Below are 54,536 nucleotides of genomic sequence, written 5' to 3'. Positions count from 1 at the left end.
CACTTCCCCGAACCCGAATGCGGCTGGCAGGTCTTTGACGGGTTCGAAGGATTGGGTCTGGCCACTGAAGGCGCACGGGCCATGCTGGATCATACCTTTGCGACGACCGATCTGCCCTCCATCGTCAGTTACATCGATGTGGACAATGCCCCATCAATCCGCGTGGCCGAGAAACTGGGCGGTGTGCGGGACCCGCATGCGGCCAAGGCCGACGGGGATGGCGATGATACCTACGTCTTTCGGCATCAGCGGAGAGCGGCATGAGACCTTGGCTCACCCCTCCAACAGGTGAAGCGGCAGCGCTTACGGCACGTTTCGCAGCCATCGTGCCTGTGCTTGAGACCGCACGTTTGCGTCTGCGCGCGCCCACGATCGCAGACTTTGCGGCTTATGAAGAGATTTATCACTCTGATCGCTGGCCGGGCGACGGTGAGGCAGGCTCGGACGAAGATGCCTGGCTCGATTACAACCAGATGCTGGCGAGCTGGATGCTGCGCGGCATTGGGTTGTTTGCGGTCGAGACGAATGACGGCACATTGATCGGCTTTGCCAGCATCGACCATGAATGGGGCGACCCTGAGGTTGAGATCGGCTGGATGCTGACCGCCGCTGCCGAAGGCCAGGGTTTTGCGACGGAAGCCGGGGCCGCGTTAATGCGGTTTGCCACCAGTCAGGGGCGTACATCCGTTGTCAGCTATATGGGCAAGAACCATCCGCGTTCTGCCGCCGTGTCAGAGCGCCTGGGCGGGGTTCGCGACCCCAAGGCAGAGGCCGCATTGAACAATGACACTTACGTTTACCGACATTATCTGGAGGATCGGCCATGACAGACGCCGTCACCCGTGCTGCAGACATCCTCAAAGGTCATCGCGAAAGCATTGACCGGCTTGATGCCATCCTCGTCTATACTCTAGGCGAGCGGTTCAAGCACACGCAGGCTGTGGGTGCCCTGAAGGCCGAACACGACCTGCCCCCCTCCGACCCCGCGCGTGAAGAAACGCAGATCGCGCGGCTCACCGATCTTGCGAAGCGGGCCGATCTTGACCCGGAATTCGCCAAGAAATTCCTGAATTTCATCATTCAGGAAGTCATCCAACACCACAAACAACACCAATCCTGAGGGCAGCCCCCTCACACCCATCTTTAAGGAGAAAATCTGATGGCTATGAAAATCCGTTTGGCCCGTGGCGGCTCAAAAAAGCGTCCCTTCTACGCAATTGTGGCTGCTGACAGCCGCATGCCGCGTGATGGCCGTTTTATTGAGAAGCTCGGCACCTATAACCCGATGCTGCCCAAAGACAGCGAAGAGCGCGTGAAGATGAATATGGAGCGCGTGAAGTACTGGTTGGGTGAAGGCGCGCAGCCGACTGACCGTGTGGCCCGCATGCTGGAAGCGGCAGGCGAGATGCCCAAGAAAGAGCGTAACAACCCCAAGAAAGGGACGCCGGGCAAAGCGGCTCAGGCGCGTGCTGAAGAGAAGGCAGAGAAGGCCAAGGCGGCTGAAGAAGCAACGAACGCCCCTGCCGAGGAAGCACCTGCAGAAGAAGCTGCGGCTGAAGAGTAAGACATGTGGGTCGCCCGTTGTGATCGGGCGGCCCGTTCCCTGTCACAGGCGCCCACATGTTCCGCTTGTTGCGCACGATCATCCTGGTGATGCTGGCCTTCGTGGCGGGCATGCTGTTTGAACGCGGCAATGCGCGGGAGGCCTGCGAGGCCATTGGCAGCCTGTGGATCATGGATGTCTGCGTCGGGATGGAGCCGGAATGAGCGATTATGTTGTCGTGGGGAGCTTGAGTGGCGCGTTTGGCGTCCATGGCGAAGTGCGCCTGAAATCCTTCTGTGCCGATCCTGCCGCGATTGCTGATTACGTACCGCTTTATACCGAGGATGGTCGCAGCTTTGCGCAAATCGTGCTGACCGGGCAGACCAAGAATGGATTTACCGCGCGCGTCGATGGCATCGTTACCAAGGAAGAGGCTGATGCGCTGCGCAATACGTCTCTTTATGCCGATCGGGCGAACATGCCCGCGCTGCCGGATGATGAGTTTTACTATGCCGATCTGATTGGCTTGACCGTGCTGGATACGGGCGGCGCCACACTGGGTGTTGTGCGCAATGTGGTTGATCACGGGGCAGGCCATCTTCTGGAGATCGCAGCACCCGGCGCGTCCGATACGGTGCTATTGCCCTTTACTCAGGCGATTGTGCCGACGGTCGATCTGGGCGCAGGCCGGATCATCGCAGACCCGCCTGACGGGTTGTTCTGACCCCACCGCAGAGACCATGGCCCCAGCCGAAACCGGGGCCATGGCATTGTTTTTAAAACGCTTTCAGGTCGTCACCTCAGTGACGACACCAGCGCCCACGGTGCGCCCGCCTTCGCGCAGGGCGAAGCGGATGCCGGGCTCGATACCCACGGGCTTGTGAAGGACAAACCCGACCTCGGCCCTGTCACCGGGCATGACAGGCAGGTCGTCCATCACGTTCACCACGCCGCTGACATCGGTCACGCCGAAATAGAATTGCGGCGCGTAGCCGGTAGAGAAGGGCGTGTGACGGCCCCCTTCATCGGCGTTCAGCACGAAGATCTCGGCCCGGCCTTGCGTGAACGGTTTGATCACGCCAGGTGCGGACAGGATCTGGCCGCGCTGGACCTCATCCCGCTTGAGACCCCGCAAGAGCAGGCCGACATTCATGCCAGCCCGTGCTTCCGGGATGTCCTTGCGGAAGGCCTGCGTGCCGGTCACGATGACCTCGGCCCCGTCATTGGACAGACCGATGATTTCTACCGGCTCACCCACCTTGACGGACCCACGCTCGACCCGGCCAGAGACGACCGTGCCGCGGCCCGGAATGGTGTGCACGGCCTCAATCGGCATCATGAACGGGCTGTCATAATCCCGAACAGGGATCGGGAAATGAGTGTCCATGGCATCGACCAAGGCTTTCACACACTCCACCTCTGGGGCGTCGATGTTGCCCGCCAAAGCGGCCTCAAGCGCTTGCAAGGCAGAGCCGAAGACGAAAGGCGTGTTCGCGTAGCCCTGCGCTTCGAGCAGTGCGCCGGTTTCCATCTCGATCAGTTCGGCCATGTCCGCACGCTCGGCTTCGCTCAACATGTCCATCTTGTTCACGAAGACCACCATGTGGCCCACGTTCACCTGACGGGCGAGCAGGATATGCTCGATCGTTTGCTTGGCCGCACCTTCCGTGCCGTCCACAAGCAGGATCGCCCCGTCCATCTGTGACGCGCCGGTGATCATGTTTTTCACATAGTCGGCGTGGCCCGGACAATCGATATGGGCGTAGATCCGGCTGTCGGATTCATACTCCACATGGGATGTGTTGATGGTGATGCCGCGCGCCTTTTCCTCGGGCGCTTTGTCGATCTGCTCAAACGACAGCGCCTGTCCGCCAAGGCGGGTGGCCTGCACTTGCGTGAGTGCCGAGGTCAGGGTCGTTTTCCCATGGTCGACGTGACCGATGGTGCCGACATTCATGTTCAGTTTCGTAGCCATTTTACTGTCTCCTTCTTCGCTACGAGCGCCGCCCGCACCCCGCTGGCCAAGCGGGGCACGAGCGGCCATTGGCATCTGGCGCGCCAAATTCTGGGTTCGGGTTTTCAGGCCCGAAATGAAAAACCCCGGCGGGCTTTCGGCCATCCGGGGTTGCATTGCGGAACCGTGTCGGAGGCCGTCAGCCTCCGGGAATGTCACTCACAGAGGCAGGTCAATTTCCCATGCGTCTTCGCTTACAGCAGCCGGGGCTGATGCAGCGCGCAAGGTCAGATTTTCCAAGACCGTTGTCATGACGGTATCCTCTGGTGTGAGATTGCGCAGGTAAGGTGTCGGCTTTCGCATTGCAAGAGAAAGTTTTCATCCGCGCCGCGATCCCCTATCAGGGCCGCATGACAGAGAAGGCCCCAAAATCGGCCGGTCGTATCGCGGTGCGCCCGACCCTGAAACCACGTGAGCTGATGACCGACAAGCCGGATCTGGCAGGGTCATGGACGGCGCAAATCATCACGCTGTTCCCGCAGGCCTTTCCCGGTGTGCTGGGCGAAAGCCTTACCGGCAAGGCTTTGCAGGACGGTTTGTGGCGGCTGGAGACTTATGATCTGCGGGAACATGGGATCGGCAAGCATCGTAATGTGGATGACACACCTGCCGGGGGTGGCGCGGGTATGGTGCTGCGCGCCGATGTGCTGGAAAGCGCGATTGTCGCGGCGCGTGCTGCCGCCAAGGGGGTGATGCCTTTTGTCTATCTCTCGCCGCGCGGGCGCCCGTTTGATCAGGTGATGGCGCGTGACTGGGCGCGGCAGGATGGTGTGACGCTGCTTTGCGGGCGGTTCGAAGGGGTGGATGAGCGGGTTTTGCAGCATTTTGGCATCGCCGAGGTCTCGTTAGGGGATTTTGTCCTGACGGGGGGTGAGATCGCGGCACAGGCGATGATCGACGCGACTGTGCGCCTGCTGCCGGGTGTATTGGGCAATGCGGAAAGTGCTGTCGAGGAAAGCTTTTCCACCGGTCTGCTGGAGCATCCGCAATATACCAGGCCCGCCGAATGGCAGGGGCATGCGATCCCGGATGTCCTGCTCTCAGGCAATCACGCCAAGATCGCGGCTTGGCGGCGCCAGACGGCCGAGAAACTGACCCGCGAACGCAGGCCCGACCTTTGGGCTAAGGTGGAGGAAAAGGATTAGAGCTGGCGCTGCAACACCGCTGATAAATCCGATACCCGCGCGATATCGCCGCCGCCTACCAAGACATAGCCGACACCATCCGTCACCCAGCTATTGGTGGCGACGTCATGCGACATGCGTTGCAGGTCATCGCGGTCCGCGTCACCCGGCAGCGTTACGCAAAAGGCGAAAGGCAGGCCACCCTCATCAAGATAGGCCATCTGCAAAAGCGGCTGACCGTTGATCGACAGGATCTGCGCCCGTTTGAAGGTGAGCCCCGGCAGCGATGTGGCCGGGCGCAGATCGACGCCAAGCATCTCTTGCGCCGATTGCAGCACTGCATCGGATGCCTGCGGCGGTTGGTCGGCACCGCTGAGCGTCTCGGTCACGTAAAGCGCGTGATAGGAGGCGATCGTGTCGACCCATGTGGGTGCCGGGCGCAACAGCGACATTACGACCATGCCGATGGCGAAAGACGCCGCAATTGCCAGTGGTATCAGGGCCGTGCTGAGCCGCCGGGGTTCAGGTTGCAGGCCAGCGGATGGGAAGGAAGGCGGGTCGAGGCCGTCAAGATCAAACGCCGCCTTGATGGCATTGCCTGCCCCGGCCAAGGCCTCAAGACGCTGTGCCAATGCTGTATCCACCGCCAGGCCCGCATCGATGCGGGCAGTCAAGGCAGCATCCGCCTCTCCATCCAGATAGGCGGTCAGTTCGGCATCTGTGATCTGACCCTGATCGTCACTCACCTGTCTTTTCCTGTCCTTCGACCACCTGTGTCACCGCCTTACGGGCGCTTGCCAGACGGCTCATGATCGTTCCAATCGGCACATCCAGTATCTCTGCCGCTTCACGGTATGTATGCCCTTCGACATAAACAAGCAGTGTTGTGAGACGCTGTGCCTCAGGCAGGGCCTGTATAATGTCAAACACTTCACGGGCGAGAATATTCGCTTCGATATCGGGTTTTTCGTCCGTCAGACCGCTTTGCTCAACCGGCACGGTGCCCGTCCCGCGCCTGACATTGGCAGCGCGGATGTCATTCAGCCACAGATTGCGCGCCATGGTGAAAAGCCATGAAGCAAGATCCGAGCCGGGCGTGAACTTGTCGGCGTGGATGAGCGCGCGTTCGCAAGTCATCTGGGCCAGATCCTCGGCCATCGCGCGATCGCGTGTCAGGACCAGACAGAACCGCCAGAGCCGGGGATAGATTGCAGGCAGACCACCGGCCACCGCATCCCGCGCAGATTTTTTGCGCAACCAGCGAATAATCTCCCCTCCCCGCGTGTTCACATACCAACCGCTGATGATGGCGGGGTATTTTGTTTCCTATGGGAGGAGTAAGACATGCGCAATTTCAAACTACCGGCTGCCGCAATCGTGATTGGTCTCGGCACTGCGGCTTTTGCAGACGGACATGCGGGCGGATGGGTTCTGAACGGTGAACAGTCGGTCGTCAGCTTTGGATCAATCAAGAATGATGATACGGGCGAGGCGCATACGTTTTCCGGTCTGACGGGTTCGGTCAGCCCTGACGGGATGGCCAGTGTTGAGATCGACCTCAACAGTCTTGAGACGAATATCGATATTCGCAATGAGCGGATGATCGAGCATGTGTTCAAGAACGCCCCCAGTGCCACGCTGAAAGCGCAGGTCGATATGGCTGATTTCGACGGGCTGGCCGTTGGCGAAAGCACCGTGACCGAGATTGATGGCGATGTGGTCTTTCTGGGGGTCGAAGCGCCGGTCTATATGGACGTCTTCGTGATGCGGCTCGATGCGGAAAATGTGATAGTGACAACGCAAAGTATGATGTTCATCAGCACTGATGAGCTTGAGATCAATGAAGGGATCGACATGCTGCAAGAGCTCGCGAGCCTCGATTCAATTACCCGCACTGCACCGGTGTCGTTTCGCCTGATGTTTAGCGCAGGCGCGACACAGTCCTGAAGATTGTCCCAAGGTGGCCCAGGTGCAAGCCGGGCCATCTTTGGGCTTGATTGACAACGCCCAAGGGCCTATTGAGCGGCATTCCTGGGGCGGGTAACCGATTCCGGGTATTGATCTATGGCAGCACCGGATATCGGGTCACCACTGCGTTGTGGCACATACCCCCGGACGGACCGGACGGTCAGATAACAGAAATGATGACGGCATCTGCGGCGGGCAGTGACACTGGACCCGGAAACGACACGCAGCTCTGACGGCGCAAGACACGTTGCGGGATATACCCGTGCCAGACATAGGAGCGGATCAATGGATTTGATCGCACAACTCGAAGCGGAGCAGATCGCCGCGCTGGGGAAAGACATCCCCGATTTCAAAGCGGGTGACACCATCCGCGTCGGTTACAAAGTGACCGAAGGTACACGGACACGTGTGCAGAACTATGAGGGCGTGTGCATCGCCCGCAAGAACGGATCGGGCATTGCCGGATCGTTCACCGTACGCAAGATTTCCTTTGGTGAGGGTGTGGAGCGTGTGTTCCCGCTGCATTCCACCAATATTGACAGCATCACCGTCGTACGGCGTGGTCGCGTGCGCCGTGCGAAGCTCTACTACCTGCGTTCGCGCCGCGGCAAGTCCGCGCGGATTGCAGAGGTCACCAACTACAAAGCGCCCAAAAGCGCCGAAGCCGAAGCATAAGGACGCCGGATATGAAAAAAGATATTCACCCAGATTATCACATCATCGACGTCAAAATGACCGATGGCACTGTGGTGCAGATGAAATCCACCTGGGGCAAGGAAGGCGATACGATGTCGCTGGATATCGACCCCTCCGTACACCCCGCCTGGACTGGCGGTGGCACCCGTCTGATGGATGCTGGTGGCCGTGTGTCGAAGTTCAAGAACAAATACGCAGGTCTGGGCTTCTAAGACCCGCGCGCGTTTCGACAACGTCACAAAATATAGCGCCGCTCCAACCCGAGCGGCGTTTTTTTGTTGAGGAAGCCCTGACGAAAGGCACAAAGCCGACCATGGGTTTCTAACCTTCGATGAGGTGGCACTCACCCTCTATTGAGGCACTCTCGCCACCGTCCTAGAGCCTTGCTCCCAAACCTACCCTTTAAAGGCATGGCGCTGTCGCCCTAGCATCACTGTTTATGCATCGACACAGATGAGACCACCAATCGATTTGAAGTACAGATGCGCAATTTCGTTGATTTGGAACTGACCTATGGTGTGATTGGGGTGAACGCTTTGCGCATAGTCTAGGCCGCAGGTTTCAAACGACATCAGCGCCGTATTATACTCGAAACAGTATTTGCCGCCGAGCATAAGTCGGTCAGGCTTGTGATCGAGTGAAGGGGTCGTCTGGTCGGATACATGACCCACAAAGCATGGTCATAACAGCCACAAAATGCTTGGCTACACGATTATCTAGGCGGAATTAGGCGCGGGACAGGCGGTTGTTGTTCGGGATAGCGACATCCGGGTTGACGCGACCCTCCGCACATCGCAGTTTCCCAGCGATAGTATCAAACCGCTATGACGAGCCATCGTGCATTTGGGATCTCAATTGTCCCGACATAGCCCGGTGCCCAGACTACTTGAATGCTCTTAAACAACAAGCCCATCGACGCCAGGATAGGCTTGATCCAAGACCGAACATTCGCGGCAATCAGATCATGCATTCACCACGAAGTGCCCGATCTTCGAACGCTTTTTACATAGCAGAACGGAAAGAGGCGCACGGCAAGACGTTTGCTACAAGCCTGCGGCGAAAGGAAAAAAGGGCCAGGGCAGACTTCAAAGATCGCTGACCTTCAAAAGCTAACTCTCTTGTGCAAGCGGCCTCAAGCCCTCAGCCAGCAGGTCCCAGACACGCCTGATCCTTGGCGTTTGACGCATCGCCTCGTGCGCAGTGAGCCAGATCGGCAGGCTCGGCAAGGTTAAACCCATATCAATTTCGACTAGTTCAGGGTCCGCATGTCCAATACTGAGCTGTGCAAAGCCGATGCCACAACCCGCCCGCAGGAGCGCGAGATAGGCCATGTTATCATCGCATCGGGTCTTGAAAAAGTCGCGGTCAACTTGCGTGCCAAATTGCTTGAAACCTTCAATGATGGCCGGATTGGTATCGTAGCCCACAAAATCATGCTGCACGAACGCCTTCAGGTCTTGCGGCATACCCCGCTCGGCCAGATACGACTTTGCGGCAAAGATGCCCAATTGCACCTCACCAAGATGCTGTGTGACCAGTTCAAGCTGCGTGGGTCGGTACATGCGCACGGCGATATCTGCTTCGCGATACAGCAAGTTGGTTGTGTCGTCGCTGGGAACGAGTTCGATGGCGATCTGGGGCTCAAGCCTGCGCATCCGGGCGATGATCGGCGGTAGGTGTATCGCCGCCGTTGCCACACTTGCGGTGATCCGTACCGTGCCTTCCAATTGCGCCTGCTGGCCCGCTGCACGCAGGCTGATCTGTTGCACCGCATCGCGCATCGCCTCTGCCGGTGCGACAAGGTCAGCGCCGGTGGAGGTCAGCGCCAGACCACGCGCCTGTCGATGGAACAGCTCAGCTCCAAGCTGCGTCTCCATCGCTTTGATCTGGCGGCCAAGCGTTGGCTGACTTGTACGCAATTGGCGCGCCGCTCCTGACAAACTGCCGGTTTCAGCAACGGCCAGAAAGGCCTGCACCAGCGACCAGTCAAGCATTTGCAGCGATTTATCCATTCATTTGTGAATACATGATCTGCAAATTCTCGCAATTCATTTTGAATTCTGAATGGAGGATATTGGCCGCAAGCGATCATCAGGAGCAAAAAGATGCAACAGCTTGTTTTGATTTTAGGTGGCTCAGGCAAAGTCGGCAGCCATGCCGCAGACGCATTCTGGAATGCAGGATGGGAGGTCCGCCACTATGACCGGGCAAAGGGCGACATGGTAGCGGCAGCCGAAGGGGTGGACGTGATCGTCAACGGCCTGAACCCACCCAACTATCACGACTGGGCCCGCAACATCCCCGCCATCACCGATCAGGTGATCGCGGCAGCCAAGGCCAGCGGTGCGACAGTCATCATCCCCGGCAACATCTACGTTTATGGCGAGCAACCGGGCGTACTCAATGAGGACACTCCGCACAGCGCTCACACACGCAAGGGCAAGATCAGGATAGCGATGGAAGAAAGCTATCGCGCGTCAGGTGTGCAGACGATCATTCTGCGCGCGGGCAACTTCATCGATCCGCATGGCAATGGCGATATCATGAGCTCGCTGATGATGCGCGATATCAAAAAGGGCCGCCTTACGGCTGCGGCCGATCCCGCAACTATGCAAGCCTATGCCTACATGCCGGATTGGGGACGCGCCGCACTGGCCCTTGCGGAAAAGCGAGCTGAGCTTTCGCAGTTTGAGGATATTCCATTTCCCGGGCATGCGTTTACCACCGCCGATCTGCGGCATTGTGTTGAGCGCCATCTGCACAGATCCGTGCGGGTCACACGCTTTCCGTGGTGGCTCATGACAATGCTCAGCCCGTTCTGGGAACTGGCACGTGAATTGCGCGAGATGCGCTATCTCTTTGCCATGTCGCACACCATAGGTTCCGACAAGTTCAACAAGGTGCTGCCGCAGTTTGAGCCGACCGATCTGGAAACGGTGATGCTAGCGGGACTGCCGCGTGATATCGACCCAGACGAGGTGGTGCACGCCCGCCGCCAAGCCGTCCTCGCCAAGTAAGGCCGCGTCGACTGTATCCGGTGCGGGCCAGAACACGCCCGCGTCAACGACGCGCCAATCAGTCGAGGGCAACACGTAGCTGACCCGCAAGTCGCCCGGTCCGTCATCGGCCCAGTTTGCAGTTGGTAGGCCGGGCAGCGGGTCCTGCAGGTCGGGTCGCGCAAGAAAGGTGGCCATTGCGTCAGACAGACCGTCACCGCCTAGGGGGTCAAGATTGGCGTTTCCGGCAACGACAAAGCGCTCTATTGGTGGACCTAGTCCGCCGTCAAGCACGACCTCCCATAGCCTGAGTTCATCGCGGTTGCGCAGGCCATTGCGGTCCTCAGGACCGTCAAAAACTGGCGGCGTTGCAGCGAAGGCAAGGATATTCACTTGATCTCCATCCGGCAGATCAATCGGTAAAATCCAATGGCCACTATGGGAGAGTCGTTGAATGGCCAGCACTGCCTCTGGCAAAAATGGCTTGCCGTCGGCTCTTTGCGGCAGAGTAGCACCCCCGAGGTCGCGCCATAAAAGCGTCGAGTGATCGACAAATGCGGCAACATCTATGGGCCATGCCGACAGGATGGCTATGCCGCCATCCCCAGCAAAGCGGCCATATCCCTGAGCATCGCGCGCTTCGCCTGTGCGGCCATTCTGATCAAGATCCTGCCCGGTAGCCATGCCAGTGTTTGGAAGTTGAGCGAAGCGGTGTGGATAGCGGTCATCAAATCCCTGAGCGAACACGTTCAGCGCTTGACCTTCAAGATCATAGTCGAAATCGGTCAGCACAACGATGTCAGGATCAACACGCGCAATCACGGATGCAATCGCCGCAATCTGCGCGTCTTCCCCTTTAAGCAGGTCGCGCAACAATAGGCCCGGCCCATCACGGCTAAGAGGTGCCGCATAGGTCGCGATGCGATAGGTTTCTGCCCCCGTTATTTCGGGCGTCAGCAGCGCAAGGATCAGGCCGCCTGCATATCGTCCTCTGCGGCGCGTTCGTATGCGCGCTTGCGCTGCATGTGGATCATTTGTGCCACACGACTGAGTGCGACGCCGCGCATCAAGATACTTGCAGGCAAAAAGGCCCATGCCGTCACCGTCCAGATCAGCGTGTGGGTATTGTCAAAACGGATCGGCGTTCCCAGAAGCGAGATCAGCTTGAGCACCGCCGGGATCAAAAATGGCAGCAAAAAGCCTAACACAGTGTTAATGCGGCCATCACGTTGCAAGCGCTGGACCACATCGCCGCCAGCGGTTGGATCAAATGTTGGCAGGTTGACCCATACATTGAACGCACCGCCGCGACGCGGCCAGTGCTGTAGACGTAACATGATGATAAACGACACGATGGAAATCAACGAGATCAAATAGCTCAGCCCCGCGGCATCACGGAGTTTCTGCACGACTTCCGGATCCGCGTCGGGGGGCATCATCAGCACCATCAGTCTGACTGGAGAATACGGGAAATCAATCGTTGCACCGATCTGGGTTCCGCTGGCCTGGAACGCATCGGTCACAGCGGACGGCGTTTCGTAGCCGCGGAAGATCACCGACAGGCAGAGAACCGTGGCGAAAAGGGCGGAAAACCGCACGCGGTTAAAGGGCGGCGCATCGCGGAACTCCACCAGGCTAGGGCTACTAGCGCTATATTCGACGATGGTGAACAGCGCGGCAAAGATCGCCACTAAAGCGATAATTTGGGTATTGTCGTCAATGCCCGTTGCCAGCAGTGCAGAGGGCATCACGATAAGCATTACGACCATGATCGCTCGTGCGATTGCACCTGGTAGTCGAGCAAACACTGCTAATCAACCCTTTCAAGGGCAACGCGACTTCAGGCGCAGCCCTGTCTTGTCGTAAATCACATCGCAGTCTTGAGTCAGCACCCGTCGTGCGGCTCCAACCTCATCAAAAATCGTTACAATTTAACACTAGCTATATGGAACTCGTTGTCCAATGGTTTGATGCCCGGATGACGTGTAAGCACAGATTTGTCAGCACTAAAGCGGGTGCACGTTCAACCAATGCGCGCAACCTGAAAAACATACACGGCTTAGGGTGGAAGTTGGCCCGGTGCAATGCAAATTCGGCCCAACTTATCCCTGCCCGTGCGTCAGGTTCAGACCCAGGGGCGCGCAGCTTGGGCCTGCGCCTCAAACTGATCGATTGCAGTCGCTTTTTCGAGCGTCAGCCCGATATCGTCGAGCCCGTTCAAGAGGCAATGCTTTCTGAACGCATCTACCTCAAACCCGAAAACCTCGCCATCGGACGAGGTGATGGTCTGCGACTCCAGATCAACCTCGATCCGCGCGTTGGAGCCCTTTTCCGCATCTTTCATCAGTACATCCACCTGCTCTTGCGGCAAGGTGATGGGCAGGATGCCGTTCTTGAAACAGTTGTTGTAAAAGATGTCGGCAAAGCTGGGCGCAATGACGCAAGTGATCCCAAAATCAGCAATTGCCCAAGGCGCGTGTTCACGCGATGACCCACAGCCAAAGTTATCCCCGGCAACAAGAATTTCAGCCTCGCGATATGGTTGCTTGTTCAGCACGAAATCCGGGATCTCTTTCCCGTCATCGTCGTAACGCATTTCGTCAAACAGGTTCACGCCCAGACCGGAACGTTTAATCGTCTTCAGAAACTGCTTGGGGATGATCATATCGGTGTCGATATTGACCAAAGGCAAAGGTGCGGCCACGCCGCTGAGCTTGGTGAACTTCTTCATAAGGTTAGTCCTTTTTGATCTGTGAGTCGGGCCACAATGCGGAAGGGCCGCCCAGATATTCATTTTGCGTTGGGCGTCTTGCGGTCCTAACCGCAGGAAGGGGCAAGCGCGCGGCTGATCGCTGCAGACGAACCGGAGAGCGGTAGGCTTGTTGCCGCACCGTTTTGTACAGCAAGGTCGAACTTGGAACTGGCCCGCAATCCGCTGATCTGCGACGGTGAAAGTGGGGCCGCAACGGCATAGAATTCCAGGCCAAAACCCGGCGCCGATGCAATCTCACCCTTGATGATCTGGGGGTCACCTGCACCAATACGCAGGACCATCGCCTCTTCAGCACCGGCCTGGACGGCCCAGGCCCCTACGCTGACAAAGGCGATCTGCGCGCCACCATTGGCAATCTCGCAATAGACCACAACGCATGTTTCATTAACGTCGTCGTTGCAAATCCCTGCAATTGTCTTTCCATCAGCTTCCCAGGTGTCCCAAGTGCTTTGGGCAAAGACAGCCATTGGTAAAAGGCAAAACAGGGCAACAACCAAACGCATTACATCATCTCCCGTACATCCGTCAGTTTTCCGGTAATCGCAGCGGCCGCCGCCATGGCTGGCGACATCAGATGTGTCCGCCCTCCACGGCCTTGCCGCCCTTCGAAATTTCGGTTCGAAGTCGCAGCGCAACGCTCACCTGGAGCGAGCTGGTCGGGGTTCATGGCAAGGCACATCGAACAACCCGCAAGGCGCCACTCGAACCCAGCCTCTTTGAAGATATCAGCCAGCCCCTCTTCCTCGGCCTGCGCACGCACGAGGCCCGAACCGGGGACGACCATCGCCCGCTTCACGCCAATCTTCTGGCCTTTCAGGATCGCCGCAGCTGCGCGCAAATCTTCGATCCTACCATTAGTGCAGGACCCGATAAAGACGGTGTCGATCTCGATCTCTGACAAAGGCGTGCCGGGCTTGAGGTCCATGTAATCGAGGGAGCGTTGCGCCGCGCCGACCTTGCCGCCTTCGAAATCCTCAGCAGCGGGAACGGTCGCCGTGATCGGCAGCACGTCTTCGGGCGACGTACCCCAAGTCACAACGGGAGCAATATCTTCGCCTTTCAACGTCACGACCTTGTCGAAATGCGCGCCCTCATCGGTGTAAAGCGTGCGCCAATAGGCCTCTGCCGCTTCCCATTGCGCACCTTTGGGCGCATGCGGACGACCTTTGCAGTATTCATACGTCTTTTCATCCGGCGCAATCAGACCAGCCCGGGCGCCACCTTCGATGGCCATGTTGCAGACGGTCATCCGCCCTTCCATGCTGAGATCGCGGATCGCCCCGCCGCAATACTCGATCACATAGCCGGTGCCGCCAGCGGTGCCGGTGGCGCCAATGATCGACAGGGTGATGTCCTTGGCCGTCACACCGGGGCGCAGCTTGCCCGTGATTTCGACCTTCATGTTCTTGGATTTCTTCTGGATCAGCGTCTGGGTGGCCAGCACATGCTCCACCTCTGACGTGCCAATCCCATGCGCAAGCGCGCCAAAGGCACCATGGGTCGCAGTGTGGCTGTCGCCGCAAACCACCGTCATGCCCGGCAGGGTCCAGCCCTGTTCTGGGCCGACGATATGCACGATGCCCTGACGGACATCCGTGACCGGATAATAGTGGATGCCAAAGTCCTTAGCGTTCTTGTCAAGTGCGGCCACCTGAATGGCGCTATCCTCCGTCATGTTTTTTGGGTCTTCCCGACCCACAGTCGTCGGCACGTTGTGGTCCGGCACGGCGATGGTTTTTTCCGGCGCACGCACCTTGCGGCCTGCCATGCGCAGCCCCTCAAAGGCCTGCGGGCTTGTCACCTCGTGCACAAGGTGGCGGTCGATATAAAGCAGGCAGGTGCCGTCTTCGGCTTCATGGGCGACATGCGCGTCCCAGATTTTATCATAGAGCGTTTTGGGGGACATCGTCCTCTCCCGTTTTGTCAGAATGTCAGTTTGTCGTTTACGTCAAATGACAGTTCTTCAGCCCCGTGCCCGGATCGTGCAAGACGCGCCAAAAAAACGCCAAGGCAGGCGCGCGCGATCATCCATGTCAAAAACCATTTTCATGTTGCGTTAATTACACCGCCGCCGGTTTTGCTGCAAGAGCGCCGCAACGCCAACAAAACATGGCCCCTTTCACAGCTACGTCAAAGCGACGGTATGCGCCCAAAAATACCGTGGGGGTTGTGTGGCGCTCATCGATTTCAATTTGGTACAAAACGTGAATTTTCATTGCTAGAATAAGGACTTACGCAAGCGTCACAACAACGGAGAAACGACTTTGACGCACTTGATGAAAACAACCGCCCTTACAGCAATGATCAGCTGCCCGAGTGTCGCAGCCGCCGAATGGACAGGTCTTTACGTTGGGGCAGAAGTCGGTGGGATCGACAGCGCGCCGACCGCCGGTGCCTTCGCGGGATTTCAATACCAGTTGGGCAGGGTCGTTCCCGGCATTGAAATCGGATACGACACGTTGCTGGGAGACACGAGCAACGGTGCAGAGGCCGAGCTGGATTTTACCGGCATAAGTTTTCGGCTGGGCTGGGACTTTGATGATGTCATGCCATATGTGGGCTATGGCGGCAGCTACAGTGTGACAGAAGAGGATGACAATCTGGATCTGCAGGCGCTTTTCGAACTCGGGCTCGACTACCGCTACAGCGACACCGTGACCATCGGGGTGCAATACAAAAGCCAGATCACAATCTTCGACACATCCTCGGACGACGCTCTGGCACAGGGGATTAGCTTGCGGGCAAGTTACACATTCTGACGTTAGGAACCGTCAGGTGGCAGCGAGCTGGTCTTGAACATCTTCCAGCGTCGATATTGGATCGAAGTAATCGGCGTTATCGGTGAAGACGACATTGATTTCAGCGTCTTCGAGGCCTGCAAGTGTTGCGCCGCGTAGGAAAACACCCGCGCCTTCGCTGCCCGCAACATCTGGTTCACCATCGACAATCTGGGCAAGCACAAAGATGCCGGAGACCGGCGTACTGCCTTCTAACCGCGTTTCCTCGCGCAAGACAAACTCGACCTCCGGGGCATCACCGCCGCCTAGATCACCATCAACAGTGAGGGTCAGTGTATCCTGAGCGGGGTTGAATTCGGTGATCGTACCACGGGTCGGAATGGTTTCATCCTGCGCATTGGCGAGGATTACAAAGTCCGTATCACCGCCGAATTCATCGCTGAGCGTGCCTTGCCCGGTCACAAGAACCAGCGTGTCGTCGCCTTCGCCACCTTCGGCCTCACCACGACCGCCCCAGATGAATATGGTGTCGTCCCCATCGTCGCCATCCACATCGTCCCGGCGCAACGTATCGATGATCGGCTCGCCATCAGGACCACGTACTGCTGGTGCGCCGCCCAGCAAGGTATCATTGCCCGGCCCGCCATCAATATCGTCGGCATTGCGGCCGCCATCGATCCGGTCATTGCCTTCGCCGCCTTGGATTTTGTCCGCGCCGTCGCCGCCGTTGATGGTGTCGTTGCCATCAAAGCCAAAGATAAAATCCCGACCATCACCGCCGTCAATAGCGTCGTTACCGGCCCCACCTCTTATTGTATCGTTGCCGCCAAGCCCATTGATCGTGTCATCCCCGGCAAAGCCAAGGATGAGATCGTCGCCGTCAGTCCCATTCAGGGTTTCGCTTGCGGATGTCCCGTTAATCTCGTTGAGCTCATCATCGTCGCCATCGTCATCTCCCCCCAATGCCGGAATGACCAACACGCTAAGCCCCAGCAACGCAAGAAGAAGTGTAATGTCCATACGACACGCTCCGCCAAATAGTGGTTAAGGACTTGTTAACGCGCCTTCAAAAACCCAACAAGATTATCCTTTGGTTATGGTTACTACCGTTGCCATTTGGCCAGATTGAGGCACCGTGCTTGCTTGCCGCAGCGTGCCCATGCAAAGCTCAAGTACGTGATGCAACTTGAGAAGGACCTGCATGTCGCGCCATGTTGTCATGAGAGGCCCCGACGATGCGGTCGCGGAGACGCGGCGCGATTTCGACGAGGTCATCAGTATTGGCAGCGATGTTCTTGGGCAGGTTCAAACGACAATCGAAAGCCTGCTTCGCACCTGGAACCTCTATCAGATCGGCATCGCACTGGCGCTCTTGTTGCTGGCCCATATCCTGCGTGCGGTTCTTGGGCCGCGCATTCGCGCATGGATGGGCGCACGCCATGATTGGCCGAAATGGCGCCTGCGGATCCTTGCCATCATCCATCAGCGATTGCGGGCGATATTCTTTGTCGGGCTGATCTGGGCCACGATCCTTATCATGCGCGAGGTTACATGGCCAAGCCGCAGCTATCTCTTGAGCATTATCGGCACGCTGGCCTTTGCGTGGCTCACGATTGTCTTCCTGACCCGCCTGATCAAAAGCCCCACTTTGCGCAAATTTGTCCGCTACGGCGCCTGGGCTTACGTCACGCTTCTCATTCTGAACTTGCTCGAACCAGCAGAACAATTGCTGGAAAGCGCGGGATTCACAGTGGGCGAGATCCGCTTTTCGCTTCTGTTGCTCATTCAGGCGCTCGTCATTCTTGGCGTGCTCATCACGTTGGCGCGTTTTCTGACCAAAACCACATCAAGCCGGATCAAAGCGAACGAAGATATCAGCCCGTCGATGCAGGTGCTGATCGTTAAAGGCGTGCAAGTTGCCTTTTATGGCGCCGCGTTCTTTCTCGGTGTCCGGGCGCTTGGAATCGATCTGACCGGGTTGGCCGTGTTGTCAGGTGCGATTGGCGTAGGCATCGGCTTTGGTCTGCAAAAGGTTGTCTCCAACCTCGTCTCGGGGGTGATCATCCTGCTCGACAAATCAATCAAACCCGGCGATGTGATCAGCCTTGGGGATACGTTCGGTTGGATCAACTCGCTGGGCGCGCGCTATGTCTCGGTCGTTACGCGCGACGGGCGCGAGTACCTTATCCCCAACGAGGACCTGATCACCGGTCAGGTGGTCAACTGGTCCCATTCCAACGAATTTGTCCGGCTCGATATCCATTTCGGCACCGCCTATCATGACAACCCGCATGATGTCCGGCGGATCGCGATCGAGGCGGCGCAAAGCGTCGACCGGGTGCTGAAGAACCGCAACACGGTCTGCCATATCGTTAATTTCGGCGACAGTTCGGTCGATTACATCCTGCGTTTCTGGATCAGAGACCCGACCGGGGGCCTGACGAATATCCGCGGCAACGTGTATCTCGCCCTATGGGATGCGTTTCAGGAAAACGGCATCAGCATTCCGTTCCCGCAGCGGGAGGTAAAGGTTGTCGGTGGCGAGATGCAGAAACCCGCCACACCGACCTAGAAATCAAAGGCGCGCTGACGCGGATCGGGCCGTTTCTGACGGGGGGATCGATCATTGACGAAATGTCCTTGCGGGTCTTTGCGGCTGGCATGTTTGTCGATTACTTTAGCTGCCTCATCGCGAAAGGCTTGCCCTTTGCGCACGCCATAGATCTTGCTGCTTGCATGTCTCGCCGCTTCGGCGACATCCACGATTGGCCTAGGGTAAGCCAGCGACGCCACCTTTTCCCATCGCCACGGTTCTTGCAGATATTTGTCAGGCACATCAGCAAGTTCCGGCACCCATTTTCGGGTGAACACGCCTTTGGGATCCTGATCCCATCCCTGTTTGATAGGGTTGTAGATACGTACGGTATTCATGCCCGTCGTGCCCGATTGCATTTGCGTTTGCGGCCAGTGTATTCCCGGTTCGTAATCCGTGAACTGTCGCGCCAGATGCAGCCCTGTCTGTCGCCAGTCCAGCCAAAGGTGGTATGAGGCCACCGCCATCACCATCGACCGCATGCGGAAATTGAGCCAACCCGTCGCCGCCAGATACCGCATACAGGCATCGACAAAAGGCAGACCCGTCTCGCCCTTTTCCCACGCCTCACGGCGGGCCCGATCATCGCCGCGTAACCTCTCATAGGCTGAATGCAGACACCGCTTTTCCAGCTGCGGCTCATCTTCCAGCTTCTGCATGAAATGGTCGCGCCATGCGAGCCGGGACTGAAAGGATTTCAAAGACTTCGCCCAATCGCCGCTGACCTCACGCTGCCGCGCGGCACCGGCCTGTGCCACTTCGCGCCCCGACAGGCAGCCCAAAGTAAGATAAGGGGAGAGTCGCGAACACGCAGTTTCGCCGGTCACAGGAGACGACATATCGCGGCGATACGTTCGCCCACGCTCCGTCAAAAAACCGCCAAGTGCCGACAATGCCATATGCCGACCACCGAATTGACGCTCTGGACAATGATCAGGTTGGATCAATGCGGACACCTCGTCTGACGGTGCAATGACACCTTCAGCGTTCTCTGGCATGATTGCCTGATCCTGTCGTAGAAAAGCGTTTCGCGCCTTGGCCCAGCCATCACGCCCGTTTAGCCGGCGGATAACGCCAGATTGCGCAAGTTCCGTCCAGGTAACCCCCTGCCCGCTTGCCCAATCGGCCACAGCGCGGTCACGGGCGTAGGTCCAGGCGTTGCCGGTCTCTTCATGGCTGACAAGGCGTGTGACACCATGGGTCTTACGCAAGTCTTCCAATACCGCGCAAACGGAACCGACACGCACACAAAGCGTGAGCCCAATCCCCGAGAGCTGCTCACCCAGATCAACAACGCTTTCTGAGAGAAACGCAAACTGCCGCCCCGACACATCAGGTTCGGCCCAGTATTCCGGCTCAAATACATAAAGCGGTAGAACCGGACCTTTGGCGGCGGCAAAAGCCAAAGCCGGGTGATCCACGACCCGCAAATCGCGTTTGAACCAAAGGATGCTTGTCATGCTGATGGAAATAGCGGTGGCCTTGTAAAAGGCCACGGTGGTACGCGTCGCGCGGCGCCCACGATGCGACGCCGCGCGAGAGCTTCAGTGCTTGTTCATCCGGTTCTCTATCAGGTCATCCACCACGGATGGATCAGCAAGGGTCGAGGTGTCACCCAGCGCGCCATAGTCATCCTCGGCTATCTTACGCAGAATGCGGCGCATGATCTTGCCAGAGCGGGTTTTAGGCAAGCCCGGCGCCCACTGAATCAAGTCAGGCTTAGCGATAGGGCCGATCTCGGTGCGGACCCAGGTTTCAAGTTCTTTGCGCAGCGCGTCAGAGGGGTCTTCGCCGTTCATCAAGGTCACATAGGCATATATGCCCTGCCCTTTGATATCGTGCGGATAGCCCACCACGGCGGCCTCAGCCACTTTGGCGTGGGCAACCAATGCGCTTTCCACCTCCGCTGTGCCCATTCGATGGCCGGAGACGTTGATCACGTCATCCACGCGGCCTGTGATCCAATAGTACCCGTCTGCGTCACGTTTGCAGCCATCACCGGTGAAATAGTACCCCTTGTAGTCGCTGAAATACGTCTTCTCAAACCGTTCGTGATCGCCCCAGACGGTGCGCATCTGGGCGGGCCAGCTGTCTTTCATACACAGCACACCTTCGGCGGCTGTGTCGTCTATTTCCTCCCCAGAGGTCGGCTCCAAAATCACCGGCTGCACGCCGAAGAACGGCAATGTCGCCGATCCTGGTTTTGTGGCCGTGGCACCCGGCAGCGGCGTCAGAAGATGCCCGCCTGTTTCGGTCTGCCACCAGGTATCGACAATCGGCGCTTTACCCTTGCCGACAACATCGTTGTACCAGTTCCACGCTTCGGGGTTGATAGGCTCGCCCACCGTGCCCAGCACCTTGATCGTCGAAAGGTCATATTTCTCGACAAACGTATTACCTTGCCCCATCAGGGCTCGGATCGCCGTTGGTGCAGTATAGAACTGATTGACTTTGTGCCTCTCGCAAACCTGCCAGAACCGCCCCGCATCAGGATAGGTTGGCACGCCTTCGAACATGAGCGTCGTCGCCCCATTGGCCAACGGTCCGTAGACGATGTAGCTGTGTCCGGTCACCCAGCCCACATCGGCGGTGCACCAGAAGATATCACCATCGTGATAATCGAAAGTGTATTGATGGGTCATAGCCGCATAGACGATGTAGCCGCCGGTCGTGTGCACCACGCCTTTGGGCTGACCGGTAGAGCCCGAAGTGTATAGGATAAAGAGCGGGTCTTCCGCCCCCATCTCTTCCGGTGGGCAATCAGCGCTGACCTTTTCTTCCATCTCATGCAGCCAGCAATCGGCCTCGCCACGCCATGCGATCTGCTGGCCGGTGCGCTTGACCACGAGGCATTTGCATTCGTGGATCACGTTGAGGAGCGCTTGATTGACGTTGTCCTTGAGGTTTGTCACCCGCCCGCCGCGCGGGGCACCATCGGCGGTGATCACAACCTTGGCGTCGCAGGCATTGACGCGTGCGCCCAACGCCTCTGCCGAGAAACCGGCAAACACGATGGAATGGATCGCGCCGATCCGTGCGCAAGCGAGCATCGCATAGGCCGCTTCGGGGATCATCGGCAGATAGATCACAACCCGGTCACCTTTGCCCACGCCCATTTCTTTGAGCACATTGGCCATCAGGCAGGTTTTTTCATGTAACATCGCATAAGTGATGTGGAGCGGCTGATCATTCGGATCATCCGGTTCCCAGATGATCGCCGTCTGATCGCCGCGCGTTTCCAGATGCCGATCGATGCAATTCGCGCTAACATTCAGCGTGCCATCCTCGAACCAACGAATGTCGATATTGCCAGGGGCAAAGCTGGTGTTCTTAACATTGGTGAATGGCTTCATCCAATCGATGCGTTTACCATGCTCTCCCCAAAACGCCTCCGGATCGCTGATGGATGCGGCATACATCTGTTCATATGTCGCTTTGTCGGCATGTGCATTTGCGGCCATTTCGGCTGATGGCGCGTAGGTTCCCGCTGGCTGGTCGGTCATGGCGTCTCCCCCCTGTCTTGTGTCGTGTGCGGCAGGTCAGGCCTGCCATCCTCCGGCGCCTATCATCATCAGATTGAAGCGGAAGCCAAGACACCTCGCAGCTTCAGGTCCGAATTTGTCAAATCTGGTGAAGGCGTCTGATATGCTGTATTTTGCCCATCTTCCCTCTGCCGGTATCACCAGATAAATGCGTGACATGAACGCCATTCTTGTCCTTGGCGCCGCCGTTTGGTCACAAGGCCCTTCGCCGACACTGCGTCGGCGCAGTCTGCATGCTGCGACATTGTGGCACAAAGGTGCGGCCCCGATCATTGTCGCCTGCGGTGGGACGGGCCAGCACCCGCCATCCGAAGCGGCGGCAATCCGTGATCTGCTACGCGAAGCAGATGTGCCGGCAGATGCTATCCGACTTGAGGATCAATCCACAACGACGCTCGAAAACATTCGCAATGCGCTGCCACTCTTGCCCGGACGCAGGGTGATCATCGTGACCGACACTTATCATGCCAGGCGCGCCAAGATGGTGGCCCGGCATTTCGGGCTGCGCGCCACATTGGATTGCCCCCGATCAGACAGGCGACATATAAGGCAGCATCTGCGCGAACTCATTGCGCGCCCCGCCTACGCGATGAAGCTCCGCAGAGAGCCAAGGACTTATCCTCCCTTAACGGGCAATTAACCAGTTTCGCGCAGTCTTCCCGCTGGGAAGAAAGCGGGCAAAACATGCGGTTGCTGGTCGCTGTCATATGTCTATTGGTTACGCCACAAGCGGCCGTCTCCGGTGCCTGGGCGCGGGAGGAAGGGCAGTTTTTTCTGTCAAGCGGTGGCAACTTTCTGTTGTCTGATGGTGCGCAATTGCCTGTGCATTATGACCCGACGCTTTATCTGGAATATGGGCTGACGGACATCTTGACCATCGGCGTGGACTACCACACCGCCGATCAGGGGCGTATCGATACCGGCTTTGTCTTCGCACGCTTTCCACTGGGCGAGACGACGGGGGCCACACGCTATGCTGCCAGTATCGGCTTTGGTGCGCGGGTAGACGAATTCAATCCGCGCGAAAATCTTGTGCAGGGTGGCCTGTTCTGGGGGCGTGGCTATAGCGCGGGTTGGTTTGCCGTGGATTTCACCGCCACCCACGGCGATCTGAGCGAAAACTTCCGCGCGAAGGCCGACTTTACTTGGGGACATAACCTGTCGGATCGCTGGACCACGTCACTGCAATTGCAGACCGGTGAAGGGTTCAGCGGCGATACCTACGCCAAGATCAACCCGGCAATCATCATGACATTGACCCAGAACCACCGCATTAGCCTCGGCGCTGTACGGGCACTGACAGGGGATGAAGGCAGCGCGTTGAAGTTAAACGTGTGGTCGACGTTTTAGAGGGAGGTTTGGGCAAATTTCGAACTCACGATCCTAAGACGGCTGAGCAGACGAAGCTGACTTTGACAAAGCTGCCGGCGTGGCGGTAGCAAGGCTGCCACATAATTTGACCCAAGGCTTGACCACAGAATGGCGAAATTTGAAGTTCGATTAATGTTTGAATGGGGAGGACCTTGTCTTTGGGGCATGAACGACGCGGCGAAATCCGCTTTTGGTGGCTATGCAGGTTTAGAGAATACCTTACCGTTGTCCGAAGACATAAAGGCAAAACTGTTTGAACTAATAGAAATTCACGATGGAGCGTTAGACTGGGCAAATCCCGGTGGACCCAGCCTCTGGTCTAAGCAGGAATTTGACAAGTTCGAGACTGAAGCACGCAGCATTTTGGAAGTAATTCAAACGGAATTAGATGACCGCTTTCTGGTTTGGTACGAGCCAGTAGGTAAGGCAGAGGAACGGTAGTATTGGGCTTAGACCCGCCGTCAGAGACATGTCTTGCCAGCTATAGCCCGCCAATCTGCTGCAAAAGATCACTCACCTGATCGATCCCGTCGCCGTGCCGGAGGCTCGCGAAGACCACCGGCAGATCGCCGCGCATACGGGCGGCGTCACAGGCCATGACGTCGAGTGATGCGCCCACATGGGGGGCAAGATCGGTTTTGTTGATAACGAGTATGTCCGAGCGCGTGATGGCAGGGCCGCCCTTGCGCGGAATCTCTTCTCCAGCAGCAACATCAATCACATAGACCGTAACGTCGGCGAGTTCGGGGCTGAAGGTGGCCGAAAGGTTGTCGCCGCCGCTTTCGATCAGGATCAGGTCTAGATCATCGTGCCGTTCGCGCATCTTGGCCACCGCGGCGAGGTTGATCGAGGCATCCTCGCGAATAGCCGTATGCGGGCACCCCCCGGTCTCAACGCCCATCACCCGATCAGCGGGCAGGATCTGCATGCGCATCAGCGCCTCGGCATCTTCCTGTGTGTAGATGTCGTTGGTGATGACCCCAAGGCTGATCTGGTCTTTCAGCTTGCTTGCCAGTGCCGCTGTCAGCGTGGTTTTGCCTGCGCCAACCGGTCCACCAATCCCCACGCGCAACGGTCCATTGGGTGACATTCATCATCCTCCTAGCAATACGGTCAAAAGCCCTGCCGCAATCACAAGGCACAAGGGCGCGTAGTATTTGCGGTCATTCGCGGCGAATGGCTGTTCCGGCGTCATCATGCGCCAAAACTTGGTATATGCAATCGCGCCACGCAGCAGAAACACCGCAAAAGCGCCCCAGAGGATGATTTGCAACAGCAGCACGCGCGGCAGCCAAAGTGCCGCGATAATCACCAGAAGTGCGGCGACAACCAGAAAGCACGGGATCGCGCCGGGCATGCGGGTCACCCCCTTCGCGCCGACGACGGTGCGCGCGAGTTCCTCCTCATCGCGGATCGGCACCCAGATTTGCAGGCCCCATAGCGCATGGATTACCGCGATCAGGCCGAGGATGAGTGTCAGAAGGACCGTCATGACCGGAAGATCCGGGAGTATTGCGCGTGGTGCTGCATTGACGCAGTGTCGACGGCAAAAGTTGCGGTGCCGATATCGTCCAGCGTTGCCTGCATGGCGTCCGCCGCAATCCGGTTGATGAGCGGCGCAAGACCGCGCAAAATCCTCTGGCCCTCAGTTTGGCCGAGCGGCAAAAGCCGCTGGGCGCATTGGATCAGATTGTTAACAAAGGCTTGCAGCCAGACCCGCACGGTGGGGGCAAGCGGCAATCCGGCGAGTGCGGTCGCGCGGCCCACCGCCACAGGATAGGCCATATCGGGCAAATCAAAGCCCCAGACCGCGCGGGTTGTCGCGGCGAAGGCGGCGCCCTGCTCCAGCGTTTCCATCCGCCTTTCGCGTGACGGGGCGAGGGCTGCGGCAAGGTCGGCGACGGGCGTGACATCTTCGGCCTCATATGCCGCGCAAAGCAGGATCGCGTCAGAGCGTCCGGCACCGTGGCTCAGCACATCCTCAAGCCATGCGGTCAGGTCTGCTGCCCGCTCAACATCACCGCGCCCGACGGCGCGCTCCAAACCATGTGACCAAGCAAAGGCCCCGACCGGATATGAAGGTGACAACCATTGGGTCAGCGTCAGCAGGGCCGCGTCATCCATGGGAATGCGAGTGACTATGGTCATGGCCCATCGTGCGCCCATGACCATAGGCGCCGCCCTCCGGCGTGAATGGCCCATCGATATCGGTGACGGTCGCACCAAGTTGCTCCAGCATCGCGCGCATCACCTTTTCGCGCTGCACGATCAACGCGTCGGGCTCCACGGCACAAGGCGCATGCCGGTTGCCGATATGCCAGGCGAGGCGGACCAGATCGCCCGTCACCCGCATCAGAGGCTCATCCGCAGCCTTCACCACCACGTGACGCCCGTCATCCAGTACAAAGGCATGGCCCGCATCGACGGAAGCGGTGTGCGGCAAATCGACGAGGAATGCCTCCCCCGAATCCGTGGTCAGCCGTTTGCGGCGCAGAAGTCGCGCATCATAGGTGAGCGATACGGATGCATCCTGACTTGGCGCCGTTGACAGGATGCTATGCGCCGTGGTGGTCATCACTCGTCACCCATCACCGCAAATTCAGTATAGTCAAATACGTCCGGCGGTGCGCCATCATCTGTAGCGTAGGACACAAGCAGCCCCAATCCCAGCGCGGGCAAATAATGGATTTCCTCAAAATAGCTATAACCATCGCCCTGATAGGTCAGCTCACCAGGGATCATGTCATAGGTGCAGTCTGTATAAGTGACCTTGGTCAGCGCGCCCCAGCGATGCGTCTGCTCTTCCTGAAAAAAACCATCGGAGTCTCGCATCGCAACCTTCACCTGCCAATCCGTGTCCGGTTTCGGGATCGGCATCTTTTCGGCGCTCATCGGATAAGCGGATGTGATGCGCGAGGTTGGTACGATCTGCCCATCCTCAAGGTCGGAAAGTTCGACCACATAAACGCCCTGCCCCAGGATATTGCGGGCCGTATAGCCATCTTCGTAACGCGCGATCAGTTCGACAAGGCCGGGGCTGAGATCACGATATTCCTCTACCGACCCGTCGCTGAGCGTGGCGCGTATGCCCGTCGCCCGATCCGCCCCGGTCGGGCAATCGGCAATGGCAGTGCTGGCGAACAGGCACGTGCAAATGGTACGCAGCATCATCGTAACGGATCCCCCGGCTAAAGCACTTCGGATCAGATTACGCGAGCATGGCCCCGATGCAATGGCGAAGGCTTAGCCGTCGTGACGAAAGAGTTGCTCAGCAACCTGAGCGCGAGTCAGGCCCTTGGACGCGAGTTCCGCATCGCTGGTGTGATTAAGCGCCTCGACAGCGGCATAGCGCGGGCTTTGGATGATCAGAGCGGCAAATGCGCGGCCAATCTTCTCTGCGGTTTCCGCAAGAAAATCACGGTAAAAATTCAGCGTTGTTTTGATGTGTTGTGCCACTTTTGAGCCCCTTGAATGCGTGTCCGTTGTCTCTTGTCTTGCAGTTAAGACACGTCCGCAGGTCCAGCAATATGGGCTTCGGCAAACCCACTATGCGCGGACTGCATCGCTCTTTCAGAACAAGAAATACCGCTGCGCCATGGGCAGTTCTTCAGCGGGCTGGCAGGTCAGCAATTCGCCGTCGGCGCGGACCTCGTAAGTCTCGGGGTTCACCTCAACCGCGGGCATGGCGTCGTTCAACTTCAGGTCCGCCTTACCGATACCGCGCGTGTTGACGACGGGCAGCGTTTTCTTGGCGAGGCCCAGGCTGTCGCCAAGCCCGGCATCCTGCGCGGCCGCGCTGACAAAGGTCACGGCAGAGTTCTCGACAGACCGCCCATAGGCACCGAACATCGGCCTTGTGTAGACCGGCTGCGGCGTGGGGATGGACGCGTTGGGGTCACCCATCTGCGCACAGACAATCGTGCCACCCATCAGTACCATTTCGGGCTTCACACCGAAGAAGGCAGGGTTCCACAGGCAGAGATCGGCGCGCTTACCCTCTTCGACCGATCCGACATGAGCGCTGATCCCATGGGCGATGGCGGGGTTGATCGTGTATTTCGCGATGTAGCGGCGGACACGCAGATTGTCGTTGTCGCCGGTTTCTTCGGACAGCGCGCCGCGCTGCTTTTTCATCTTATCGGCGGTCTGCCAGGTGCGGATGATCACCTCACCGACACGGCCCATCGCCTGACTGTCGGACGCGATGATGCTGAAGGCACCCATGTCGTGCAGGATATCCTCTGCCGCGATGGTCTCGCGCCGGATGCGGCTTTCGGCAAAGGCCACGTCTTCGGGGATGGATTTGTCCAGATGGTGGCAGACCATCAGCATATCCAGATGCTCATCAACCGTGTTGACCGTAAAGGGCCGTGTCGGGTTGGTTGAGGACGGCAGCACATGGGCCTCACCGCAGATCTTGATAATGTCCGGGGCATGGCCGCCACCCGCACCCTCGGTGTGGAAGGCGTGGATCGTGCGGCCTTTCATGGCGGCCACTGTATTCTCAACGAACCCACTTTCGTTCAGTGTGTCGGTGTGGATCATCACCTGCACATCCATCGCGTCCGCGACGCTCAGGCAATTGTCGATGGCCGCAGGGGTCGTCCCCCAGTCTTCGTGCAGTTTCAGACAGCATGCGCCGGCTTGCACCTGTTCTTCCAGCGCTGCGGGCAAGGACGCGTTACCCTTGCCTGCAAAGGCGAGGTTCATCGGAAAGGCATCCGCCGCCTGCAACATGCGCCCGATATGCCAGGGGCCGGGGGTGCAGGTGGTGGCCAGTGTACCATGGGCGGGGCCGGTGCCGCCGCCGATCATCGTGGTCAGGCCCGAATGCAGCGCATCCTCGATCTGTTGCGGGCAGATGAAGTGGATATGGCTGTCGATCCCACCCGCCGTCAGGATCCGCCCTTCACCCGCAATCGCCTCGGTCCCCGGGCCGATGATGATGTCGACGCCCGGCTGTGTATCTGGGTTCCCGGCCTTGCCGATCTTCACGATCTGCCCGTCTTTCAGACCCACATCCGCTTTGATGATTCCAGTCCAATCCACGATCAGCGCATTGGTGATAACGGTGTCCACCGCCCCTTCAGCGCGCGTAGCCTGGCTTTGCCCCATCCCGTCGCGGATCACCTTGCCACCACCGAACTTGACCTCTTCGCCATAGGCGAGCGCATTGGTGCCACTGCCACCGGTGAGCGCCATGCCCGCGTTCTCAGCGGTCAGATCCCGCTCAACTTCAATAATCAGGTCGGTATCAGCGAGCCTGACACGATCCCCCACGGTGGGGCCAAACATTGCGGCATAATCAGCGCGAGCGATCGTGGCAGGCATTTATGTCTCCGGATTGTTCATGTTTTGGCGGGGGCCTTGTCGCCGTCCCAGGGGGTATCAGGCACTGTCACCGTTTTGGATGTTTTGGGCGCGGTTGCAGTTTTTGGGACGGGAGTGGACTTTGCCGCAGTTGTTGTTTTTGCCGCCGGGATTTTGGTTGCAGGCGCCTTTGCGGTTGCCGTTTTGGCCGCAGCAGGTTTGGCCGCCGCAGGTTTGGCTGTGGCAGCCTTCGGTTTTGCTTCCGGCTTCGGCGCCGCGATCTTGACAGCGGGAGCTTTGGCAGGAGCGGTTTTTGCTGCGGCAGCTTTCGGCGTCGCCGCAGTAGTGGTCTTGGCGGCAGGGGCGGTCGCGGTTTTGGCGGCGACCGCCTTTGGTGCCTTTGTCTTTGGTGCGGTCTTCTTTGGCGCTGCCGCTTTTTCAGCTGTTGTCTTGGCCGCAGGCGCTTTCGTCGCAGCCTTTGCTGGCGTCTTCGCCGCCGGTGTTGCCTTTGGCGCAGGCTTGGTCGCAGGGGCCTTGGCCGTCACGGGTGCCTTCTCAGGGGTCGCTTTTGCGGCTGCAGGTGTCTTTGGCGCCGGCTTAGCGAAAGGTTCCGCCTTTTCGGCCGTTGGTTTCGACGCCGGTTTGACGAGCGCCGGTTTCGCTGGTGTCGCCTTCTTGGCAACTGGCTTGGGCTTAGGAGCAGTCTTGGCCGGAGCACCCGATTTTGGGGCCGTTTTGGCTGCGACAGGCTTGGCGGGTGAGCCGTTCCAATAGGGTGTCATCATCGCGCGTTGTGCGGCGTAGGTCTGATCGATCATGACATCGGCCAAGCGCATCTGCTGAGTGATCACAGCGCTGACAGTGTGCATGGCTTCGGCGGAAATTGTGAGTGTGAATGCGGGTGTCATCAGTGTCCTCGTTCCATAGACATTGCTGTTGCCGCTATCATATCAGGTTTCTTTCCGCAGCGCAGCATCTTTCTGCAACGCAGCAATTGCGATGCAATGCTCACAACGCCCCCATGACCTTGCCATTGAAGCCAAAGACATTCCCCGCGCCAGACAGCGGGATCAGCGTCACCTCGCGTCGTTGCCCCGGCTCGAACCGAACGGCCGTGCCCGCGGCGATGTCCAACCGTTTGCCATGCGCCGCAACGCGGTCAAAATCCAACGCCACGTTCGTCTCCGCAAAATGAAAATGCGAGCCTACCTGCACGGGCCGGTCACCGGTGTTGGCAACTTCAAGCACTGTCGGCTCGGCGCCCGCATTCAGGGTCAGTGTTCCCTCGGCCACCATGATTTCACCTGGTTTCATCTGGTCGCTCCTCTCATCGCTCAGCGGATCGGGTTGTGCACGGTTACCAGCTTCGTGCCATCGGGGAATGTCGCCTCAACCTGAACCTCGTGGATCATTTCGGCAATACCATCCATCACCTCATCACGCGTGATCACTTGTGCCCCTGCCTCCATCATGTCCGCCACCGACCGGCCATCCCGTGCTCCTTCCACCACCGCATCAGTGATCAGCGCAATCGCCTCCGGGTAATTGAGCTTCACGCCCCGCGCCAGCCGCTTGCGCGCCACCTCTGCGGCCATCGCGATCAGTAGTTTGTCTTTTTCACGCGGGGTCAGTTGCATGGGCTAGAGTCTCCAGACACGGGGGATCGGGGCAGATGACAATGCCTCGACAATAGGGATCAATTGGCGGCGTAAGTCAAAGCCGTCTTGCGCCAAAAGCCGGATCAGCAGAAGATCCTCATCAATCAGGCTGGCGCCGCTCCGGTCCGACAACTCAAAACTGTCGACAAAGGCGGCGGCTTGTGCGCCGGCGAACAAAACCGTGGCCATAGCCCCGGCACCCGCACCAATGGCAGTTCGTTTCATGAGTTGATCTGCATCGCCAGTCAGACGGATCGCGTCGGCAAAGATCAGGCGCTCGTCGCGCCACACGCGCCACTGATCTGTCAGATGCAGCTTGCGCACCCGCTCGCCCATCGCGACACGACCGAAGATCATCGGCTCAACGATCAGCGCAGCGGCATTCCCGTCAAGATGGACGCTGAGCCTCCGGTCCAGAGCTGCATGATCGAAAAAAATGGTCTCTTGCGGCAGCCAATCTATCCGCGCACCGGCGTCAAGATTTAGCGTCAACTCAGAGCGCGCAATCTCGCCGGGCTGCGCGCGATAGGCGCGTTCGGCGGCCTGCGATGAGAGGACGATATGCGCATCCGCCTGCGCATGGGCCGCGATCTGCATGTGGTCCCCGCCGGTCAGCCCGCCAGCCGTATTCAGAAAAACCGCCTGCAACGCGCGACCGCGGATTTTTGGAAAAAGCGCTTTTAGCGACCCTTCCTGACGAAGATTGCCGATGACGGTGTCAGACCCGCGCCTTTTGACGCTGAGGTACAAAGCGCCCCGCGCGCGGGGGGCGAGGGGGACGGCTTCTTGGCTTTCTATCTGCGCAGCGTAGGTAATCAGTCTGGTCCGGCGCGGTGGTCTTACCGCAAAGCTGCCAAGAAACTGGGCATGATGACCAGCAAAGCAGCCCAAAAAACGCCTTCAGCCGCGCCAAGACGCTTGATTTGCACAAAATGCAGGCAAATCGAACGCAACAAAAAAGGGCATCCAAAAGGACGCCCTTTTCGCGACGATGCTCGCGCTATTCGGTGATATCCATGCGCACCTGATAGCGTACGCGGCCCTTGACCGCCGCACTCCAGTTCAGATCGACAGATTGCAGATCCGCCCCCTGCTCCCCTTCCGCCCAGGGCAAATCGTGAATGCGGGCATCGGCGGTATTGGTGATTGCACCCTCCGGCATCACGCTATCCACAAACTTTGCGTATCCGCCAAAGGGCAGCGCAGAGCCTGTGTCCATCACCCAAGTTGTCGCCTCGGTCGCCTGCTCGTGAGTCAATACAACCGGGTTCGACACCGGCTCATTCACATTGTGGAACGTGTTTGCGGTGAATTGGAAATCGCGCGTGCGGTTGAAATCCAGATCGGCAAAGGTGGTATCCACATGTTCTACCCGGTCAATCCGCCCGTTAAGCGACCGGAAAACATTGCCGACAACCGCAAACCCGTTGATGAAATGACCGGGGCCGTAAGGCTTGATCACGATGAAGTTGAACCAGTCCGCGACATCATTGGTCGTGAACATATTGCCCGTGATCGTCAGCCCGCCAAACGAGAACTGATTGCCCAGGGCCGGTTCGCTGGAATGCTCGTTCGTCCATTCAATAAAGTTGTTGTCGCAATAGTTCCCGGTAAAGATGCTTTTGGGATTGAGCAGCGTGATGATGATGCCGCCGAGCCGCAAGCCGTTAACCTCGTCATCGCCGTGAAACCAGTGATTACCCGTGATCAGATTGCCAGAGCCTGCAAGAACACAGAAATGCTTGAACTTGCTGGTGCGGTTGTCGCGGATCTTGACGTCATTTGCGTTGGCATTGAACGCAACGCTGACCCGGTCAACGACCGGCACCGACTGCTCGTCCGAGATCAGGTTGCACCGGTCCAACATCATGCCCTGACACCCTCGGCCCGGTGACGTGATGCCACGGTCCTTGGGGCGGTTGATGAAACAGTCGCGCACATGGAAGGTAAAGCCATCCGGCGCCATCATGATGCAGCTGGCAATGCCGCGCCCCTGAAACTCGATATCGTCGAGAATGAACTGGCTGAACTTGGTGTAGCCGGAGAAATCCAGCATGTATTTGAAACGCCGAAAGGTGAATTCCTGCGTTCCTGCCGCATCGAAAAGCGGGCGGCTTAGACGTACCGTTTGCGCAGAGACGTCAATGTCCTCAACATAAACCTCACGCCCGACACCGTTGCCTTCGACCAGTGAGCCGATGGCGATACTGGCGACATTGACCACGTTGGTCAGACGATTGTCGTCCGACGTCGAATAAGTTGCCTGCGATGTCACGACATCGGTGTCCCAGGCCGCGCCTTCCTCTGGCTGGAAATGGCCGTTGCGGATCACGCGCCGTGTCTCAAACCGGTCGCGCGATGGATCGCAGGCCTGCATATCAACAGGCTCCGTCAAAAGGATCCGCCGCCCGTTCAGATCAAGCGATTCATGATCGGCAAAGTTGATCAGCGCCTGATACGCCTTCTTGAAGGCCAGTTCCTCGTTCTTGAAGGCGGCGAAATAGCTGTCGTAGTTAAACTCCCGCTGCAGGATAAAGCGGAATTCCTGCGCCTGAACGATCCGCCCCTCGAACCGCACCACACTTTCCATAGTGACGTTCTGGCCAATCAGGTAATCACCGGCGGGCACGATGACCGTTCGCCCATTGGCTGCAGCATCAGCCGCCTCAAACGCGGCACTGTCGTCAGTCGTACCATCCCCCTTCGCGCCGTAGTCCCGAACGTCCACAAGGCCGATCAGATCGCGCGTGAAGACGGATGTGACATCCGTGATTTCAATATCATCGATCCGCACCAGCCCACCGGTCGGCCCGGTCAGGTCCAGCCCCAGATGGCCGTAATTCGCCCCGGTCCAGACCATATCGACGCCGGTACGGTCGGCGGTGGCGATAATCGCGCTGACCTCGACCACCTCGCCATAGGTTGTCAATTGCACCGATGGTCCGAACTCTGGCAGTGCTGTGGCCTGCGCACCGCCGGCAAGCCCAGCCCAGCCAGAGATGCGCACCGCCGGCAACGCACCCGCGACCGCCTTAACCCGTGCTTTCACCTGCAAATAGCAGCCCGGCAGGATGGGCGTTTCGCCCATGTACCGGACCCGCGTTACCGGATCGGTTTTCAGCACCTCCAATGCGCCGCCAAAATCCTGATCGGCGGCTACAAATACGCCCGAACCGCTGACGGCGTAGGTGTCCGACCCCGGCGTGCCATCGCCGCTCGACCAAATGCTCAGGCCCGCCGCAAAGGGCAATGGATTGAATACAATACCGTCAGTGATCGCCTTGTTCATGAAAATACCCTCTTGGCAGCCAGCGGGCGCAACACGCGCCGTTCAGCCGAGAGGGGTAGCGGACAGGTCTAAAGGGCGGCTGATACCACCGTCACGGTGGTCAGGCACCAACATCCGGCGGCGGCAGAAGCTGGACACCATTTATCTGCCAGCCTTCGGAGGTCTCAACCATCTGATAATCCAGCACATGCAGCCCACCAGCCGCATCGCGGATCATGATTTTCTGCCACAGACGCCCAGACACTTCGCGAAGTTCCAGAAACCGCACATCCGCATTGTCCCAAACCATCGGATAGCCTTGCTGGACCATCATGCCGAAATTGCCGGGATTGCCAAAAAGCCGTTTGATATTAGGGCTGGCATATTGCCAGGCAGCAGCGACATCACGGTCATTGAACGCCTGCAACTGGCTGCCGATAACACCTTCAATGGCATCCGCATCCTGCGCCATGGCCGGTGTAACAAGCAGCCAAAGGCCTGTAAAAAAGGCAAAAATCCGTCTCATCGCGCCATCCCTTTCTTATCCATACAAGATGGATACGCGCAAGGTGCCCGATCAGTTCTCTTATTCCGCCAGCTTGCCTTCGATCAAGGCAACAGTCTCATCGATCCCGTAAAGGGCGATGAACCCACCAAAGCGCGGACCCTGGCTCGCACCCAGCAGCACCTCATAGAGCGCGGTAAACCATGCGCGCAAAGGCTCGAACCCATGCTCTTTGCCCACTGCAAAGACCATGGATTGCAGCTCTTCGGCATCCAATCCGCCGTCCCAAGCCTTCAGGCGTGAGACGAGATCTTCCATCGCAGCCCGCTCCTGATCGGTCGGCGCGCGGTAAACCTTCGTCGGCTTCACAAAGTCGTTGTAATACTGCACCGCAAATCCGGCGGCTTGGTCCATTTGCGGATTCTTCTCGGCCGAGGCATTCGGCGCATAGCGCTGAATGAAAGCCCACAGCGTTTCCTTGTCCTCGGCCCCAGATACCGAAGCGAGGTTCAACAGCATCGCGAACGGCACAACCATGTCTGAGGCAGGCACGTTGTGCCCGTGAATGTGGAAAACCGGGTTGTTCATCCGCCCCGCCGCATCCTGATCAGCATAAGCGCGCAGTTGTTGGTGGTACTCATCAACTGCCTTAGGGATCACGTCAAAATGCATCCGCTTGGCGGTTTTGGGCTTGAGGAACATGAAATAGCTCAGGCTCTCTGTTGCCGCGTAGGACAGCCATTCATCAATCGAAATCCCGTTGCCTGATGATTTCGAAATCTTCTGCCCCTTCTCATCAAGGAACAATTCATAGGAGAAATGGTTCGGCTTCCGCCCACCCAAAATCTCGCAAATCCGATCATAAATCGCGGTGTTGGTGGCGTGTTCCTTGCCATACATCTCAAAATCAACGTCAAGCGCCGCCCAGCGCGCGCCGAAATCCGGCTTCCACTGCAACTTCACATTGCCGCCGGTGACCGGCAGCGTCCATTCGCGCCCTTCGGGGTCGTCAAAGGTGATCTCACCCTTCGCGCCATCGACATGCTTCATCGGGGCATAAAGTACCCGGCCCGTTTCAGGATGAATGGGCAGGAAGATCGAATAAGTCTCCTGCCGCTCTTCCCGCAACGACTTGAGCATGACGGCCATGACGTCGTCATAGCGCTCAGCCGCGCGTAGGAGGACCGGATCGAACTTCCCGGATTTGTAAAACTCGCGCGCCGAATAGAAATCATACTCAAACCCGAACGTATCGAGGAACCGGCGCAGCATCGCGTTGTTATGATGCCCAAAGCTCTCATGTGTGCCGAATGGATCAGGCACGCTCGTCAGCGGCTTCTGGATATGCTCAGCCAGCATCTCTTGCTGCGGTACATTGCCGGGCACTTTGCGCATGCCGTCAAGATCGTCGGAAAAGCAGATCAGCTTTGTCGGAATGTCCGACACGACCTCAAATGCGCGCCGGATCATCGTCGTCCGCAGCACCTCACCAAACGTCCCGATATGTGGCAAGCCGGATGGGCCATAGCCCGTCTCAAACAGCACATAGCCCTTCTCGGGCGGCGCCTTTTCATAGCGTTTGAGCAACGCGCGGGCCTCAACAAAGGGCCAGGCCTTTGACGTCATCGCCGCGTCGCGCAAATTGCTCATGATCTTTCTCGCATCCTCGTTGTCACCACCCTGGCGACAACACCGCGCACTCCCTATTGCGAGAGGCGCCAAGCGTCAATAAATGATGGGACAACGCAAAGGATGAACGCCATGCTCGAAGACGCCCCAATGACCGCGCAAGACGCACTTGCCGCCCTGATGATCGCAACATCTGCGTCTGATGAGAATATCCGCACCGCCGAGCTGGTGAAAATGAGCAACGCGATCAATAACTTACCGGTCTTCGCAGGCTATGATCCGGAGCGGCTTCCGCGTATGTCAAAAATGGTGTTTGACCTGCTCGAGCAGGTTGACGGGCTAGAGGCGCTTTTTGGCCTGATCCGCGATGCCCTGCCAGAGCAGCTTTATGAGACGGCCTATGCGCTATCATGTGACGTAGCAGCGGCGGATGGGCGCATCGCAGGGCAAGAGGCGCGAATGCTCGAAGAAATCCGCGATGAGCTGGAGCTCGACCGCCTGCATGCCGCTGCCATCGAACGCGGCGCGCGCGCGAGGCACATGACACTGTAGTACGACAAAACGGTCCCGCGCTCTATCCGGCGCGCAGAGCCCAATGGCGTAGGATGCGGTTCTGCAACGACCGGGCCGCGTTGTTCCATGACCGTGATCCGGGTGGGTTTTCACTGCCCAAGAGCTTACCCCGTTCACGTGCATCAAGGTCCGCCGCGAAATAGGCAAACGCGTATTCGCGGCCTTTCGCACTGCGCAGATACCCCGCAAGGCCCGTGACAAAGTTCAACGTGCCCGTTTTGGCGCGGATCAGGGCCGTTTCGTTAGGGATGCGCTGGCGATTGTCATCGACAAGCGGGAGTGTCCGCAGGATCGGATGCAATGTGGTAGCCACATCTTTGGCCAGAAGAAACCGGACCATATCCCCCGCCGTGACCCGCGACAGATCACCCAAACCCGAATGGTCAACAAACTCCGGGGCGATACCCCCGACCCGATCAGTCGCCCAGCGGGCCATGCCCAAGGCAGATGTCCGCAGCCCACGATTTTCGCCGGCGCGTGCGGCAGTGGCGGCCAACCCCGCCGCCTCTGCCGTGATATTCGTAGAGAACCGCAACATCCCCCGCATCAGTTGCGTCATCGGCACCCCCTGATGCGTGGTCAGCACATGCGCATTTGGTAACTCCGCAATGCTTCTTGCACGTTTCAGCACAATCCCGTGGCTGCGTGCGAAGGTCGCAAAAACCTCTGCGCAGTAAAGCGCAGGATGCCGCACTGGCAGCCAACGCGACCCACCGTTGTTCAGTGCCCGCCGGGCGACAGTCCATTGATCGACATCGCCCACATCGCGATAGGTAAAGACCGGGCTCGCGCGGTCGACGATATTGATCCGGGCAGAGGTTACGGCTGGCCTGAAGTTTTCACTCCGCGCATCCATGGTGGTTGCGAAATCGCTGCCCTCTTTCTTCCATTCAAAATGCACGCGATTGAAGTTCAGGTTCAACCCAGTGACCGTCGGGTTATAGCCAACATAATCGTCTTGCCCCGCGTCAATCTCGGCCAGATTGGTGAGCGCCTCATCCCAGACGAGGAAATCGCCGCGCACCTCGTGCAGCCCGGTTTCTTTCAAGCCGGTCGCCAGCTCGGCCAGCTGGTCCGTAACCAGATTTGGGTCACCGCCACCCGCAAGGATCAAATCACCTTCCAGAATACCGTCGATCACTGGGCCGGTGCCCAGCAACCGGGTTTCAAAGCGATGCGTCGGCCCAAGTGTTTCCAGCGCATAGAGCGCGGTGAAGGCCTTGGTGACACTCGCCGGTGGCTGGGCAAGATCGGGCAGCACCGCCTCAACGATCTCACCTGTCGCAGCATCGGCAATCGCAAATCCGACCTTCCCCGCCAGACCCGAGCGCATGATCATCTGCCGCACGGCGTTCTCACCCGCCGCGCGTGCCACTGGGCGCATCGAGGTCAGCGGCGCCTCAGCCATCGCACCGGTTGCAAGGCTGCATGCAGCGCCCGCCAAAAATCCACGTCTGGAGACTGGTTTCACCATTCGCCACGCGCCCTGATTGCTGAGGATGATTGATGAGACATCGGCAGGTTCACAAAAGACCAGGCAGGAGCTTGCATGCAGCCCAGAATATGGCTCGCCCGACCGGGCAGCCGGGCGTCGGCATACATGCGAGCGGCTTTTGAAAGCCGGGCAGCAATTCTGTCGCCCGGGCGCGCCATCACCCCCACCGGCACCGTTTCAATGATCCAGCGCCAATTTTGCCAGCGGTGAAACTGCGCCAGATTGTCGGCACCCATCAACCACACGAACCGCACGCCGGGGTACCGCGCGCGCAGGGCCGCCAGAGTCTCGGCCGTAAAGCGTGTGCGCAAATGCGCCTCGACATCCGTCACCCGCACCCGTGGATGGCGCATCATCGCGCGCGCCGCCTGCATCCGGTCCTTCAGCGGGGCGGGACCAACTGATTTCAGAGGATTGCCCGGCGAAACGAGCCACCAGATATGATCAAGTCCAAACCGCTTCAGCGCGGATAGCGTGATATGCACATGACCCGCATGGGGCGGATCAAACGACCCGCCAAGCAGCCCGATCACCTGACCCGGCTTTGCGACAGGGCCGATGCTCATCGGCGATGCAGCCGCATCAGAGGGCGTCGGGTCAGGAATGTCATGCGTCTCCCCTTGGGTCGGCGGGTCATTGATTTACAACGCTAATTGGGCTTTTGGGCAAGACGATGTCAATTGGCAGAGACGTGATTTGGTGCCCCGTGACGGTGACGCATCAGTGATCGGCGTCTGACGGCTTGACCCTGCAATGATTGGATGCAGATGGTGTGGTCATGACCCGCAGCACCCTGTTTCACACAATCCTTTGTATTGTTCTCGCGCTGCTCGTGCTTCCATTTGGCTTTTATGCGCTTGATTTTGGGCAAGGCGGGCTGCGCGATGCCCTGCCCGAGCCGCATTACCTAATGTCCGACAACTTAACCGCAAATCTGGGCATCTTCGTCCACATGATCGCGGGTGCTCTTGTCACCTGTCTCGTGCCATTTCAACTAGTTAGGCCGCTACGCAACCGCTTCCTCGGCCTGCATCGGTGGTCGGGGCGTGTGATTGGAAGTGCAGCGATCCTCACAGCCATCGGCAGCCTGATTTACATTCCCCTCCGTGGGACAATCGGCGGCTGGCCCATGGATGCAGGGTTCACACTTTATGGCGCGCTGACACTGATCGCAGCACTTCAGACGATCCGCTTTGCCCGCGCTCGCCAGTTTGCCCGACACCGGAACTGGGCGCTTCGATTTTTCTGGCTCGCCATCGGCTCCTGGCTTTACCGGGTCCATTACGGGCTTTGGTATCTCGCAACCGACGGGCTGTGGTCCAACCCTGATTTTACCGGCGCTTTCGACCTGGTCCAGAACGTCGCCTTCTATCTGCCCTATCTGATCGGGGTCGAGATCTACTTGGCGCGCAAACGGTACCGGGTCGCAGTCAGCTGATCCGAAACTGCACTGGTTTTGCTATCGATGAACCCGCGATCCCGCATATGCGTCCGGATCAGCGTATCGCCCACTTCAGCAACCTTACCCTTGCGATAAACCATCCAGATGTGTCGGTCCGGATGGGCCAGCGCGAGGTCGGCTGCCTCCTCCAGATCGGGCGGGGTCATGACGATCGCCAGAAGAATGGGCGCCGCGTCGACCGCTGACACCGTGGCACCCGCCAAAGCCTCTGCCAAAGGCGCGTCATCAACCGCGCCCAGCACGAAGGCCGGTTTTTCCGCGCTCACACCCAGTTTCTCGGCCAAAGTCGGCGGCTTCTTCAGCAAGGCCTTTTGCCAAAGACCCGCATCCTTTGCCGAAAACTCCATGAACAATTCCGACCCCGGCGTGAGGACTCGGACACCATCATCGCGCAGAACAACGTCGCGAATATCCCCACGCAGGATATCAACGCGTATCTCACCCCGCAGGCTCAGCATCTTGCTGTCAAGATGCAGTTTCGCCTCGGCAATCTCGCCTTGCCAGTGGCATACGGCGACGGCTTCGCGGCCCATTCAACCTCTCCCGATGATGTCTTTTCATCGTAACACACCCATGCCACTGTGCCGCAATGACTAATCTGACGACACGCAATGGCGCCCCTCTCTCCCGCTTGACTTTCGGTACGATGCAATTTGGCGGCACCGCTGATGCGGTCGAAAGCGAGGCGATGTATGATGCCGCCCGCGCGGCTGGGATCAACCATTTCGACACGGCCGTGGGCTATACCGGGGGTGCGGCCGAGACGATCCTGGGCAAGCTGATCAAAGATCATCGCGACGATATCTATCTGGCCACCAAAGTGGGGTATGTCGGCGGCGCATCGCGTGAAAACATCACCAAGCATTTCGACACCTGCCGCAAACAATTGGATCAAGACACGGTCGACTTGCTTTATATGCACCGGTTCGACGATGAGACACCTCTTGAAGAAACCTTCAGCACCCTAGCAGAACTACAATCCACCGGTGCCATCCGCCATATCGGGGTATCAAACTATGCGGCTTGGCAAGTCATGAAGGCACAAGCCGTCGCCCAATCGCTTGGCACGCAAATCGATGCAATGCAGCCGATGTACAGCCTCGTGAAACGCCAGACTGAGGTTGAGATCTTCCCAATGGCGCAGGATCAGGGCATCACAATCATCCCGTACTCGCCCCTTGGCGGTGGCCTGCTCACCGGCAAATACGCGAAAGGTGGCACCGGACGGTTGACCGACGATGCGCGCTACAAGGCGCGTTATGGGCAATCGTGGATGCATGAAACCGCAACGGCATTGGCCGCACTCAGCGATGATATCGGCATTGATCCCGCGACGCTTGCCGTCAGATGGGTGCTGGCACATCCGGCCCGCCCTTTGCCAATTATCTCGGCCCGATCCGTGGTTCAGCTTCAGCCGTCTCTCGCAGCCAGCGATGCGGAGTTGCCGCCAGACTTATACGCACAGATCACCGCGCTCAGCACCGCACCCGCACCGGCCACCGACCGCCTTGAGGAGGGATGATCGACTTTCTGATCATTGGCGGCGGGATTGCGGGCGTCTCGGCTGCGGCGCGCCTGTCCGAACTTGGAAGCGTGACACTTCTTGAGGCAGAAGATGAGCTCGCCTATCACGCCTCGGGCCGGTCTGCCGCACTTTTTGAGGAGAACTACGGCAAGCCATCAACCGTCGCGCTGAACCAGGCCAGCCGGGACTATCATAAAAGCGCCGACGTGCTGCATCCCCGCGGCCTTCTCCTTGTCGGTTCGCCCGCCAATGCAGAGTTCTTTGCCGAAGATCAGGCGATGATGAAGCTCGACCCTATTACTATGGCCCAGGCCAAGGCACTGATCCCGACACTCGATACGGAAAAAATCGACCGCGCCGCCTATGACGCGGATGCCTGGGATATCGATACCGATAAGCTCATCCAAAGCTTCGCTCGCCGCGCCCGCGCCAGCGGGGCGACGATTGCCACGAAACAACCTGTTCAAGAGATCATACGCACCAACTCCGGCTGGACCGTCACCACTGCGCAGGGGAGCTACACGACCAAAAACATCATAAACGCCGCCGGCGCCTGGGTCGATCAGATTGCCGAAATGGCGGGCATTGCGCCCCTTGGCTTTACGCCGTTGCGCCGGTCAATGGCGCGGATCCCCGCGCCAGACGGCATGACGGTCGACAAATGGCCGATGCTGTTTGGCCCCGGCGAAGACTGGTACGCGAAGCCCGACGCTGGCGCCCTGATCGTCTCCCCTGCCGACGAAGACCCGGTTGCGCCGCACGACGCCTATGCTGAGGACCTGACGCTGGCCGAAGGGCTTGATCGCTACGCGGCCCATGTAACAACGCCAGTCACCCGCCTCCTAAGTTCATGGGCCGGACTAAGGACATTCGCCCCGGATCGGACACTTGTGCTTGGCCCGGACCCAAAAGAGCCCAGTTTCATCTGGTGCGCGGGCCAGGGCGGTTACGGCATGCAATCAAGCCCCGGCGCCAGCGAGCTTCTTGCCGACCTCATCGCCGGGCGGCCTTCCGCACTGGACAACATTACAATCGCCGCGCTGTCTCCGGCACGTTTCGCATGACACGCGTCAACGAACTAGGCCAACCCATCGGCGCGCCGGTCCCCGATTGGACCGGGTGCGCACCCATCCCGCACACCCCAATGCGGGGACGAACCTGCGATGTGGTTCCCCTTTCCCTCTCTCACGCCGCAGACTTACATGCGGCCTTCAGCGCGGAAACCACCGGCGCGCTTTGGACCTATATGCCAACTGGTCCATTTGCATCAGAAGCCGACTACGCCGCATGGGTGAACCGTGCCTGCACCAGCACCGACCCGCTGTTCTTTGCCATCATCGATACGGCCACCGACAAACCCGTGGGCGTCGCCAGTTACCTGCGCATGCAGCCTGAACACGGCGTAGCTGAGGTTGGCTACATCACGTTCTCTCCAGCACTGCAGCGCACGCCCATGGCGACCGACGCGATGTATCTGATGATGAAACGCGTTTTTGATGAATTGGGCTACAGACGCTACGAATGGAAATGCGATGCTCTGAATGCGCCATCGCGGCGCGCGGCAGAGCGTTTGGGCTTCACCTATGACGGATTGTTTCGGCAGGCACTCGTCTATAAGGGTCGCAATCGGGACACGGCGTGGTTCTCGATCCTTGATCAGGACTGGCCACGTATCAAAGCTGCATTGGAAAGCTGGCTGACCCTGACCAATTTTGACGAGACGGGGCACCAGAAGCGGACGCTGCAGTCATTCATGGCAAAGTGAGCTCTGGCCGCATCATCAAGGTTGGCAAAATGCGCGAGAAACAACGCGACAAGCAGCGCCGCAGGTTCGACCGACAATTCGAGAGACTTGGGCGCTATCTGCCTGGTGTCGCAAAGCTACGCTCGCCCGGATGGATAGCGGGCCGCATTGTTGTCGCCCTTTTGCTGATTATCGGTGGCACTTTGGGCATGCTGCCGGTCTTGGGTTTCTGGATGATCCCGCTTGGCCTCTTGCTTCTCGCCATTGATATCCCGGCACTTCAGGCGCCATTGTCGGCGGTCATCATCGGCAGTCGACGCCGCCTGACTTTGCTGCGCCGCAAGTGGCGTGGTTAGATGGTTAACCGTCGACCCTGATCCTTGCATTTTGCGGATCGTACGGGCTGTCTTCGACAATCTGTGCATCCCACAGCTGGTCGAGCATTTTCACCTTCAGTTTTGTGCCCACAATCGCAAGATCGGGCGTGACATAACCCATCCCAATCGACTTACCGAAGGCGACAGAGTATCCCCCTGACGTCAGCCGCCCGACGCGCGTCTCACCGTGGTACAGCGCTTCACGCCCCCAGGGATCAGCATCGTCCGGTCCATCAATCAACAGCGTCACGCATTGCGACCGGATACCCTTGGCCTCCATCTCGGCCTTACCATGGAAGTCCTTGGAGAGGTCGACGAAACGCGGCAAATCCGCCTCCAGCGGGGTCGCGTCGCGACCCAGTTCAGTCCCGAACGCGCGATAGGATTTCTCTTGTCGCAGCCAGTTCTGCGCCCGTGCGCCGACGAGTTTCATGCCGTGCTTCTCGCCCGCCTTTTCCAGCAGATCGAAAAGGTAATTCTGCATCTCAATCGGGTGATGCAATTCCCAGCCAAGTTCCCCGGTATAAGCCACGCGGATCGTACGCACCGGGCACATACCCAATTCAATATTGCGCATCGATAGCCATGGGAAGCGCTTGTTGGAGAGCGCCGTCGCCGGGTCGGCATCCTTGATCACCTCGGCCAGTACGTCCCGCGATTTCGGCCCGGCAATGGCGAAGACACCCCATTTGGTCGTCACATCCTCTTCGTTGATGCGGCCAAACTCCGGCTCTTTCTCCATGATGGCTTTGTAAAGGTAATCCTCGTCATAGGCGTGCCATGCCCCGGCAGAGACCAGATAGTAGTCATCCTCCGCCACCCGCACGATGGTATATTCAGTCCGCGTCGTGCCCGCCGCCGTCAGCGCATAGGTCAGGTTGATGCGCCCCACTTTGGGCAACTTGTTGGTTGTGAACCAATCGAGGAACGCCGTCGCCCCCGGCCCGCTGATCCGGTGTTTGGCAAAGGCCGTCGCATCAATCAGGCCCACGCCCTCGCGGATCGCCTTCGCCTCGTCCACGGCATATTGCCACCAGCCGCCGCGTCGGAACGACCGGCTTTCTTCATCATTGAACCCCTCGGGCGCATAGTAATTCGGACGCTCCCAACCGTTCACCTGCCCGAACTGCGCGCCCCTTGCCTCCTGCCGGTCATAGGCGGGCGACGTCCGCAACGGCCGACAGGCAGGCCGCTCCTCATCCGGGTGGTGCAGGATATAGACGTGGTCGTAGCATTCCTCGTTCTTGCGGGCCGCATATTCCGTCGTCATCCAGTCGCCGTAGCGCTTGGGATCAAGGCTCGCCATGTCGATCTCCGCCTCGCCCTCGACCATCATCTGGGCGAGGTAATAACCCGTGCCGCCGGCAGCGGTGATGCCAAAAGAGAACCCTTCCGCCAGCCACATATTCGTCAGCCCCGGCGCTGGCCCGACCAACGGGTTGCCGTCCGGGGTGTAGCAAATCGGCCCGTTGAAGTCGTCCTTCAGCCCGCTTTCCTCACAAGACGGGATGCGGTGGATCATCGCCATATACTGCTCCTCAATCCGCTCCAGATCGAGCGGGAAGAGGTCCGCGCGGAAACTGTCCGGCACACCATATTCAAAACAGGCGGGCGCGCCCTTCTCATAGACACCCAGAATCCAGCCACCGCGTTCCTCGCGCACATAAGACTGTGCGTCTGCATCACGCACCACGGGGTGTTCGACATTGCCCTCGGCGCGGAAGGCCTCAAGCGCGGGGTCCTTGTCCATCACGATGAACTGGTGCTCAACCGGGATCGCGGGGATCTTGATCCCCAGCTTCTTCGCCGTCGTTTGCGCGTGGTTGCCGCTGGCGGTCACCACATGTTCCGCCGTAATCACGATCTGCTCATCCGAGGGCACCAGATTGCCGCCCTTCTCGACCATCTTGGTGCAGGTCACGTCCCACGCGTCACCATTCCAGTGAAACGCATCCGCCTGCCACTTACGCTCAATCATCACACCGCGCTGGCGGGCACCCTTGGCCATCGCTTGCGTCACATCGGCGGGGTTAATGTAGCCATCCGTGTGGTGATAAAGCGCGCCTTTCAGATCCTCGGTGCGGATCAGCGGCCATTTCGCCTTGATCTCATCCGGGGTCATCCAGACATAAGGCACATCGCAGGTCTCGGCGGTCGAGGCATAGAGCATATACTCATCCATCCGCGCCTGCGTCTGGGCCATGCGTAGGTTACCGACGACAGCAAAACCGGCATTCAGACCGGTCTCTTCCTCCAAGGTTTTGTAGAAATCGACCGAGTATTTGTGGATATGGGTGGTGGCATAGGACATGTTGAAGAGCGGCAAGAGACCCGCCGCATGCCAGGTCGATCCGGATGTCAGTTCATCCCGCTCCAGAAGCATCACATCGTCCCAGCCTGCCTTGGCCAGGTGATAGGCAATCGACGTGCCGACGGCGCCGCCACCGACGACCAATGCTTTCACTTGGGTTTTCATACACGACTCCCTTCACTTGCCTGCGCATAATCTGCGCGAAAGCCGGGCGAAGCGACAGAACCAGCCGACCTCTCAGCGTCCGATTGCGACAGCCGGAGCACCCGGTCAGGGTTTCCCCACTGGACCTTACGTCAACACCCATGCTTTTCTGAGCATATTCAGGAGAGTGATTATGATGAAGTTTCCCATTGAAGATGCGGCCAAACTGGCCGAAGCAAGCTATTCCGCGCACCGGATCACATCGCCCAAAGTCGTCCATTCCTGTGGGCATCAGGACGTGCAAGCCCACGTACTGGAAGGTGATATCCTGCTTTTGCCCGGATCAAATTCGGTCCGCGATTATCTGCGCTACAACCTGCGCCCCCTGCGGTTTGGCCAACAACAATTCCGCATGAGCGATGACAAGACCGAAAAAGGGCATTCCGGCACAACCTGGCATCAGGGGTTTCTGGCCTATTCTGTGGTCGTCTTCGAATGGCTCAAGACACTGAATATCCGACCGAAATACGTGATCGGACATTCGCTTGGCGCCGCTGCCACGCAAATCCTGTCAAAAAGCTATGGCGCACCCGGTATCGGTTTCGCTGCACCGCGCCCCAAATTCGCGAAGGGGCCTGTGAAGCACCACGAAAAATGCCTGCTGATCAACCGCGTTGACGATGTGGTGCCGAAACTGCCTGGCACGTTCAATCATATGGGCCGCGTTAGAGAGCTTGCGCCAACACAGCAAAGACCGTTCCCAGCCCATTCAATGAAGCATTACCGGGAAATCGTTGAAGTTGGCCAAGACAAGGCACTTCTGCCAAAGCACTGGGCGGGCGGAGCCTAATCAAACCCTAGATTGCTGCATATCTTGGCGCTCAGACCACCAACGACGCGGCTTACCAGGGTTTTAGTTGCTGCCTACGGTACAGCGCCGCACGCCATTCTCTAGCACGCAGGTCGCTGCGTTCCGCAAACCGGCGGTCGGCACGACACCCGATTGCACGACCTGTGCAGGCACGGAGCCGGCTGCTGGGCCTTCTGGCAAACGTTTTGCCAGCGCAAGTACTTCGGCTGCAACATCGTACTGCCCGGCCAGATACTCATTCAGATCTGCCTGGGTACTGCCAACCTCAGCGATTGTAGAGAGCACGTGAAACTCGTGACCACTCCATGCGCGCCCGCTATTGCTAAGAATACGCGCATAGTAGCGGGCTGTACTTGTCTGCGACCCATCTTCAAGGACTTCAAGCAGCGCATAAGGCAATGTATCGATGCGCGGATACCGGATTTGTAGTTCCTCAAAAGACGTGATCTGACCGTCTCGGATTTGCGCCAACGCCTCGCCCCAAGGTGCGTCAAAACTCTGCCCGGACGCGAGTAATTCCAGTGCGCGATATGCAGGGGTTGGTCGGGGTGGTACATCCGACAATGGCAGTGCATCACGCGTCAACACCCCCGCAGAAGCCATGACGCGCGTATCGGGCGTCGGCAACCGCTCATTCAAAAATGCAATATCAACTCGATCAAGGATCGCGACCAAAGCTGCGTCACTGCTGTTGGTCAAAACGGCCACTTCCATGACTTCATCGATCGTCTTGTCGCCAATTGTCATGGTGAAGTAACGGTAGTTGACCGGCCGCGGTGCTGGCATCCCTTCAACAATCGACTCGCGCGGATGCACGATCAGCGGCAATCCTGCCACTGTCGCAAACACGGTGTCGGGATCAAGCGTCTCTTCGGGCGTTCCATAGCCCAGACGGTCTGCCAAAGACACGCGCTTTGGTTCATGCGGTCCACGCTCCAAGCGCAGCGCCAGCATCTCATTGTCACGCTGGAACGTTTTTACGGCGCCTTCTTTCAAGCCGCCGGTGGGGATGTCAAAGCTGTTGAGAATAGTCGCAGTTGTCCCAATGGCTGCTGCTGGATCATCATCACTTCCCGTGATAGCAGCGCCATCGGCAAGCTGGTAAGGACGAACAGTCCAGCCGTCAGGCGGATCAATCTGCATCTCTGCAAGGCTGTTAGACGCAACATAGTGATCAAGCCCAGCCTTGAACACGTAAACAACGCCGACGGCAAAGACCACAATCAGCAAACCGTACAAAGGCAGCAAGATACGCATCAGGTCACGGATCCCTATATGGAAGATGCGCAGCGCACATCACACTTTCATCAGGAGTTATACGAAGCTACCGGGAAACGGATCACCAAAACCTTAACACTGGTCAAGAATCACAACATAGACGGAACGACCAGATCAGGCGGCCTGTGACCATCCTCAAAGGTCTTTATGTTGATTATAACCTTCTCGCCCATTTCGATACGGCCTTCGAGCGTTGCCGAACCCATATGTGGCAAAAGTATCGCATTCGGCAGCTCTTGCAGCCTTGGGTTGATCATCGGTCCCCGTTGAAAGACGTCAAGACCGGCTCCCGCAATCTCGCCGGCACGTAACATGCGGGTCAGCGCGTTCTCATCGATCACCTCGCCGCGCGAGGTATTCACGATAACCGCATCGGGCTTCATCAGTTTCAGCCGCCGCGCATTCATCAGATGAAATGTCGAGGGCGTATGCGGGCAGTTGATCGACAGAATATCGACGCGCGCGACCATCTGATCCAAGCTGTCCCAGTAGGTGGCCTCCAGCGCCTCTTCAATTTCGGGGCGCAGGCGTTTGCGGTTATGATAATGCACCTGCATGCCAAAGACGGCGGCCCGCCGGGCCACGGCCTGACCAATACGCCCCATGCCGAGAATCCCAAGCCGACGCCCTTTGATCCGACCGCCCATCATCGCGGTGGGTGACCAGCCCGACCATTCCTGCGATTGCGCGATGCGCAGCCCCTCGGCCATGCGGCGCGTCACGGCGAGGATCAGGGCCATGACCATGTCTGCCGTATCCTCTGTCACGACACCGGGCGTGTTCGAGACATGGATGCCGCGTTGGCGTGCGGTGGCCACGTCAATGTTGTCGACCCCGGCCCCAAAATTGGCGATCAACTTGAGCCGTTCGCCAGCACGCGCCAGAAGTCTGGCATCAATCTGATCCGTAATTGTCGAAACCAGAACATCGGCCTGGCTCATTGCTGCGGCGAGTTCGTCACAGGTCATGGGCGTATCATCGTCACGCAGCGCCACATCAAACAGCTCTTTCATCCGGGTCTCGACCACTTCAGGCAACCGTCGCGTCACGACAACACTCAACCGCTTACCTGGCATTGAGATACCTCCCACGGGTTTTCAAGAACGTCTTCCCATGGCAGGTTGCGCCAAAGGGACGCGCAGCACAAGAACCGCGCGCCAAATGAAAGCAGTAAGGGCAGAAAATGCGAAACGTGGTGAAGCGGCTTTGCGCGATGCTGGGCGTTCTTTGTCTTTTGACAAACCTGGCCAGCCACGCCGCCGCCCAACCGGTGAATGAGACTCCAACACTGGGGCCGGAGACGAACCTGCCATTGCCACGTTTCGTTTCGCTCAAGACATCCGAGTCCAATGTGCGGCGGGGGCCGTCCTTGTCACATCGGATCGATTGGGTCTTCACGCGCCGCCATATGCCACTGCAGGTGATAGCAGAATATGGCCATTGGCGCCGGGTCATTGACCGCGACGGACAAGGCGGGTGGGTGCATTACACCATGCTGTCAGGCGCACGAACTGTCCTGATTGACGGTGAGATCACTGCTCTGCGTGCCCGGCCTGAAGAAGACGCGCTCGAAAACGCGATGCTGGAACCTGGGGTGATCGCGCGGCTTGGACAATGTACGCCCGAATGGTGCCGGCTGACCGCGGGCGGCTATCGTGGTTGGGCGCCCAAGACAACCCTTTGGGGTGTCGCTGAAAGCGAGATTCGCGATTAAGCCGTTCCGCAGTTGGCGTCTTGCGGTGCAATATGCATGATGCAGTCTGATGTCCTTGCGCCGCGACAACCAGCTTAACCTTTCCGCCGGGATCCTATCGGTCACCGTTGCGCTCACTCTGGTGATCGTCAAGCTCTGGGCCTACGGCCAAACCGGCTCGCTCGCCGTCGCGGCGAGCCTTGCGGACAGTGCGATGGATTTGATGGTGTCGTTGGGCGGCTTGATTGCTATCGCCTATGCGGCAAAGCCCGCCGATGAAGACCACAATTTCGGCCACAGCTCGGCTGAGGATCTTGCAGCACTTGGTCAATCGCTTTTCATCCTCGTCTCGGCAGGAGTGATCGCCACGGCAGCTTTACTGCGGTTGATATCGGGCGAAGCTACTTTCCCTGAGCGTGAGGGGCTTGGCATTACCCTAATGCTTTTCGCCGTCGCAATAACGCTGGGACTTGTGATGTGGCAACGCTACGTCGCCCGCAAGACCGACAACAAGGTCGTGCGCGCAGACAGCCTGCACTACCTCGGCGATCTGATCCCGAATGTCGGCGCAATCCTCGCGCTTTGGGCCTCAGGCACATTCGGGCTGCACCAGATCGACAGCGTCGTGGCCCTTGGTGCGGCGGCATTGCTGATCGTCGGGGCACTCAGGATCGGCAAATCGGCCTGGGATGCATTGATGGACAAACAGGCCGACCCCGACATGATAGCGGGCATCTGCGCCATCACCGAAGGTTTCGACGGCGTGCACGGTTACCACGACCTGAAAACCCGTGTCGCGGGCAGCAAGGTCTTTGTCAATTTGCATATCGAGTTGGATGGCGCGCAAAGCCTTGATGAGGCGCACGCGATCGGGGCCGCACTCAGGCGCGCGATCATCGCGGCCTACCCCCGCGCTGATGTGCTGATCCACAAAGACCCTGTTGGCGTCGAGCGTCACCCCGAAGACAACCGAGCCTGACCGCCGCGCAGTCAGGCCGCTTTGTCCAGACCCCGCCCTTTCAACAGCGCCTCGACACCGGGCAGACGACCACGGAACGCGGTGTAAAGCTCCGCCGCATCGACCGATCCACCTGACGACAGCACAGTCTCTTCCAGTCGCTTCGCCACATCTTGATCAAATGGACCGCCCGCCTCTTCAAAGGCGGCAAAGGCGTCGGCATCCATCACTTCTGACCACATGTAGCTGTAATAGCCGCTGGAATAGCCATCACCGGCAAAGACATGCGCAAAATGGGGTGTCGCGTGGCGCATGCGGATCGCATGCGGCATCCCGATCTCTTCTAGAATTTCGGCCTGTTTTTGCATTGGATCGCTCGGCGCGGGCCCGTCGTGGAAGCCCAGATCAACAAGGGCCGAGGCCACATATTCGACCGTCTGAAATCCCATGTCGTAGGTGGATGCGCCCAGCATCCGATCAAGCAGATCCTGCGGCATCGGTTCACCTGTTTCGGCATGGGTAGCAAACTCGCTCAGAACCGCTGGCACTTCCAGCCAATGCTCGTAAAGCTGGCTGGGCAGCTCCACGAAATCTCGCGCAACGGATGTACCGCTCATGCTTTCATAGGTCACATCTGACAGCATCTGGTGCAGCGCATGCCCGAATTCGTGAAACAGCGTGCGCGCATCGTCATAGGACAAAAGCGCGGGCTTACCCTCTTCGGGCTTGGCAAAGTTGCAGACGTTCAGAACAAGCGGTTGCGCCACACCGCCATGACGTTTCTGCACGCGCATCGCGGTGCACCAAGCACCCGACCGCTTTGAGTTCCGCGCAAAATAATCGCCCATGAACACGGCAACATGTTCTCCGTCGCGGGTCACCTCCCACAGCCGGACATCCGGGTGATAACGCGGCCCTTCGATCTCTTTGAACTCCAGTCCGAACAAGCGGCCAGCGCAGGTGAAGCTCGCTGCGATCATCCGCTCAAGCTGCAGATAAGGTTTCAGTTCAGCCTCATCGAGATCGTGTAGTTCTTTGCGCCGCTTCTCGGAATAGAACCACCAATCCCACGGCTGCAGCGGGCCGTTCCAACCATCGGCGTGCAGCATCCGCTCAAGCACTTCGGCATCCGCATCGGCGGCCGCCTTGGCCGGCCGCCAGACCTGCATCAGGAGATCGCGCACCGCGTCCGGGGTCTTGGCCATTTCCGTTTCCAGCTTGAAATCGGCAAAGGTTTCATAGCCCAAAAGTGCTGCCCGCTTTTCGCGCAGTTTCAGCGTCTCAGCCGCGATGGCGCGGTTATCGGTCTTGCCGCCATTGGCACCGCGGGCCACCCAGGCCTCGTAAGCCTTCTGGCGCAGATCGCGCCGCTCGGAGAATTGCAGAAACGGGACGATCAAGGACCGAGACAAGGTCACGACCGGACCATCCGACTCTTTCTCTGCCCCCGCAGCCTTGGCAGTCGCCAGCACGAAATCCGGCAGCCCCTGCAGGTCATCTGGCCCCAGCGGCATGAACCAGTCGCGTTCATCGGCCAAAAGGTTCTGCATGAAATCCGTGCCAAGAACGGAAAGCCGCGATTTGACCTCGCGCAGTTCCTCCTCCGGTGCACCGCTGAGTTGCGCACCGGCCCGCACGAAACTGCGCCGCTTCAGCATCAACAGACGCTGTTGTTCAGGTGTGAGATCGAGGCCTTCACGCGCTTGCCACACGGCCTCAATTCGCGCATACAGCTTCTTGTTCTCTACAACTTCCGATCCATACGCGCTCAGTTTCGGCGCAAATTCCCGCTGTAACGCCTCGCGCTTGTCGTTGCTGTCGGCACCGGCGACTGCGTAAAACGTGCTCAGGACCCGGTTGAGCGCATCTTCGGTCGCCTCCAGCGCCGCGATCGTGTTTTCAAAAGTGGCAGGCTCTGCACTCTCTGCAATGGCGGCGATGTTCGCGCGGGCTTCATCCATCGCGATGTCCATCGCCGGGGCGTAATCATCATCCGAAATCAGATCAAAGGGCGGCATTTCAAACGGGGTGGACCAATCGGCAAGCAGCGGGTTTGTCATGGCAGTTCTCCTTTGGGGCTAACCTAGGGTGCACCCGCAGAAGTTGCCACCTACCTCTCGCGCATCCGCCTTTCAAATTTGCGCAAAGCCAGCGAAAGCGTGATGGTGATCGTCAGATACACCAGCGCCACGACGTTATAGGTCTCAAAATACCGGAAATTGCCCGCCGCCGTGACCTTGCCCAATTGGGTGACGTCCGTCACGCCCAGCACACTGACGAGTGACGAATCCTTTACCATCGCTACAAAATCATTGCCCAAAGGCGGCAGGATCACCCGCAAAGCCTGCGGAAAGACGATCAGGCGAAAGCGCTGCCAGCGCGATAAGCCCAGTGCCTCCGCCGCCTCAATCTGGCCCTTGTCGATGGATTGCAACCCGGCGCGAAAGACCTCGGCGAGAAAGGACGCATAAGCGAGCGTGAGCGCAATAACCGCCCGCCAAAGCAGCGAGAAATCGCGGGTGCGGATCGGTTCTAACCCCAACTGCCCCAGGACCCAGTTCCAGCCCGCCACCATGGCAGGTGCTAGGACGAAGGCCACGTAGAGCAGGAGGACGATAATCGGAATACCGCGCATCACCTCGATGTAGAAGCGGGAGATCTGGCGCAAAACGATGGATTTCGACAGCTGCGCCAGCGCTAGCCCCAGCCCCAGCAGACAGGCGAGCGTGTAGGCAACAATGGTCACATAAATCGTGACCCAGATGCCCCGGCGCAACGTGTTGAGAACACGCGAATACTCCTCGACCGTCAGGACTTGCCAAAACAGGTAAAGACCAATCGCCAACACGGCGACCAGCCACCAGGGAAAGTCATCATCGTTCGGAGATGCGGGTAACATGCGAGGGCGTCCCGGGCCTGACCCGGGACCTCCACTTCAGGGTTCACTCACCCAGCTTGTAGTCAAGGAACCACTTTGTATTCAGCGCCTCAATCGTGCCATCAGCCCACATATCGGCAATGGCGGCGTTGATCGGTTCAACCAGATCGGAGCCCTTGGGATAGATAAAGCCGAAATCCTCGGTCCCCAGTTTCTCACCAATGATCTTCAACCCGCCATCAGACGCCTCGACATAACCGTTACCCGCCGTGCCGTCGGTCAGAACCAGATCAACATCGCCCGCGCGCAAGGCCTGCACGGTTGCACCGAAGGTTTCCATCAGCTTGATCCTTGGGTTCGCCTCGTCGCCATCCAGCACGTCATAGACACCAACATAGAAGGGCGTCGTGCCGGGTTGTGCGGCCATCAGCAGGTCGTCATCGGCGGCAAAGCTCGCCGCATCGGTGAACCTCTCTTCATCACCGCGTACCATCATCACCATTTCAGATGTCATGTATTTGTCTGAAAAATCAACAACTTCCGCCCGATCCTCACGGATCGTGATCCCAGTCATCCCCAGATCAAACTGTCCTTCGGACACAGCGGGGATCATCGCGTCCCAACTGATGTTCTCATAGACAATCGTCGCGTTCAGCCTCTCGGCAATCTCGGCCATCGCATCATACTCCCAGCCGACCGCGTCACCGTTACCGTCGATAAACTGCAAGGGCGGATAGGCGTTCTCGGTCACCACGACAATCTCGCGCCCGTCCAGATCAGGCAAATGGCCGTCGGCGACAGCGGACGTGGCAAAAAGTGCCGCAGCAAGCACGGTTAGAATACGCATCAACATCTCCCCAGTTTTGTCATTTGGACCGCAGTATGAAGGTCAGGCCTTGACGTGCAAGCCCTTGCCGCCGCAAGCGGCACAATCGGCGCGTGGTTTGATGCTGATGGTCCTTGTCTGCGCATAAAGTGCGTCATAAATCAGCAACTTGCCGCCCAGACCCTCACCCGCTCTGGTGATCACTTTCAGCGCCTCAACCGCCATCATCGCGCCGATCACACCCGGCAACGGTCCGATCACGCCGGCCTCGGCACAGGACGGCACGAGGACCGGATCAGGGGCCTCAGGAAAGACGCAGGCATAGCATGGGGTGCCTTTCGCCGGGTCATAAAGGCTGATCTGTCCTTCCCATTGGGTCAGGGCCGCTGCGATCAGCGGTTTGCGTTTCTCAATCGCGGTCGCATTCACCAGATAACGGGTGTCGAAATTGTCCGTGCCATCGAGAATAAGATCGTAATCGTCAAAGAGATCTGCCGCGATCTCTGCCGTCAGGCGGCGGTGATAGGGGCGCACGGTCACGAAAGGGTTCTGTGCTGTCATCGCCTCGGCCGCTGAATGCACCTTTGGCATGCCGATATTCCGATCAAGATGGATGACCTGCCTTTGCAGGTTGGCGTTTTCGACCACGTCATCGTCGATCACACCAATTGTC

General features: G+C 58.6%; 61 protein-coding genes (2 of these 61 cut by a window edge). 27 read left to right on the top strand and 34 right to left on the bottom strand.

Annotated elements, in window-relative coordinates; all coding sequences use genetic code 11:
- The 6 genes in view from SLH49_RS03890 to rimM are tightly spaced (at most 56 nt apart) and all read left to right on the top strand, a layout consistent with a single transcriptional unit that may run on beyond the window.
- Positions 1 to 264: the 3' portion of a GNAT family N-acetyltransferase gene (locus tag SLH49_RS03890; protein ID WP_320267846.1), read on the top strand. It extends 243 nt beyond the left edge of the window; 264 of the gene's 507 nt are visible here — the last part of the coding sequence; the start codon falls outside the window, past its left edge; its stop codon occupies positions 262 to 264.
- Positions 261 to 827: a GNAT family N-acetyltransferase gene (locus SLH49_RS03885; RefSeq protein WP_320267845.1), complete on the top strand. Its 567-nt coding sequence runs from the start codon at positions 261 to 263 to the stop codon at positions 825 to 827. Before SLH49_RS03890 ends, SLH49_RS03885 begins: the two co-directional genes overlap by 4 nt.
- Complete coding sequence (locus SLH49_RS03880; RefSeq protein WP_320267844.1) at positions 824 to 1,120, top strand: chorismate mutase; 297 nt, start codon at positions 824 to 826, stop codon at positions 1,118 to 1,120. The genes SLH49_RS03885 and SLH49_RS03880 overlap by 4 nt, the downstream gene beginning before the upstream one ends.
- A gap of 39 nt (positions 1,121 to 1,159) precedes the next feature.
- Complete coding sequence (gene rpsP / locus SLH49_RS03875; RefSeq protein ID WP_320267843.1) at positions 1,160 to 1,564, top strand: 30S ribosomal protein S16; 405 nt, start codon at positions 1,160 to 1,162, stop codon at positions 1,562 to 1,564.
- A gap of 56 nt (positions 1,565 to 1,620) precedes the next feature.
- Entirely contained in the window at positions 1,621 to 1,767 is a 147-nt protein-coding gene (locus SLH49_RS03870; RefSeq protein ID WP_320238219.1) for a hypothetical protein, read from the top strand.
- Complete coding sequence (gene rimM / locus SLH49_RS03865) at positions 1,764 to 2,267, top strand: ribosome maturation factor RimM (RefSeq protein WP_320267842.1); 504 nt, start codon at positions 1,764 to 1,766, stop codon at positions 2,265 to 2,267. Before SLH49_RS03870 ends, rimM begins: the two co-directional genes overlap by 4 nt.
- Before the next feature lie 63 nt (positions 2,268 to 2,330).
- Here the strand turns inward: rimM and SLH49_RS03860 are convergent, their stop codons facing one another.
- The gene (locus SLH49_RS03860) at positions 2,331 to 3,518 is read right to left on the bottom strand and encodes an elongation factor Tu (RefSeq protein ID WP_320267841.1); all 1,188 of its coding nucleotides are present in this window, start codon (positions 3,516 to 3,518) and stop codon (positions 2,331 to 2,333) included.
- A gap of 389 nt (positions 3,519 to 3,907) precedes the next feature.
- Between SLH49_RS03860 and trmD the strand changes: the two genes are divergently transcribed.
- A complete protein-coding gene (trmD, locus tag SLH49_RS03855; protein ID WP_320268512.1) occupies positions 3,908 to 4,702 on the top strand; it encodes a tRNA (guanosine(37)-N1)-methyltransferase TrmD in 795 nt (264 codons plus the stop codon).
- Here trmD and SLH49_RS03850 read toward each other — a convergent pair.
- Positions 4,699 to 5,427 carry a hypothetical protein gene (locus tag SLH49_RS03850; protein WP_320267840.1) on the bottom strand — a complete coding sequence of 243 codons (729 nt, stop codon included), beginning with the start codon at positions 5,425 to 5,427 and terminating at the stop codon, positions 4,699 to 4,701. The genes trmD and SLH49_RS03850 overlap by 4 nt on opposite strands.
- Entirely contained in the window at positions 5,420 to 5,938 is a 519-nt protein-coding gene (locus tag SLH49_RS03845) for an RNA polymerase sigma factor (protein WP_320238223.1), read from the bottom strand. The genes SLH49_RS03850 and SLH49_RS03845 overlap by 8 nt, the downstream gene beginning before the upstream one ends.
- 87 nt (positions 5,939 to 6,025) lie before the next feature.
- Between SLH49_RS03845 and SLH49_RS03840 the strand changes: the two genes are divergently transcribed.
- The 3 genes from SLH49_RS03840 to rpmE all read left to right on the top strand — a co-directional run bounded on the left by SLH49_RS03840 (position 6,026) and on the right by rpmE (position 7,557).
- The gene (locus SLH49_RS03840) at positions 6,026 to 6,628 is read left to right on the top strand and encodes a YceI family protein (RefSeq protein WP_320267839.1); all 603 of its coding nucleotides are present in this window, start codon (positions 6,026 to 6,028) and stop codon (positions 6,626 to 6,628) included.
- A 306-nt stretch (positions 6,629 to 6,934) separates the two neighbouring features.
- The gene (gene rplS / locus SLH49_RS03835) at positions 6,935 to 7,324 is read left to right on the top strand and encodes a 50S ribosomal protein L19 (RefSeq protein ID WP_320238225.1); all 390 of its coding nucleotides are present in this window, start codon (positions 6,935 to 6,937) and stop codon (positions 7,322 to 7,324) included.
- 11 nt (positions 7,325 to 7,335) lie between these two features.
- Positions 7,336 to 7,557: a 50S ribosomal protein L31 gene (gene rpmE / locus SLH49_RS03830; protein ID WP_320238226.1), complete on the top strand. Its 222-nt coding sequence runs from the start codon at positions 7,336 to 7,338 to the stop codon at positions 7,555 to 7,557.
- Positions 7,558 to 8,454: 897 nt separating this feature from the next.
- Here rpmE and SLH49_RS03825 read toward each other — a convergent pair.
- Positions 8,455 to 9,357 (bottom strand): LysR family transcriptional regulator, encoded by a 903-nt coding sequence (locus SLH49_RS03825; protein WP_320267838.1) that lies wholly within the window; start codon positions 9,355 to 9,357, stop codon positions 8,455 to 8,457.
- A 93-nt stretch (positions 9,358 to 9,450) separates the two neighbouring features.
- On the opposite strand from SLH49_RS03825, the gene SLH49_RS03820 reads away from it, so the two are divergent.
- On the top strand, positions 9,451 to 10,362 hold the full coding sequence (locus SLH49_RS03820) for an NAD-dependent epimerase/dehydratase family protein (RefSeq protein ID WP_320267837.1): 912 nt from the start codon (positions 9,451 to 9,453) through the stop codon (positions 10,360 to 10,362).
- Here the strand turns inward: SLH49_RS03820 and SLH49_RS03815 are convergent.
- The 5 genes from SLH49_RS03815 to leuC form a co-directional block, all read right to left on the bottom strand.
- Positions 10,288 to 11,214 carry an endonuclease/exonuclease/phosphatase family protein gene (locus tag SLH49_RS03815; protein WP_320268511.1) on the bottom strand — a complete coding sequence of 309 codons (927 nt, stop codon included), beginning with the start codon at positions 11,212 to 11,214 and terminating at the stop codon, positions 10,288 to 10,290. The genes SLH49_RS03820 and SLH49_RS03815 overlap by 75 nt on opposite strands.
- A 95-nt stretch (positions 11,215 to 11,309) precedes the next feature.
- Positions 11,310 to 12,110 carry a hypothetical protein gene (locus SLH49_RS03810; RefSeq protein ID WP_320267836.1) on the bottom strand — a complete coding sequence of 267 codons (801 nt, stop codon included), beginning with the start codon at positions 12,108 to 12,110 and terminating at the stop codon, positions 11,310 to 11,312.
- Between the two features lie 356 nt (positions 12,111 to 12,466).
- On the bottom strand, positions 12,467 to 13,072 hold the full coding sequence (leuD, locus tag SLH49_RS03805; protein ID WP_320267835.1) for a 3-isopropylmalate dehydratase small subunit: 606 nt from the start codon (positions 13,070 to 13,072) through the stop codon (positions 12,467 to 12,469).
- Between the two features lie 86 nt (positions 13,073 to 13,158).
- Positions 13,159 to 13,617, bottom strand: a complete 459-nt coding sequence (locus SLH49_RS03800) for a hypothetical protein (RefSeq protein WP_320267834.1) — start codon at positions 13,615 to 13,617, stop codon at positions 13,159 to 13,161.
- Complete coding sequence (gene leuC / locus SLH49_RS03795; RefSeq protein WP_320267833.1) at positions 13,617 to 15,020, bottom strand: 3-isopropylmalate dehydratase large subunit; 1,404 nt, start codon at positions 15,018 to 15,020, stop codon at positions 13,617 to 13,619. Before leuC ends, SLH49_RS03800 begins: the two co-directional genes overlap by 1 nt.
- 370 nt (positions 15,021 to 15,390) lie before the next feature.
- Between leuC and SLH49_RS03790 the strand changes: the two genes are divergently transcribed.
- Positions 15,391 to 15,873: an outer membrane protein gene (locus SLH49_RS03790; RefSeq protein WP_320267832.1), complete on the top strand. Its 483-nt coding sequence runs from the start codon at positions 15,391 to 15,393 to the stop codon at positions 15,871 to 15,873.
- A 12-nt stretch (positions 15,874 to 15,885) separates the two neighbouring features.
- Here the strand turns inward: SLH49_RS03790 and SLH49_RS03785 are convergent, their stop codons facing one another.
- Entirely contained in the window at positions 15,886 to 16,872 is a 987-nt protein-coding gene (locus tag SLH49_RS03785; protein ID WP_320267831.1) for a calcium-binding protein, read from the bottom strand.
- Between the two features lie 199 nt (positions 16,873 to 17,071).
- Between SLH49_RS03785 and SLH49_RS03780 the strand changes: the two genes are divergently transcribed.
- The gene (locus SLH49_RS03780; protein WP_413785273.1) at positions 17,072 to 18,424 is read left to right on the top strand and encodes a mechanosensitive ion channel family protein; all 1,353 of its coding nucleotides are present in this window, start codon (positions 17,072 to 17,074) and stop codon (positions 18,422 to 18,424) included.
- Here SLH49_RS03780 and SLH49_RS03775 read toward each other — a convergent pair.
- Positions 18,421 to 19,905, bottom strand: a complete 1,485-nt coding sequence (locus SLH49_RS03775; protein WP_320267829.1) for an FAD-binding domain-containing protein — start codon at positions 19,903 to 19,905, stop codon at positions 18,421 to 18,423. The two genes, SLH49_RS03780 and SLH49_RS03775, sit on opposite strands and share 4 nt — an antisense overlap.
- Positions 19,906 to 19,989: 84 nt before the next feature.
- Entirely contained in the window at positions 19,990 to 21,948 is a 1,959-nt protein-coding gene (acs, locus tag SLH49_RS03770; protein WP_320267828.1) for an acetate--CoA ligase, read from the bottom strand.
- A 196-nt stretch (positions 21,949 to 22,144) separates the two neighbouring features.
- Between acs and SLH49_RS03765 the strand changes: the two genes are divergently transcribed.
- From SLH49_RS03765 to SLH49_RS03755, 3 genes are all read left to right on the top strand, one after another.
- Positions 22,145 to 22,627, top strand: coding sequence for a YdcF family protein (locus tag SLH49_RS03765; protein WP_320267827.1), 483 nt, complete (start codon positions 22,145 to 22,147; stop codon positions 22,625 to 22,627).
- Positions 22,628 to 22,671: 44 nt separating this feature from the next.
- Entirely contained in the window at positions 22,672 to 23,337 is a 666-nt protein-coding gene (locus tag SLH49_RS03760; protein WP_320267826.1) for a hypothetical protein, read from the top strand.
- A gap of 129 nt (positions 23,338 to 23,466) precedes the next feature.
- Positions 23,467 to 23,799: a hypothetical protein gene (locus SLH49_RS03755; RefSeq protein WP_320267825.1), complete on the top strand. Its 333-nt coding sequence runs from the start codon at positions 23,467 to 23,469 to the stop codon at positions 23,797 to 23,799.
- Between the two features lie 40 nt (positions 23,800 to 23,839).
- On the opposite strand, the gene ureG is transcribed toward SLH49_RS03755, so the two are convergent.
- The 5 genes from ureG to SLH49_RS03730 are packed head-to-tail and all read right to left on the bottom strand — an operon-like array spanning position 23,840 to position 26,529.
- Positions 23,840 to 24,448, bottom strand: coding sequence for an urease accessory protein UreG (gene ureG, locus SLH49_RS03750; RefSeq protein ID WP_320267824.1), 609 nt, complete (start codon positions 24,446 to 24,448; stop codon positions 23,840 to 23,842).
- 3 nt (positions 24,449 to 24,451) lie between these two features.
- Positions 24,452 to 24,850 carry a DUF3995 domain-containing protein gene (locus tag SLH49_RS03745; RefSeq protein ID WP_320267823.1) on the bottom strand — a complete coding sequence of 133 codons (399 nt, stop codon included), beginning with the start codon at positions 24,848 to 24,850 and terminating at the stop codon, positions 24,452 to 24,454.
- Positions 24,847 to 25,482, bottom strand: a complete 636-nt coding sequence (locus SLH49_RS03740) for an urease accessory protein UreF (RefSeq protein ID WP_320268510.1) — start codon at positions 25,480 to 25,482, stop codon at positions 24,847 to 24,849. The genes SLH49_RS03745 and SLH49_RS03740 overlap by 4 nt, the downstream gene beginning before the upstream one ends.
- Positions 25,475 to 25,933: an urease accessory protein UreE gene (locus SLH49_RS03735; protein ID WP_320267822.1), complete on the bottom strand. Its 459-nt coding sequence runs from the start codon at positions 25,931 to 25,933 to the stop codon at positions 25,475 to 25,477. Before SLH49_RS03735 ends, SLH49_RS03740 begins: the two co-directional genes overlap by 8 nt.
- Positions 25,933 to 26,529, bottom strand: a complete 597-nt coding sequence (locus tag SLH49_RS03730; RefSeq protein WP_320267821.1) for a hypothetical protein — start codon at positions 26,527 to 26,529, stop codon at positions 25,933 to 25,935. The genes SLH49_RS03735 and SLH49_RS03730 overlap by 1 nt, the downstream gene beginning before the upstream one ends.
- A gap of 81 nt (positions 26,530 to 26,610) precedes the next feature.
- On the opposite strand from SLH49_RS03730, the gene SLH49_RS03725 reads away from it, so the two are divergent.
- The gene (locus tag SLH49_RS03725; protein WP_320267820.1) at positions 26,611 to 26,820 is read left to right on the top strand and encodes a hypothetical protein; all 210 of its coding nucleotides are present in this window, start codon (positions 26,611 to 26,613) and stop codon (positions 26,818 to 26,820) included.
- Between the two features lie 108 nt (positions 26,821 to 26,928).
- On the opposite strand, the gene ureC is transcribed toward SLH49_RS03725, so the two are convergent.
- Positions 26,929 to 28,689 (bottom strand): urease subunit alpha, encoded by a 1,761-nt coding sequence (ureC, locus tag SLH49_RS03720; RefSeq protein ID WP_320267819.1) that lies wholly within the window; start codon positions 28,687 to 28,689, stop codon positions 26,929 to 26,931.
- A gap of 114 nt (positions 28,690 to 28,803) precedes the next feature.
- Here ureC and SLH49_RS03715 point away from each other — a divergent pair, with 114 nt between their 5' ends.
- Positions 28,804 to 29,442, top strand: coding sequence for a hypothetical protein (locus SLH49_RS03715; protein ID WP_320267818.1), 639 nt, complete (start codon positions 28,804 to 28,806; stop codon positions 29,440 to 29,442).
- Between the two features lie 234 nt (positions 29,443 to 29,676).
- On the opposite strand, the gene SLH49_RS03710 is transcribed toward SLH49_RS03715, so the two are convergent.
- The 6 genes from SLH49_RS03710 to SLH49_RS03685 all read right to left on the bottom strand — a co-directional run bounded on the left by SLH49_RS03710 (position 29,677) and on the right by SLH49_RS03685 (position 35,749).
- On the bottom strand, positions 29,677 to 29,982 hold the full coding sequence (locus SLH49_RS03710; RefSeq protein ID WP_320267817.1) for an urease subunit beta: 306 nt from the start codon (positions 29,980 to 29,982) through the stop codon (positions 29,677 to 29,679).
- 20 nt (positions 29,983 to 30,002) lie between these two features.
- Positions 30,003 to 30,305, bottom strand: a complete 303-nt coding sequence (locus SLH49_RS03705; protein ID WP_320238267.1) for an urease subunit gamma — start codon at positions 30,303 to 30,305, stop codon at positions 30,003 to 30,005.
- Positions 30,306 to 30,308: 3 nt separating this feature from the next.
- Positions 30,309 to 31,217 carry an urease accessory protein UreD gene (locus SLH49_RS03700; RefSeq protein WP_320267816.1) on the bottom strand — a complete coding sequence of 303 codons (909 nt, stop codon included), beginning with the start codon at positions 31,215 to 31,217 and terminating at the stop codon, positions 30,309 to 30,311.
- Between the two features lie 109 nt (positions 31,218 to 31,326).
- Positions 31,327 to 33,615 (bottom strand): glycosyl hydrolase family 28-related protein, encoded by a 2,289-nt coding sequence (locus SLH49_RS03695; RefSeq protein WP_320267815.1) that lies wholly within the window; start codon positions 33,613 to 33,615, stop codon positions 31,327 to 31,329.
- Positions 33,616 to 33,715: 100 nt separating this feature from the next.
- On the bottom strand, positions 33,716 to 34,120 hold the full coding sequence (locus SLH49_RS03690; RefSeq protein ID WP_320267814.1) for a DUF4864 domain-containing protein: 405 nt from the start codon (positions 34,118 to 34,120) through the stop codon (positions 33,716 to 33,718).
- Between the two features lie 60 nt (positions 34,121 to 34,180).
- Positions 34,181 to 35,749: a lysine--tRNA ligase gene (locus SLH49_RS03685; RefSeq protein ID WP_320267813.1), complete on the bottom strand. Its 1,569-nt coding sequence runs from the start codon at positions 35,747 to 35,749 to the stop codon at positions 34,181 to 34,183.
- A 111-nt stretch (positions 35,750 to 35,860) separates the two neighbouring features.
- On the opposite strand from SLH49_RS03685, the gene SLH49_RS03680 reads away from it, so the two are divergent.
- The gene (locus SLH49_RS03680; RefSeq protein ID WP_320238270.1) at positions 35,861 to 36,280 is read left to right on the top strand and encodes a tellurite resistance TerB family protein; all 420 of its coding nucleotides are present in this window, start codon (positions 35,861 to 35,863) and stop codon (positions 36,278 to 36,280) included.
- Positions 36,281 to 36,302: 22 nt separating this feature from the next.
- Here SLH49_RS03680 and dacB read toward each other — a convergent pair whose 3' ends face one another.
- On the bottom strand, positions 36,303 to 37,775 hold the full coding sequence (gene dacB, locus SLH49_RS03675; protein ID WP_320267812.1) for a D-alanyl-D-alanine carboxypeptidase/D-alanyl-D-alanine-endopeptidase: 1,473 nt from the start codon (positions 37,773 to 37,775) through the stop codon (positions 36,303 to 36,305).
- Positions 37,769 to 38,362 (bottom strand): nicotinate-nucleotide adenylyltransferase, encoded by a 594-nt coding sequence (locus tag SLH49_RS03670; protein WP_320267811.1) that lies wholly within the window; start codon positions 38,360 to 38,362, stop codon positions 37,769 to 37,771. Before SLH49_RS03670 ends, dacB begins: the two co-directional genes overlap by 7 nt.
- A gap of 212 nt (positions 38,363 to 38,574) precedes the next feature.
- Here SLH49_RS03670 and SLH49_RS03665 point away from each other — a divergent pair, with 212 nt between their 5' ends.
- Positions 38,575 to 39,234 (top strand): DUF2306 domain-containing protein, encoded by a 660-nt coding sequence (locus SLH49_RS03665; RefSeq protein WP_320267810.1) that lies wholly within the window; start codon positions 38,575 to 38,577, stop codon positions 39,232 to 39,234.
- Here the strand turns inward: SLH49_RS03665 and SLH49_RS03660 are convergent.
- A complete protein-coding gene (locus tag SLH49_RS03660) occupies positions 39,195 to 39,791 on the bottom strand; it encodes a hypothetical protein (protein ID WP_320267809.1) in 597 nt (198 codons plus the stop codon). The genes SLH49_RS03665 and SLH49_RS03660 overlap by 40 nt on opposite strands.
- 56 nt (positions 39,792 to 39,847) lie before the next feature.
- On the opposite strand from SLH49_RS03660, the gene SLH49_RS03655 reads away from it, so the two are divergent.
- Genes SLH49_RS03655 through SLH49_RS03640 form a run of 4 tightly spaced genes read left to right on the top strand, consistent with a single transcriptional unit; the run spans position 39,848 to position 42,883 of the window.
- On the top strand, positions 39,848 to 40,780 hold the full coding sequence (locus SLH49_RS03655; protein ID WP_320267808.1) for an aldo/keto reductase: 933 nt from the start codon (positions 39,848 to 39,850) through the stop codon (positions 40,778 to 40,780).
- Positions 40,777 to 41,847: an FAD-dependent oxidoreductase gene (locus SLH49_RS03650; protein ID WP_320267807.1), complete on the top strand. Its 1,071-nt coding sequence runs from the start codon at positions 40,777 to 40,779 to the stop codon at positions 41,845 to 41,847. The genes SLH49_RS03655 and SLH49_RS03650 overlap by 4 nt, the downstream gene beginning before the upstream one ends.
- Positions 41,844 to 42,548: a GNAT family protein gene (locus tag SLH49_RS03645; protein ID WP_320267806.1), complete on the top strand. Its 705-nt coding sequence runs from the start codon at positions 41,844 to 41,846 to the stop codon at positions 42,546 to 42,548. The genes SLH49_RS03650 and SLH49_RS03645 overlap by 4 nt, the downstream gene beginning before the upstream one ends.
- Before the next feature lie 29 nt (positions 42,549 to 42,577).
- A complete protein-coding gene (locus SLH49_RS03640; RefSeq protein WP_320267805.1) occupies positions 42,578 to 42,883 on the top strand; it encodes a hypothetical protein in 306 nt (101 codons plus the stop codon).
- 4 nt (positions 42,884 to 42,887) lie between these two features.
- On the opposite strand, the gene SLH49_RS03635 is transcribed toward SLH49_RS03640, so the two are convergent.
- Positions 42,888 to 45,380, bottom strand: coding sequence for an FAD-dependent oxidoreductase (locus SLH49_RS03635; RefSeq protein ID WP_320267804.1), 2,493 nt, complete (start codon positions 45,378 to 45,380; stop codon positions 42,888 to 42,890).
- 172 nt (positions 45,381 to 45,552) lie between these two features.
- On the opposite strand from SLH49_RS03635, the gene SLH49_RS03630 reads away from it, so the two are divergent.
- Positions 45,553 to 46,209 carry a hypothetical protein gene (locus tag SLH49_RS03630; protein WP_320267803.1) on the top strand — a complete coding sequence of 219 codons (657 nt, stop codon included), beginning with the start codon at positions 45,553 to 45,555 and terminating at the stop codon, positions 46,207 to 46,209.
- Between the two features lie 63 nt (positions 46,210 to 46,272).
- On the opposite strand, the gene SLH49_RS03625 is transcribed toward SLH49_RS03630, so the two are convergent.
- Together SLH49_RS03625 and SLH49_RS03620 are read right to left on the bottom strand one after the other, a co-directional pair.
- The gene (locus SLH49_RS03625; protein ID WP_320267802.1) at positions 46,273 to 47,487 is read right to left on the bottom strand and encodes a hypothetical protein; all 1,215 of its coding nucleotides are present in this window, start codon (positions 47,485 to 47,487) and stop codon (positions 46,273 to 46,275) included.
- Positions 47,488 to 47,597: 110 nt separating this feature from the next.
- Positions 47,598 to 48,584 carry a D-glycerate dehydrogenase gene (locus SLH49_RS03620; protein ID WP_320267801.1) on the bottom strand — a complete coding sequence of 329 codons (987 nt, stop codon included), beginning with the start codon at positions 48,582 to 48,584 and terminating at the stop codon, positions 47,598 to 47,600.
- 107 nt (positions 48,585 to 48,691) lie between these two features.
- On the opposite strand from SLH49_RS03620, the gene SLH49_RS03615 reads away from it, so the two are divergent.
- A complete protein-coding gene (locus tag SLH49_RS03615; RefSeq protein ID WP_320267800.1) occupies positions 48,692 to 49,222 on the top strand; it encodes an SH3 domain-containing protein in 531 nt (176 codons plus the stop codon).
- A gap of 49 nt (positions 49,223 to 49,271) precedes the next feature.
- Positions 49,272 to 50,180, top strand: a complete 909-nt coding sequence (locus tag SLH49_RS03610; protein WP_320267799.1) for a cation diffusion facilitator family transporter — start codon at positions 49,272 to 49,274, stop codon at positions 50,178 to 50,180.
- Between the two features lie 11 nt (positions 50,181 to 50,191).
- On the opposite strand, the gene SLH49_RS03605 is transcribed toward SLH49_RS03610, so the two are convergent.
- The 4 genes in view from SLH49_RS03605 to SLH49_RS03590 are tightly spaced (at most 50 nt apart) and all read right to left on the bottom strand, a layout consistent with a single transcriptional unit that may run on beyond the window.
- Positions 50,192 to 52,219, bottom strand: coding sequence for a M3 family metallopeptidase (locus SLH49_RS03605; RefSeq protein WP_320267798.1), 2,028 nt, complete (start codon positions 52,217 to 52,219; stop codon positions 50,192 to 50,194).
- Positions 52,220 to 52,269: 50 nt separating this feature from the next.
- The gene (locus SLH49_RS03600) at positions 52,270 to 53,058 is read right to left on the bottom strand and encodes an amino acid ABC transporter permease (protein WP_320267797.1); all 789 of its coding nucleotides are present in this window, start codon (positions 53,056 to 53,058) and stop codon (positions 52,270 to 52,272) included.
- A gap of 43 nt (positions 53,059 to 53,101) precedes the next feature.
- A complete protein-coding gene (locus tag SLH49_RS03595) occupies positions 53,102 to 53,884 on the bottom strand; it encodes a transporter substrate-binding domain-containing protein (protein WP_320267796.1) in 783 nt (260 codons plus the stop codon).
- A 42-nt stretch (positions 53,885 to 53,926) separates the two neighbouring features.
- Positions 53,927 to 54,536: the 3' portion of a HesA/MoeB/ThiF family protein gene (locus tag SLH49_RS03590; RefSeq protein WP_320267795.1), read on the bottom strand. Its footprint extends 452 nt past the window's final position; only the last 610 of its 1,062 coding nucleotides appear in the window; its start codon lies beyond the right edge, outside the window; its stop codon occupies positions 53,927 to 53,929.

Source organism: Cognatiyoonia sp. IB215446, assembly GCF_033963825.1.
Lineage (GTDB): Bacteria > Pseudomonadota > Alphaproteobacteria > Rhodobacterales > Rhodobacteraceae > Yoonia.
This window is presented reverse-complemented; position numbering and strand designations above follow the sequence as displayed.

Coding starts and splice junctions, on each gene's coding strand:
- SLH49_RS03885 (WP_320267845.1), top strand. CDS start 261: ATGAGACCTTGGCTCACCCCTCCAACAGGTGAAGCGGCAGCGCTTACG.
- SLH49_RS03880 (WP_320267844.1), top strand. CDS start 824: ATGACAGACGCCGTCACCCGTGCTGCAGACATCCTCAAAGGTCATCGC.
- rpsP (WP_320267843.1), top strand. CDS start 1,160: ATGGCTATGAAAATCCGTTTGGCCCGTGGCGGCTCAAAAAAGCGTCCC.
- SLH49_RS03870 (WP_320238219.1), top strand. CDS start 1,621: ATGTTCCGCTTGTTGCGCACGATCATCCTGGTGATGCTGGCCTTCGTG.
- rimM (WP_320267842.1), top strand. CDS start 1,764: ATGAGCGATTATGTTGTCGTGGGGAGCTTGAGTGGCGCGTTTGGCGTC.
- SLH49_RS03860 (WP_320267841.1), bottom strand. CDS start 3,518: ATGGCTACGAAACTGAACATGAATGTCGGCACCATCGGTCACGTCGAC.
- trmD (WP_320268512.1), top strand. CDS start 3,908: ATGACAGAGAAGGCCCCAAAATCGGCCGGTCGTATCGCGGTGCGCCCG.
- SLH49_RS03840 (WP_320267839.1), top strand. CDS start 6,026: ATGCGCAATTTCAAACTACCGGCTGCCGCAATCGTGATTGGTCTCGGC.
- rplS (WP_320238225.1), top strand. CDS start 6,935: ATGGATTTGATCGCACAACTCGAAGCGGAGCAGATCGCCGCGCTGGGG.
- rpmE (WP_320238226.1), top strand. CDS start 7,336: ATGAAAAAAGATATTCACCCAGATTATCACATCATCGACGTCAAAATG.
- SLH49_RS03825 (WP_320267838.1), bottom strand. CDS start 9,357: ATGGATAAATCGCTGCAAATGCTTGACTGGTCGCTGGTGCAGGCCTTT.
- SLH49_RS03820 (WP_320267837.1), top strand. CDS start 9,451: ATGCAACAGCTTGTTTTGATTTTAGGTGGCTCAGGCAAAGTCGGCAGC.
- SLH49_RS03810 (WP_320267836.1), bottom strand. CDS start 12,110: ATGGTCGTAATGCTTATCGTGATGCCCTCTGCACTGCTGGCAACGGGC.
- leuD (WP_320267835.1), bottom strand. CDS start 13,072: ATGAAGAAGTTCACCAAGCTCAGCGGCGTGGCCGCACCTTTGCCTTTG.
- SLH49_RS03800 (WP_320267834.1), bottom strand. CDS start 13,617: ATGCGTTTGGTTGTTGCCCTGTTTTGCCTTTTACCAATGGCTGTCTTT.
- leuC (WP_320267833.1), bottom strand. CDS start 15,020: ATGTCCCCCAAAACGCTCTATGATAAAATCTGGGACGCGCATGTCGCC.
- SLH49_RS03790 (WP_320267832.1), top strand. CDS start 15,391: ATGAAAACAACCGCCCTTACAGCAATGATCAGCTGCCCGAGTGTCGCA.
- SLH49_RS03785 (WP_320267831.1), bottom strand. CDS start 16,872: ATGGACATTACACTTCTTCTTGCGTTGCTGGGGCTTAGCGTGTTGGTC.
- SLH49_RS03780 (WP_413785273.1), top strand. CDS start 17,072: ATGAGAGGCCCCGACGATGCGGTCGCGGAGACGCGGCGCGATTTCGAC.
- SLH49_RS03775 (WP_320267829.1), bottom strand. CDS start 19,905: ATGACAAGCATCCTTTGGTTCAAACGCGATTTGCGGGTCGTGGATCAC.
- acs (WP_320267828.1), bottom strand. CDS start 21,948: ATGACCGACCAGCCAGCGGGAACCTACGCGCCATCAGCCGAAATGGCC.
- SLH49_RS03765 (WP_320267827.1), top strand. CDS start 22,145: ATGAACGCCATTCTTGTCCTTGGCGCCGCCGTTTGGTCACAAGGCCCT.
- SLH49_RS03760 (WP_320267826.1), top strand. CDS start 22,672: ATGCGGTTGCTGGTCGCTGTCATATGTCTATTGGTTACGCCACAAGCG.
- SLH49_RS03755 (WP_320267825.1), top strand. CDS start 23,467: ATGGCGAAATTTGAAGTTCGATTAATGTTTGAATGGGGAGGACCTTGT.
- ureG (WP_320267824.1), bottom strand. CDS start 24,448: ATGTCACCCAATGGACCGTTGCGCGTGGGGATTGGTGGACCGGTTGGC.
- SLH49_RS03745 (WP_320267823.1), bottom strand. CDS start 24,850: ATGACGGTCCTTCTGACACTCATCCTCGGCCTGATCGCGGTAATCCAT.
- SLH49_RS03740 (WP_320268510.1), bottom strand. CDS start 25,482: ATGGATGACGCGGCCCTGCTGACGCTGACCCAATGGTTGTCACCTTCA.
- SLH49_RS03735 (WP_320267822.1), bottom strand. CDS start 25,933: ATGACCACCACGGCGCATAGCATCCTGTCAACGGCGCCAAGTCAGGAT.
- SLH49_RS03730 (WP_320267821.1), bottom strand. CDS start 26,529: ATGATGCTGCGTACCATTTGCACGTGCCTGTTCGCCAGCACTGCCATT.
- ureC (WP_320267819.1), bottom strand. CDS start 28,689: ATGCCTGCCACGATCGCTCGCGCTGATTATGCCGCAATGTTTGGCCCC.
- SLH49_RS03710 (WP_320267817.1), bottom strand. CDS start 29,982: ATGAAACCAGGTGAAATCATGGTGGCCGAGGGAACACTGACCCTGAAT.
- SLH49_RS03705 (WP_320238267.1), bottom strand. CDS start 30,305: ATGCAACTGACCCCGCGTGAAAAAGACAAACTACTGATCGCGATGGCC.
- SLH49_RS03695 (WP_320267815.1), bottom strand. CDS start 33,615: ATGAACAAGGCGATCACTGACGGTATTGTATTCAATCCATTGCCCTTT.
- SLH49_RS03690 (WP_320267814.1), bottom strand. CDS start 34,120: ATGAGACGGATTTTTGCCTTTTTTACAGGCCTTTGGCTGCTTGTTACA.
- SLH49_RS03685 (WP_320267813.1), bottom strand. CDS start 35,749: ATGAGCAATTTGCGCGACGCGGCGATGACGTCAAAGGCCTGGCCCTTT.
- SLH49_RS03680 (WP_320238270.1), top strand. CDS start 35,861: ATGCTCGAAGACGCCCCAATGACCGCGCAAGACGCACTTGCCGCCCTG.
- dacB (WP_320267812.1), bottom strand. CDS start 37,775: ATGGTGAAACCAGTCTCCAGACGTGGATTTTTGGCGGGCGCTGCATGC.
- SLH49_RS03670 (WP_320267811.1), bottom strand. CDS start 38,362: ATGAGCATCGGCCCTGTCGCAAAGCCGGGTCAGGTGATCGGGCTGCTT.
- SLH49_RS03665 (WP_320267810.1), top strand. CDS start 38,575: ATGACCCGCAGCACCCTGTTTCACACAATCCTTTGTATTGTTCTCGCG.
- SLH49_RS03660 (WP_320267809.1), bottom strand. CDS start 39,791: ATGGGCCGCGAAGCCGTCGCCGTATGCCACTGGCAAGGCGAGATTGCC.
- SLH49_RS03655 (WP_320267808.1), top strand. CDS start 39,848: ATGACTAATCTGACGACACGCAATGGCGCCCCTCTCTCCCGCTTGACT.
- SLH49_RS03650 (WP_320267807.1), top strand. CDS start 40,777: ATGATCGACTTTCTGATCATTGGCGGCGGGATTGCGGGCGTCTCGGCT.
- SLH49_RS03645 (WP_320267806.1), top strand. CDS start 41,844: ATGACACGCGTCAACGAACTAGGCCAACCCATCGGCGCGCCGGTCCCC.
- SLH49_RS03640 (WP_320267805.1), top strand. CDS start 42,578: ATGCGCGAGAAACAACGCGACAAGCAGCGCCGCAGGTTCGACCGACAA.
- SLH49_RS03635 (WP_320267804.1), bottom strand. CDS start 45,380: ATGAAAACCCAAGTGAAAGCATTGGTCGTCGGTGGCGGCGCCGTCGGC.
- SLH49_RS03630 (WP_320267803.1), top strand. CDS start 45,553: ATGATGAAGTTTCCCATTGAAGATGCGGCCAAACTGGCCGAAGCAAGC.
- SLH49_RS03625 (WP_320267802.1), bottom strand. CDS start 47,487: ATGCGTATCTTGCTGCCTTTGTACGGTTTGCTGATTGTGGTCTTTGCC.
- SLH49_RS03620 (WP_320267801.1), bottom strand. CDS start 48,584: ATGCCAGGTAAGCGGTTGAGTGTTGTCGTGACGCGACGGTTGCCTGAA.
- SLH49_RS03615 (WP_320267800.1), top strand. CDS start 48,692: ATGCGAAACGTGGTGAAGCGGCTTTGCGCGATGCTGGGCGTTCTTTGT.
- SLH49_RS03610 (WP_320267799.1), top strand. CDS start 49,272: ATGTCCTTGCGCCGCGACAACCAGCTTAACCTTTCCGCCGGGATCCTA.
- SLH49_RS03605 (WP_320267798.1), bottom strand. CDS start 52,219: ATGACAAACCCGCTGCTTGCCGATTGGTCCACCCCGTTTGAAATGCCG.
- SLH49_RS03600 (WP_320267797.1), bottom strand. CDS start 53,058: ATGTTACCCGCATCTCCGAACGATGATGACTTTCCCTGGTGGCTGGTC.
- SLH49_RS03595 (WP_320267796.1), bottom strand. CDS start 53,884: ATGCGTATTCTAACCGTGCTTGCTGCGGCACTTTTTGCCACGTCCGCT.